This window comes from Kitasatospora sp. NPDC023120, from assembly GCF_055560835.1.
This window is the reverse complement of sequence record NZ_JBVHHY010000027.1, coordinates 1-57671: the sequence shown is the minus strand read 5'-3', so window position 1 is coordinate 57671 and position 57671 is coordinate 1. Positions and strand designations below refer to the sequence as shown.

The window sequence follows — 57671 nt, the reverse complement described above, 5'->3', positions numbered from 1 at the left end:
GCGCCCGGGGTCGGCAAGTCCGCTCTGGTGCTCCGGGCAGTCGACGAACTGCGTGACCGCTCCGTACAGGTATTGGCGGCCTCCGTTCCGGCGATGGCCCCGTACGCGGGCGGCTTGGAGGAACTTGTCGCATCGACACTGGACCGGGACGGCAACACATCGAAGACGCCACCTCGTTCGGGGATCCTTGTCCTGGACGGATCCGAGGCCGCCCAGGAAGGCTTCGCCGACCTGACCGCCGAGGCTGTCGACGCGGCTCTCAGTACCGGCTTGCTTCCTGTACTGGTCAGCCGCGATGACGCCACGGAAACACTGCGTGATCTGTTGGAACGAGCAGGCCATCGAACAGTGGCGGAGACGAGTGTTCCGCCCCTGGACGACCGAGAGGTCGACGACGTCGTCCGTGCGGCACCACACCTCACCCAGATGGCGAACGACGACCGGTCCCGCTGGCTGCTGCGCAGGCTAAAGATCATCGACTTGCTGTTGCGCTCCACCGGGCGTGGCGGGGCGCTACCCGCTCGTTTGAGGAGCGAGGCCGATGTCTACCGGCACGTCTGGTCCGCATTCGTCCTCAACAACAGCCGCCAGGTCTCTTCCAACCTGGCGTCCGAGGATCGCGGACGAGCACTGGTCACGCTGGCCGAGGCCCGGCTCACGGGGAGGCGTCCAGCCGCGGTATCCGGCCCGGTCCTGGCCTCGTTGCGGTCCGACGGCGTCCTGGCGCCGCTCGACGAGGTGTCGGCGGTCTCGGACGAGGAACACGCCTTCTCCCATGACCTGCTACGGGACTTCGCCACGGCCAGGCGCCTACTGCTGCCCGACGGCTTCATGCTCCTGGAGGGCACCGGCCCGCGATGGGCTGTCCATGCCGCTCGGATCTACTGCCAGGCCAGGCTCTGGCCCGATCCGGACGCGCCCGGCGGCTTCAGCGCCCGTTGGAACCGGACACGTCAACAGTTCGAGCGTCTCACGGCGACACATGGCACACGCTGGGAGGACGTCCCCTGGGAAGCGGTCCTGTCTGCCGACTGGTGCGCCGACGCTCTCTCGGCTTTGACGGAGGAGCTCCTCCGGGAGCCCGACCTGCTGAACGGTCTGCTGCGCTGCACCGTACAGCGCTTCGGCGACGGTAGGTCCTGCGATCCGCTGGTCGCAGCACCCGTGATCGAATGGATCACTCGACACTCGAGCGTCCTCTCCCGCAATCATGCCGATCTGAGCGACAAGGTCGTGCTGGCGTGGCTACGTGGCCTGTTCCGGCAAGAGGCACTCGGGATCGACATGACGAAGCATCGGCCAGTGCGGGCGTTGCTGCGCGATGCCATGCTTCGGGAAGTTCCGGAGTTTCCCTCAGCCGCCTACATCGAGGCACTCGCGCTGCTCGGCGTCGAGCGCACCGGTACCGCAGCCGACCTGCTGCGAAGGCTCGCACACGCACGCCCGAACAGCCTCATGCCGGCCGTGGACCGTGCTGAGGCCGGCGGTTGCCTGGCCATGACCGATCCCGATCTGCTCGTCGAACTGGCCTCGGCTTACTACCTTCCGCACCCCGATCGGCCAGACCGATTCCTCGGGAGCCTCCGGAGGCCGTGGATGGGGAAGCACGAGTTCCTTGGCGGCCTCACCCACAGCCAAGCCGACTGGGCACGTGGTCCGTTCTTCTGGTTGCTTCAGGCTGCCCCCTCTCACGGGTTGCGTCTGATCGAGGCCATTGTCACCGGCACCATGGAGGCGCAGAGCACGACGACCGACGAGCCTGGTGTGACCGCCGACTTCCTGAACAGCGGCCTGCGCCGCTACGCGGGTACCTCCAAGTCCTGGTTCTGGTACCGGGGAGCACTCGACGGTCACCAGCCGTGTATGAGTGCGCTGATGGCGTTGGAACGCTGGCTGGAACGGGAGATCGCCCGCGGCGCTGTCACGGCTCGCGCCGCCGCCCGGCTGGTCCTGGCTCGCGTGGGAACGCTGTCCGGCCTCGGTCTTGCCTATGGACTGCTACTGCGGCATCTGAACACGGTCACCGATGAGTTGGACGACTTCCTTGCTCATCCCCTGGTCTGGGAGCTCGAGATCGACCGTATCATCAGCGGCAGTATGTTCCGGGGCGGCAACGACCTTCCTGGTGGCGAGTGGTTGAAGCGTTCACCGGTCGAGGTAGCGATGACTCTTGTCATCAATGCCGCACGCACGGACAACAGTCAGGCAATAGCGCGGCTGAGAGCGGTGGCTGATCGGCTCCGCTCGGCCGCGCCGGACGGCGTCGCTGGATTGACCGTCAAGTCCTGGGCCGACCACCTCGACCTGGAGCGCTTCACACTAGTACGGCACGGTGACCAGTGGGCGATCGAGGCGCTGTCGTCGGAGGCCGACGCACCGGTGCTGGAACGCCACCGTGCCGAGGCCGACCGCACCTCCCTGAAGTACGGGTTGATGAATCGCTACGCGCTCCACCGATCGGTGCCCTACCGCGTGAGCGAGCCTGTCGTCGGCGATCTCGACATGCTTGCCACCGATCTCCGGGCAGCACGTGAGCTCCACGGAGGGCCGGCCGACGAAGTGGGGTGGGCGCTCGACGGACGGTATGCGGTAGCGGCCGCGGCGATACATGCCGCAGCAAAGGGCAGGTCGCCAGCCGCAGAGGACCTTCAATGGTCGGTTGACCTGCTGACCGCGGCGATCCACGAGCCTGTCGACATCTCCTACGGTCTGGACGCCACTCAGCCCTGGGCCGGTAACCGTCTGGCCGCCCTCGCACTACCACGTCTGCTCGCACCCCTGGCCGAGGCTTCCGAGCCACCGCCTGTCGACACCGAACGCCTAGCCGACGCGGTGGTACACAGCGCTGCCCACCCGATGCACGAGGTACGCGAGTACGCCGTCGAAGGGTTGCGACCGCTCTGGTCCATCAGGTGCTCAGCAGATCACCGCCAATGCCATCACAGCCTTGCCTGGCGCGCGGTGGAGTCCTGCGTGCGCCAGTTGCTGGAGCCCGGGGCCAGTCCGTCCCCGTCGGCGATGGGCGATGTGTCCTCGACCCACCTTGCTGCCGCACTGGCCTCTCGCGAGGGGAAGGACATGGACCTGGCGGTGCTGGGGCCCGCAGTCTCCGCAGTGCTGGAGGCCGCTCGGACCCGGCACTGCTGCCGGACCCGGGCCCACGAGTTGCGCGACCCCCTGTTGGACGCCTACGCCCGCGCAGCACAGGTGTGGGGTGAGGAGCCACACACTGAACGGCGGGCAAGTCTAGGAGCCTCCCTCCTACGCGCCGCCGATTCCGAGCCGGCCGTACTGAGCTGGTTCGCCGATCGGCTGATCGTCTCGCCGTCGGCGTTCAGCCATCTGTTGCGGGTCTTGAAGACCGCCGCTACCTATGAGAGCGACCTCGTGCGGCCGCTCGCCGCCGGCTGGCCGTACCTCATGGAGCTGGTACTCACCCAGCCGCTGTCGGCCGCCGCGGACAGGGGTGACGAAGATGCCGACAGATTCGGCCGACATGACTACAGGACAATGCAATCGGAGATCATTCCGAACCCGGTGCTATCCATGATGGACCGGGACATCGATGGCACTCTGCGTGAGGCCCGAAGTCGGTGGATCCCCATCGCCCCTGTGGCCGACTTGGTCGAGGACTGGACAGTTCAGGTCGACAAGGACTGGTCCGCCCTCGACAACCTCATTGGCTTCCTCAAGGCACAACCCGTCCATGAACAGGTCGATCCTGGTCTGCGCTGGGTTCGGAAACTATCCGTCAACAGTGCCGGGGCGGTCGACTCCGCCGGCTTCTCCCTCGTTGATTGGTTGAAAGACCTACATCCCGCGGTAACGGCCGGAGCCCGGCCCCACTTTCAAGCCGTGGTGGATGGTCTCGCGCTTGCCCAGCACTCGAGTGCCACCACACTGCAACGGCTGGACGAATGAAGCCGAACGAGCTGGGTACATTACTCCGGCCCGTCGGTATGTCGGCTCAGTCGTGCGCCGCACCCATCCGCACCCGCCCGTTCCTCTCGCCAGCGCAGAAGGAACCTCGTAATCCCTGCCGACAAGAGCGCGGTCTTCCCTGACCGCGCTCTCCAACCTGAACCCAGGCGGCGCTCGCCGCCTCACAGGTCTGGAGAACCACTCTGCGAGGCGATGCGGACCGATGAGGGGAGAGAAGAGGGATGGACGGCAACAGTAGAGCAAGTGAACTGGAAACCGGCTCCGGAGACGACGAGCGTGCCCCTGTCCAACAGAATACGGCCGACGACGGCGGCACGGTCTACGCCGTTCAGAACGGCAACCAGAGCATCTACAACGTCCACCCTGATGCCCTCTCGCACGATCCGTGGCTCACGGCACAGGAGGCGTTCGACGATCCGCACGCCGCCGCCTATTTCTCCCACCGCTGGAACCTGGTCGGCCGTAAGAAGCTTGTCGAGGAACTGGTCTCCTTCAGCACGAGCACCGACGGGGCCACTGGGCGTGTGGGCGTCCTGCTGGGGGCGGCCGGCGCAGGGAAGAGCCGTGTCCTGAACGCTCTGGCTGCGGACTTCGTCCTCCGCACCGGCGGCGTCGTACGGATTCTGCCGGCGTATCCGGCCGTGGGCCATCAGGTCTCAGCACGATTGCCCGACGACTCCAGCCTCCTCATCATCATCGAGGACGCGCACCAGCGCCCCGACGACCTACCGGATGTCATCCGCGACCTTTGCCGTCAGCGGCCCCGAGCCAGGATCATCATTTCTACCAGGCCCTCCGGCACAGCCGCCCTCAGAACAGCGTTCAGGCAGCTCCGGATGGACGACTCCGTGATTCCGACCTGGGAACTCGGCGAGCTCTCGACCCGGGAGGCCACCGGCCTCGCGGCACAGGCGCTGAGCAGTGAGACTCGGCACCTGGCCCGCTGGCTCGCCACGGCTGTGGGTGACTCGCCGTTCCTCTTGGTCTTCAGCGCCGTACAGATCGGGCGGGGCCGACTCGATCCCGAGCAATTGGAGCGAGACGGCGAACTGCGCCGGCAGGTGACCGAGGCATTCATCACAGAAGTTCTGGGAAGCTCGGCCACCCATGACGAGGACCGGTCCCTGCTGCACCTCGTCGCAGCTCTGCAACCCGTACGCATCGACCTACCCCGCTTCCTGAGCACCATGGCACACCTGCTCGGCGTCTCGGCGGCCCTCGTTCGGACCCGGCTGGCCCGCCTGGTGGACATCGGGCTCCTGGCGCGTCGTGGTACCTCTCACCGGATCCTGCCCGACCTGCTGGGCGATGTCCTTCTGGCCGAGGCCGCACTTGATCCCCGGAGCGGGCGGTCCAACGGCTTTCTCGAAGACATCCTCGCCAACACCGACGGCGAGCCGCTGACCAACCTCCTGGTCAACACCGGGCGGGTGGACTGGCAGTGGAGGGATCTACGGCCCAATGGTCCGTCCCCTGTCGAACCTCTCTGGCGCATCCTCAAGCAGGAGTACGCGACCGGGAGCACCGAGGCACGCCGGCAGCTGCTGACCGTCGTACGCAAGGTAGCCCCGTTCCAGCCGAGGCGTGTCCTCGATCTCCTACGCACAACGGTCGAGGCGGGCCGCTCGGGCCTCGTACGGCTGCTGGACGACATCCCTCCAGCGCTGGCGGCCGCCGCGCACGACCCGGACCACCTCGGGGAGTCGCTCGACTTGCTGTGGGAGGTCGGACAGCACGACGTGCGGCCGATCCACTCGGCTCCGCATTCAGCGCTACGCCTCCTCAGCGACCTCGCCTCGTACACCCCCGACAAACCGCTGTTCTATCAGGAGGCCGTCGTCGATGCCGTTGGCCGCTGGGCGCAAGCCGGGCCGGTCCACGCCTCCTCCCGTATGCCCTTCGCCCTGCTGGACCGGATCTTCGAAACTGTCGCAGAGCGCCATGAGACCGAGGGGTGGACGCTCGTCATCTCGCGTCTACCCCTGGCAGCCGATCGTGTGGCCTCCGTACGCGCCCGCGCCTACCAGGTACTTCTCGACGCCTATGGCTCCTCGGACCCGGTGCGGGCCGGCATAGCAGCGCGGAGCCTCGCGGAAGCCTTCCGGGACCAACGCGGGCCGTTCGGGGCGCTGGTGGTGCCGGCTCTGGAGGCGTTGGCCCTACGGACCCGGGAGATCGAACCAGGCCCGCTGGTGTCGCTCGCCGTACACCGATCGGTGCTGTGGCATCTGGTGTACGGCTCCGCATCGGCCTCGGCCGCAGCGCGTCGGGTCTCGGACTCCCTGCCGGACTCGTTGCCGCACCGGATCGCCGTGCTGATGCACAGCGACTGCCACGAGTGGCAACTGGTCGGGGACGAATACGACTTCGGCGCTTCGGAGCACGCCTGGCAGCTCCGTATCGCCGAGGCTGCCGAGGAAGCCACTTCCCTATGGGACGACAGAACCGTCTGGAGCGTGCTGTGCGACCTCCTGGAGGCGGGGATGCAGGTGTTCGCTGAGTATCCATCGGACTGTCCGCCCCTGATCGGCTGCTTCGCGGCAGGACGGCCCGGGCTCTCCGCGGCAATCATCCGCGGAGCACTGGAACGCGGCGACACCACCGTCGACCTCGTCGTGGCACCGGCGCTGAAGGCCCTCTGGGAGAGCGATCCATCGCTAGCCGAGCAACTCTTGACGGAACTGGGGGGCACCAGCCGCGCCGCCGTGCTCCGATCCGTCCTCCAGACGAGCCTGACCCGGCTGGCAGCAGGCGACGCACTGCACACGTCGGAGGGCATGGCGGCCCGCCGACTGGCCGGACACCATGACGTCTCCGTTCGCGTCGCAGTCCTCCGCCTGGCGGTCCGGATGGTCCGGAACCCCTCGACGCGATCGGAGGGAATCGCGCTCCTCTGCTCCGTCCCCTTCTCGGCGTTGCCCTCCGGGGTGAGGGAGTTCGCATGGGCGTTCATCGGCCCCGACGCCCTCTCATGGTCCGACCTGACGCCGGACCAACGAGCGGGCTGCGTCATCGAGCTGACCGGAGCGCCAACGCTGGACGACTACCGGGTCCAGTCGGCCATCGCAGCCCTGTCCGAAGCACACGAGGACGAAGCACTCGACATGCTCATCGAGCGGTTGGAATCGTGGGAGTCTGATCCCGCACCTGCTTACACCCCTCTCCCCTTCTCTTGGGGCGCTCCCCTCCCATTCAAGAACAGCTCACGTCGCACAGACCTGCTGGAAAGACTGGTCCACTGGTTCGAACGGGAACGGGAACACCCCTGGCGTCGAGAGCTGTTCGGCACCGAGTTGTTCAGGATCGTGGCGGGCGGCACGTACACCCGCGAAGTGCTCGACGTCCTCCTGAAGGTCTTCAGGTCGGGCGACGCCGCACGAATTCAGGCGACAGCCCCGCTCCTGGGCCGAGCTCACCGCGACCTCCTCTGGGAGGAGCCTGACTTCGTGGCCGACGTACTGCAGACGGCCGCCCAGCACTCGAACGAGCTGTACCACCGGGTTGGCGGCCACCTAATGAACGTCGTCATGTCCGGTGTGAAGTCAACCTCACCCGGCGAGCCGTTCCCCCAGGACGTCGAGGTCCGCGAACAGGCAGCTCGAATCCGCGCAACGCTGACCACCGGCTCACCGGAAGACCGCTTCTACTCCGCGCTCCAAGACCGGGCCGATGCCGAGATCGAGAGAGCACTTCGGGAGGACTTGGAACTCGACAACCGCCGCGAATGGTAGAAGGCTCCTGGGCCCGTCGCTTCACCCACCGCCATTGCGTCTGGCAAACCGCTCTGCAGTCAGCCGGAAGCAGGGACCGGACATATCTTATGCCGAGCGCTCCGCAGAGGAGGGCAGACAAATGTTCAAGATGAGCAGAGAAGGTGCGACATCCGGTCAACAGGCGCTCGGAATCGACCGGATCGATCACCTGCACCGCCTGAACCCGGCACAGGATTCCTCCTGATCGGCCTTGCACCTCAGGAGGAATAAGGATCGCGAAGGGGCCGCGGTTCCCGTACGCCTCGAACGATGGCTTCGGGAAGGTCCGGGCCAGCAGTGTAATAGCGGCCCTGTGCCTCGCCCTGGGCTGCAAGCCAGCCAGCGCGGACGAGCTCGCGGATGTCGCGTTGGGCCTGCTGCTCGCTGAGTTCGGCGTCGGCCTGGTAGGTGGCGCGGCGCAGGCGGTTGCCCATGGCCGCGGGGTAGAGGGCATAGAGCATGCGATCGGGCCAGCCGCGCTGCTCGATCGCCTCGTCGAGGGCGGTCCAGACCTCGCGGGTGGTGTTCACCTGCCGCTCGACCGTTTGGGCCTGCTGGTGGTGGGCGCGCAGGCAGAACCGGACCCACGGGAGGGTGTCCCGGTCGGGGGTCCATACGGGTCCGCCGACCTCGGCGAGGACGTCGTAGTAGCGGTAGGTGTTGCGGGCCCGGCCGAGCCATTCCTCGATGCTGGAGAACTCGGGCGCCATGATCCCTTCCCGGGCCAGGACCAGGGTGTGCAGGGCGCGGGACATCCGCCCGTTGCCGTCCGACCACGGGTGGATCGCCACCAGGTTCAGGTGCGCCATTGACGCCCGTACCAGCGCCGGCGCGTCCAGGTCGCCCTCGTTCAGCCACTCCACGAGCTCATCGGTCAGCGCCGGAACATGCTCGCTGTCGGGAGCGGCGTAGGCGGCGATGCTGGGGTCTTCGGCCGAGGTGACGTACACCGGGCCGGTGCGCCACCAGCCGGGGCGCTTCAGCAGATGGTGTCCCTGCATCATGAAGTGCAGCGCGTTCAGCAGCCCCTTGCTGTATGCGAAGTCGTCAGCAGCCTCGGCGAGGCGCTGGATGTACGTCATCGCCTGCCGGTAGCCCTCGATCTCGGCGGCGACAGTGTCGCTCGCCTCGATCGGCGCCTCGCCGACCATGATGTCCTCGACATCCGACACGCTCGCCGCGTAGCCCTCAATGGTATTCGATCCGGCGATCGCCCGCGCGGTCAGGTTGCGCCGCAACTGCCCCTCCCACCGCCGCGGCGTTCGCAGGTGCAGGCGCAGTCGTTCCCGCATCTCCGAGATCTCACCCAGAACGGCTTGATCGATTTCCTGCAGCGCCGGCGTCCCGTATAGCATGAAGCAATGACACCATGAAGGCATCAAACGGTCAATGATTCAGGCGCGATCATGACCTATGACCACATCAGAATCTCCACCCGAAGCACTCGGCACCGACCGCATCCAGCCGATCGTCGGCCCCGCAGTGGCGTCGCCTGCCGCTAGTCGGCCCCGGCACGCCACCGCACACTTCGCCCCGCTCACCGACGCCCGCCGGCCGTCCAGTCCGGCCGCCCCGGCCCAGACCCACGCCTGGGCCAAGTTCCTTGCCGAAGCCGTCCGCAACGGACTCGACCCGACACTGATCACCCAGTGGCTGACCATTCTGGCCGACGCCACCGGCAGCCCTCTGCTTCCTTCGGTGGCGTCCATGCCACTGACGGAGTACGTCGAACGCCGGCTCGCGATCATCCTCGGCGGCCTCGAGACCACCACCCACGTCCCGTACCTCGCCGGATGGCGTCTGCGGATCAAGCCCGATCTCGGACACCTCCCCCTCCGCCTGATCACCACCGGCGCGATGACCACGGCGGTGCTCAGCTGGATCGCCGACGGCTGCAACCGCTCCACCATCAAGAACACCCTCGCCATGCTTACCCGGATCCTCGAACAGGCCGTCGTCGACGGCATCCTCGACCGGGCGCCCGCCCGTGTCACCGGCTGGCAACGCGAATTCAAGAAGGCCGAGGACGAACTGCTCGATCCCCGCGCCCTCGCGATACGCGACTGGGACGCCCTGACCGAGCTCGCCGACGCCCTCGTCGACGCCTCCTACAACCACTACCGCGGCTGGGGCGACGTCGTCATCCACGGCGCCTGCACCGCCACCCGCATCGGCGAGGTCTCCGGCGTCCGCGCCTGCGACATCGACACCTCCAACTGGATCCTGACCTGCCGCCGCCAGACCACCCCAGCACCCGGCGGCCTCGTCGACAAACACACCAAAGGCGGCACCGCCCGCCTCATCCCCATCATCGAACCACTGCGGCCACTGATCACCCGGCGGCTCCGGGCCACCCGCGGCGACCCCGACGCACGCCTCTACACCGGCCCACGCGGCGGCCGCATCAGCACCGCCGTCCTGCGTGACGCCACCCACTGGGACGACGTCACCCACGACCTCGGCTACGAACACCTCCGACGCCACGACCTGCGCCACACAGGGCTCACATGGATGGCGGACGCCGGCATCCCGCTCCACGTCCTCCAGCTGATCGCAGGCCACAAAGAAGTCACGACCACGCAGCGTTACCTGCACCCGGACATCCGCTCGCTCATCAAAGCCGGCGAGGCGCTCACCCGGCACCTCATCGAGCAACTCCACGTCACCGGGCAGCTCCCACGCCGCTGGTGACGGAAAGTATCCGAAATCACCCAAGAGGAGCCGCGATCGGCAGCCTCTACGCCACCTGACGATCTTGCCGACAATCCGTCAATCTGGCGCACCCGCAGGGAGGTTACCCACTTGACCCCATGTTTCGCCCGGTCAAGTGCGCTACAGGCACCCAAATCGACGAATCGATCGAAACCTGCAACTCGATCCTTCGATTCCCCGGCCAGCAGCAATGAATCGCCTTGGATCTCAACGTCGCTGAAACGGCAAATATCACTGTTTGTCGCGTCCGAAAACCGCCAGAGGCGGCCTGCTCTATGCGAGCAAACCGCCTCTGACCTGCGACTTTACGTCGGGACGACAGGATTTGAACCTGCGACCCCTTGACCCCCAGTCAAGTGCGCTACCAAGCTGCGCCACGTCCCGTGGTCTCGGCGCCTGCAGCGGGAGCCTGGGGGGCTCTGCCGTGGGCTTCTCGACCTTGTCTCCGGTTGTCCCGGCGACGTGGAAAACAATACAGCACGTCTAGGGGTGCTCGCTGCCAGGTTCGGGGCGGGGGTGGGTCAGGGGGTCGGGTGGCGGGCGTCGTAGGTGAGGAAGGCGGGGCGGCGGGCAGCGAGGAGGAGGACGGCGGCGACGCAGGCGAGGCCGCCGCTGACCACGGAGGTGGCGGGGTTGGTGAGGGCGGCGACGGTGCCGGACTCGAAGTCGCCGAGGCGGGGGCCGCCGGCCACGACGACGATGAAGATCCCCTGGAGACGGCCGCGCATCTCGTCGGGGGCGGCGACCTGCATCATCGTGTTGCGGAAGATCATGCTGACGGTGTCCGCGCAGCCCGCGACCGCGAGGAGCAGGAGGCCGAGCCAGAGGTTGTGGAGGGCGCCGAAGGCGGCGATGGCGAGGCCCCAGGCGGCGACGGCGGCGAGGACGGCGACGCCCTGGCGGTGCACGCGGCCGACCCAGCCGGAGAAGAGCGCGCCGACCAGGGCGCCCACGGCCGGGGCGGAGACCAGCAGGCCGACGGTGCCGGCGTCGCCGCCGTAGAAGGTGACCGCGATGGCGGGGAAGAGGGCGCGCGGCATGCCGAAGACCATCGCGGCCAGGTCGGCGAGGAAGCTGGTGCGCAGGTTGGGCTGCTCGCGCAGGAAGCGGAGGCCGTCGAGGACGGAGGCGCGGCCCTTGCGGTCGCCGAGCGGGCGCATGGCGGGCAGGCGCCACATCGCGTAGAGGGTGCCGGTGAAGGCGACGGTGTCGAGCAGGTAGGCGGCCTGGGCTCCGTACGCGCCGATGAGGACGCCGCCGAGCATGGGGCCGACGGTGAGGCCGAGGTTCATGCTGACGGTGTTCAGGGCGTTCGCGGCGGGGAGCTGGTGGGTGGGCACCAGGCGGGGGATCATCGCGGAGCGGGCGGGCGAGCTGAGGGCGAAGAACCCGGCTTGGACGGCGACGGCGACGTACAGGACGGCGACCGCGCCGAGTCCGGCCAGGGCCTGCGCGGCCAGGACGGCGGAGACGGCTGCCAGGCCCGCCGAGCCGATCAGGCCGAGCCGGCGCCGGTCGACGGTGTCGGCGATCGCGCCGCCGTAGAGGCCGAAGGCGACCAGCGGTATGAGGGAGAAGATGCCGACCAGGCCGGTCGCGAAGGCGGAGCCGGTCAGGTCGTAGACCTGGACGGATACGGCGACGGCCGTCATCTGCTGGCCGACGGAGGAGACGGCCTGGCCGAGCCAGACCCGGCGGTAGTCGGCGTGGTCGCGCAGCGGGCTGAGGTCGGCGAAGGCCCGCCGGTACCACGGCGCGTCGGTGGCCACCGGGTCGTCCGGTAGCGGGCCGACGGCCTCCGCGGCAGCGTCGGCGGGCACGTCGGCGGTCGCCGCGTCCGCCGGCGCGGCGGAGGTGGAATGTTGATCGTTCGACATGGTTCCCATGCTCCGCCCCGCCCCTGGCCGTCCCCGCACCGGGGGGCGTCCCCGTATCGGGGGGCGTCCCCGTATCGGGGGGCGTCCCCGTATCGGGGGCGCGCCCTCGACCCAGCCCTGCCCCGACCGCTGCCGCCCTACCGGGTCAGCACCTGCTTCTCCCCCGCCTCCACGGCGAAGTCCAGTCGGTTGCCCGGCGGCGGGAACGGGCAGATGAAGTGGTCCGAGAAGGCGCACGGCGGCAGGTAGGCCCGGTTGAGGTCGAGGACCGTACGGCCGTCGGCATCCGGCGCCGGAAGGGTGATGAAGCGGAAGCGGTAGGTGTCGATGCCGCTGCTAGCGTCGGCGATCACCCCGCTGAGGCGGTTGCCCGAGCGGCTGACGGTCAGCGTGCGGTGCTCGCCGGCCACGGTGAAGGCGATCTGCCCGGTGACGGCGAGCGGGCGCTCCTTGCCGTCGGCGTTCGGGACCACGACCGACCGGGCCTCGTCGTCCTCGAACGGGGTGAAGACCGCGGGCACGGCCCACTCGGGCGCGTACGGGTGGGCGGAGATGCCCGCGAAGGCGGCCCGGCGCGGCGAGGCCGGGTCGAAGACCCGCAGGGCCAGCTCGCCCTCGCGCTCGATCGGGACGAGCAGCAGATCGCCCAGGGTGGCGGTGTCGGCGGCCGGGTCAGTGTCCGGACGGAGCAGCACCTCACCGTCCACCGGGCCGTCCGTGCCGACGACCGTGATCCCGTCGCCCGCCGCCGCCCGGAGCCGGACGCCTTCGCTGTCGGCCCACCACTGCCCGGGCAGGCCGGTGATCCCGGCGGGCTCGGGCTCCAGCCAGTGCGTGCCGGTGAGCGCGAGCTGGCCGTGCGGCGCGCTCACGGACGCGGCCCGCCCGTCGCTCCAGTGCTTCCAGTCCTCCGCGGCCGTCGCCGTCATCGGTCCACCCTCCCGGTCGGTCCGCGGACGGCCCGCTGTTCGGGCCGCCCGTCTCGGTCATCCACAACGCCGCCCGTCGGGGCGGATCATTCCCACCGGTCCGAAGCCGCCGAAACCGCAACACGACGGCAACGCACCGACACACCGCACAACACGGAACCCACCGCGGAACACACCGTGCAACACACCGCGGATCGCATGGCGCCTACCCCTCCCGACGCGCCAGCGGCCGGAAGAGCCCCTCCTGCACCACCGACACCACCAGCTGCCCGTGGCGGTCGAAGATCTGCCCGCGTGCCAGGCCGCGCGCGCCGTGCGCGATCGGGGACTCCTGCTGGTACAGCAGCCAGTCGTCCGTGCGGAACGGCTGGTGGAACCACATCGCGTGGTCCAGCGAGGCCATGTCGAAGTGCCGCTCGCCCCACAGCGGCTCGACGGGGGCCCGGACGGCGTCCAGCAGCGTCATGTCGCTGGCGTAGGTGAGGGCACAGACGTGGATCAGCGGGTCGTCCGGCAGCGGGCCGTTGGTGCGCAGCCAGACGCCGCTGCGCGCCTCGACACCGGCCAGGTCCTCCTTGTTCCAGCGCAGCCGGTCGACGTAGCGGATGTCGAAGGGCTGGCGGCGGCTGATGAACGGGGGCAGTTCGCCGAGCCGGGAGCCGACCTCCTCCAGGGCGCTGGGCAAGTCCTCGGGGGCGGCCACCTGCGGCATCGGGTGCTGGTGCTCGATGCCGCCTTCCTCGGGTCTGTGGAAGTCGGCGGTGAGCGCGAAGATCGACCGGCCGCCCTGGATCGCGAGCACCCGGCGGGTGGTGAAGGAGCGGCCGTCCCGGATCCGGTCGACCTGGTAGACGATCGGCACCCCGGGCACACCGGGACGCAGGAAGTAGGCGTGCAGCGAGTGGACGGGGCGCTGGTCGTCCACCGTGCGGCCCGCCGCGACCAGCGCCTGCCCGGCGACCTGGCCGCCGAACGTCCGCTGCAGCGCCTCCTCGGGGCTGCGGCCGCGGAAGATGTTCAGTTCGATCTGCTCGAGGTCGAGCAGATCGACAAGGTCGTCGACGGGGGTACCCATGGGCGCACGCTTCCTCTCCGAGTTCCGATCCCTCCGGATGCGGACTCCGATCGAATTCTCCAGCTCACTCGAATTCTCTGGCGACCCGGGTCATTCCCGCTCACCGGCTCCGAGCCTCCGGTTCACTCGAACGAGTAACCGAGTGACCGAGTAACCGAGTGACCGAGTAACCGAGTGGCCAGCCGACCGAGTAGCGGGTGAGCGGGTCGGCGTGCACGTACCCCCGGCTACGCCCCCAGCCCCGACTCCCGCACCGTGATGTTGAGCCGCCCCACCAGCCCGAGCTCCGGCTCCGCCGTCCCGGGCAACGTGCGCACCACCCCGTGGTACGCGAAGCGGGCCGGGCCGCCGAACACCAGCAGGTCTCCGCTGCACAGCTCCAGGTCGGTCCACGGCCGGGTCCTGGTCTCGGTGTTCCCGAGCCGGAAGACGCAGCGGTCGCCGAGCGAGAGCGAGACCACGGGCGCGTCCGTCCGCTCGTCGCGGTCCTGGTGGAGGCCCATCTTGGCGCCGTGCGGGTAGTGGTTGACGATCGCGATGTCCGGTTCGTACGACGCGGCGCCCGCGATCTCCGGCAGCGCGTCCCCGTACGCGTCGGCGACGGCCCGGCGGGCGAGACGGCCCAGCTCGGGTGGGAACGGTTTGACGGGAGCGCCGTCTTCGGCGACCCGCCGGTACCCGTACGGGTACCAGTGCCACCCGAGGCTCACCATCCGTACGGACATCATCCCGCCGGTGGGCATCCGCACCGCATGCAGGCCGGCCGGCGGGCGGGCCCACTCCCGGCAGGCGGCGATCAGGCGCAGCTGGGCGTCGAGGTCCAGCCAGCCGGGGAGCAGGACGGCGCCGGGTGCGGGCTCGACGGGCCCCCGCGCGGCCTCACCGGAAGCCCCGGCGGCCCCGGGCAGATCACCGAACAGCTCGCCCTGGATCACCTCACCATCCTCCCGCACCGCCCCCGTCCGGGAACCATCCGGAACGTACCCGGCACCTACCCGGGCCCAGTCCCTCCACCTGCGGTGCCGCCCCCGATCAGCCCCAACTCCCGCGCGCAGGAAGGCCAGGCCTCCCACCCCTGCCGCCGGATGATCTCCTCGCCGACGGTCGTCTGCTCCCGTCGGCCCGCGCGGTCCGGCCGGTCGGCGAAGCGCAGGCCGCCGGACTCCTCCCAGGTCGACGGCCGGATCTGCAACCCGCCGTAGTAGCCGTTGCCGGTGTCCGCCTGCCAGTCGCCGCCGCTCTCGCAGTCGGCGAGCTCGTCCCAGACCAGGTCCGCGACGCGGACGGCCGCGCCGGCCCGCACCCCGCCCGTGGCGACGGCCAGCACCAGCACCACGGCGGCACCGGCCCGCAGCACGACCCGGCCGACGCCCCGACCTTCCTCACACGCATGCGGCATGGCAGCCGACCCTAGGGGCGTCCCACTCCACCCGCCAGGGAACGCCGACGGCCGCTCCTCCACTCGGCGGAGTACCCGCGCGAGGGAGGAGCGGCCGTGGAAGCCGGAGCCGGTGAGGCCGGAGCAGCAGGTGTCGGCCGCTCACGGAGCCTCGGGGGCTCGGAGGCTCGGGGCTCAGGGCCCCGAGGCCTCAGATGCTCAGGGTCTGACCCGGGAAGATCAGGTCCGGGTTGCCACCGATGACCTTGGCGTTGTTCTTGTACACGTCGTGCCAGTCCAGGCCCCGCGCGGCGGCGATGGAGCTCAGGGTGTCACCGGACTTGACGGTGTAGTTGCCCTTGGCCGGCTTGGCGTCGTTCGAGCCGGTCCAGGTGTTGGCACCCTTGTCGGCCTTGGGGGCGGCGGCCTTCGGCGCGGCGTCGGCGTTGGGCGCGGCGGCCTTCGGGGCCTGCGCCGGCTTGGCGGCCGGGGTGGCGGGCTTGGCGGCCGGGGCAGCCGGCTTCGCGGCGGTCGAGCCCGCCGAGGTGTCGACGGCGGCCGGGGCGCCGCCCTTGGTCAGGCCGGCCTTGACGGAGCAGACGGGCCAGGCGCCCGGGCCCTGAGAGGCGAGGACCTTCTCGGCGACGGCGATCTGCTGCGCCTTGGTGGCCAGGTTGGCCTGCGCGGCGTAGGCGGTGCCACCGTAGGCGGCCCAGGTGCTGGAGGTGAACTGCAGACCGCCGTAGAAGCCGTTGCCGGTGTTGATGGCCCAGTTGCCACCGCTCTCGCACTGGGCGACAGCGTCCCAGGTGGCGACGGAGGCAGCGGAGGCCGAGGTGGCCGTGACGAGGCCGGCCACCGGCAGGGCCGCGACAGCGGCGCCCGCCACGACAGCCATCCGGACGCGGTTGCGCTTGGTGGCGGTGGAGGTGGTGGCAGCGGCGGTCTCGTTACGGAAAGTCATGAGGTTCCTCTCGACAGCCCCGGGCGGGCATGCGGAACCAGACCCCGTCAGGGGCCGCGTTCGCTTGCCGCGTCCGTGGGGCGGCCGTGCACGTGTCGGACGTGCCGCTGCCGCCCCGGCCACCCAGCCGCTCGCCGACGATCTGTTCGAGCGATCGCGTCGGCGGGCACCTGCCACGCCCGGCGGACCGGGGGGGCTGTGCGTCGGGGGTGAACCCGGGTGGCGCTCGTTGCGCCGACCAAGAAGCTACGAGCCGGTCGGCGGGGATTTCAAAACTCGAACGGTCTGCCCAGCTCAGCCAAGGGTTACCGGCGGTAAGACCCACACAATCTTGCCCGAAATGTCCGCTTTAGCCGTTGATTCCTAGATCAAACATCGTCGCCGCGTGACTCACCTCACCGTTTCATTCCGGCAGTCCCGTCACCGACATCGACAGATTGCGACCACGAGAACACGCGGTGCGGTCGGATCCGGGGCAATTCCCGTCAGCCTCGACGGGCACCCGTGACGCCTGACACAAGGGCCCGTTGGTCATGTCGAGCTCCCCGTGTCCGCCCCCGAAGCCCCATCCGCACCCATCCGAGGAGACCCTGTGCCGCGCATGCTCGACGTCAGCGACGAGGTCCGGTCCGAGATCGGCGACGACGAGGCCGACCGCCTACTGGGCGGCGACCGCGCCCCCGACAGCTACGAGTGCACCTCCTGCCGCACCCCCGGCGACACGCACGTGGAGCCCACCAGCACCGTGCTGTTCGTCGGCGACGAGACCGCCGTGCTCGCCTTCGCCCACGCCCGCTGCATCCCCTCGCAGGTGGTCCCGGTCTCCGAGGAGCAGCTGGCCGGCGCCGTCCGCAGCATCAGCCAGGCCCAGACCCGCGCCCCGGACCTCGCCGTCCCCGTCTCCTCGCCGGCCGCCCCCGTACCGGCCGGTGCGGCCGACTCCGTGCCCCAGCCGGCCGCCCCCGGCCAGGCCGCCATCCTCGGCATCACCTGCGGACTGGTCCTGCACGGCAAGGTCGGTCACGCCTCGCTGGTGGTCGAGCCCACCGGCCCGGTCGGCCGTCCGGGCAGCACCTCGGGCGAGGACGAGTTCCTCGACCTCCTCCAGGACGCCGGCTTCCAGCCCGTCACCGACCTGGACGAGACCCCGGAGCAGCTGCCCGGCTGGTCGGTCCTGGTCGCGATGGGCAAGCTGCACGCGATCCTGCAGCCCGCCGCGGCCGGTGGCAGCACCGGCTGGTGGCAGGCGCACCAGCCGCTCCAGGTCACCGACGCCTGGCGGATGGCGGCGAGCCAGCTCTCCGAGGTGACCATGTACGCCGTCCCGGCCGGCATGGTCGGCCGCCAGCCCCGCGAGGACCTGCTGCGCCAGGCGCTCGAGCGGGCGGTGGCGCTGGGCCAGGTGGTCGCCGCCTCCCTCCCGCTGGCCGGCACCTGATCCGCCTGCCCGCCCCTTACGCGCCGGACGGCGGCCTCCCCTCGCCACTCGGGCCGCCTCCGGCGCGGGCCCGCACCTCGCGGGCACCCGACATGAGCTCCGTTCATACGCCCCCCATGAGCCGGGCTCATGACCAGCGCCGCCCATGAGGCCCACTCATGCGGCCCCGCCCCATGAGCTCCTCTCATGACCACCCTCATGAGTCCCTCTCATGACACCGGCCATGAGCTCCTCTCATGACCATGTCCCATGAGCGCCACTCATGACGTCGCCGGGCCGCGCCCATGAGCATCACGCATGAGCTCCCCGCATGAGCGCCCCGCATCCCCCGCCCCCTCTCGCTCGTTGGCCCCTACGTGTACAGCTACGGCGTCTCCGCCTCCCCCGGCCGCTCCACCACCGCCCCCCGCTCGATCCCGGGCATGCGCCCGTCGTACGACGCCGAGCACCCGCACTCCACCACGCCGATCTACGACGAGCTGTACTCCGAGTACCGGCGCCTCTTCCGCGCCCTGCCCGGCGACCGTACGGGCGAGGAGGACCTGGCGTTCACCGGCTTCGCGGTCCGCGACGGCTACCCCTTGTTCGGTGAGCAGCGCCCGTACCCGCCGCAGCACCAGGCCTTCCACACCCTCGCGGGTCAGGCGCCGGGCCTCCCCCAGTTCATGTCGTCCCAGGCGCACGGCACCGGCGCGGCCTCCGGGCACCACAACGGTCATCACGCCGGCAGCCACCAGCACAGCCCCCACGGCGGCCACCACAGCCACCCCCACGCCGCCCATCCCGGCAGCCACGCCAGCAACCACCCCGGCAGTCACCCCGAGCCCGCCGGCCCCGCGCCTGTCCCCGCGCCCGCCAACGACGGCTCCGGCCACACCGCCGCGGTCCCCGCTTCCATCCCTCCCCCGGCCCAGCCGGCGAGCGGCGCGGCCCAGTTCACCAACGGCCAGGGCTGGGTCGCGGCCGGCTACCTCGGCCCGGTCCCGCACGCGATGTCCGTACCCGCGCCCGCCCCGCCCGCGCCGCCCGCCCCGTCCCCGGTGATGGGTACCGCCACCGGGCTCGCCACCGCCCCGTCCACCGGCGGTCGGCACCGCCAGATGCTCTCCCTCCCCCCGGGCCGCAACGGCGACCTCCACTGACACACCCGGGCCCCCCTCACCCCCCGCCCCACGGCCCGACACCCACACCGCCCCACCCCGCGCACAGAAACGCCGAAGGACCCCGCCACCACCGTGACGAGGCCCTCCGGCCGTGAGCCGGTCGCCCGGCTCCCCTCCCCTTACTGCCGACTACTGCCGACCACTACTTCTTCTTGCGCTTCTCCCGGACCCGCACCGAGATCGAGATCGGCGTCCCCACGAACCCGAACTCCTCACGCAGTCGGCGCTCGATGAAGCGCCGGTAGCCGGCCTCCAGGAAGCCCGAGGCGAAGAGCACGAAGCGCGGCGGACGGGTGCCCGCCTGGGTGCCGAACAGGATGCGCGGCTGCTTGCCGCCCCGGATCGGGTGCGGGTGCGCGGCCACCAGCTCGCCGAGGAAGGCGTTCAGGCGCGCGGTCGGGATGCGGGTCTCCCAGCCGTCCAGCGCGGTCTCGATCGCCGGGACGAGCTTCTCCATGTGCCGGCCGGTCTTGGCCGAGACGTTGACCCGCGGGGCCCACTGCACCTGGACGAGGTCGCGCTCGATCTCGCGCTCGAGGTAGTAGCGGCGCTCCTCGTCCAGCTGGTCCCACTTGTTGTAGGCGATGACGACGGCGCGCCCGGCCTCGACGGCCATGGAGATAATCCGGGTGTCCTGCTCGGCGAGGGTCTCGCTGGCGTCGATCAGGACGACCGCGACCTCGGCCTTCTCCAGCGCGGCGGAGGTGCGCAGCGAGGCGTAGAAGTCGGCGCCGGCCGTCAGGTGGACCCGGCGGCGGATACCGGCGGTGTCCACGAACTTCCAGGTCTTGCCGCCGAGTTCGATCATCTCGTCGACCGGGTCGCGGGTGGTGCCGGCCAGCTCGTTGACGACCACCCGCTCCTCGCCGGCGACCTTGTTCAGCAGGCTGGACTTGCCGACGTTCGGGCGGCCGATCAGCGCGACCCGGCGCGGGCCGCCGGGGGCGGCGTCGCCGAAGGTCTGCGGCGGGGCCTCGGGCAGCGCGTCCATGACGGCGTCCAGCAGGTCGCCCGAGCCGCGGCCGTGCAGGGCGGAGACCGGGAAAGGCTCGCCCAGGCCCAGCGACCACAGGTAGGCGGCCTCGGCCTCGGTGGACGGGCCGTCGACCTTGTTGGCGCACAGGACGGTCGGCTTGCCCGCCCGCCGGATGATCTTGATCAGCGCCTCGTCGGTGTCGGTGGCACCGACCGTGGCGTCCACGACGAACAGCACCGCGTCGGCCTGCTCGATGCCCAGCTCGGCCTGGGCGGCCACCATGGCGTCGATGCCGAGGACGTCGATCTCCCAGCCGCCGGTGTCGACCACCTTGAAGCGGCGGCCGTTCCAGCTGGCCTCGTAGGTGACCCGGTCGCGGGTGACGCCCGGCTTGTCCTCGACGACGGCCTCGCGGCGGCCGATGATGCGGTTCACCAGGGTCGACTTGCCGACGTTCGGGCGGCCCACCACGGCCAGCACCGGCAGCCGGACGTGCTCGGCGCCGTCCACGGCGTCGAAGCCGTCGACGTCGAAGCCCTCCTCGGCGGCGAGGGCCATGAACTCGGCGTAGTCGGCGGCGTCCAGTCCGCCGTGGTCGGCGGTGGAGTGCTCTGCGGTCATGTTCGTCTGTTCCGTTTCCCGGCCCGGCCCTTCCCAGGGGCGTGCCGTGCGTACCTGCCCCGCTCGGGGCAGCGCGATGGTTGTTTCCGCGGCGCCTCGACGGCCCACGGTTCACTCAGTGCTGGTCAGGCCCGGCAACGACCGGACCGACCACAGCCGGACCTTGCAACAACCGGACCGACCACAGCCGGCCCGACAGCAGCCCGGCCGGCAGTCGTCCGACGGCAGCCGCCGGTCAGACCGACGACAGCCCGGCCCGTTCCTCCACCAGCGCGGCGATCCGGTCGATCACCTGCTCCAGCGTGAGGTCGCTGGTGTCCACCAGGACCGCGTCCGCGGCCTGGGCCAGCGGGGCCGTCTCCCGGGAGGAGTCGGCGGCGTCCCGGCGGGCGAGGTCGGCGGCCATCGCGGTGATGGTCGCCTCGTCCACGCCCTTGGCGCGCAGCTCGGCGGCCCGGCGCGCGGCCCGGGCCTCCTCGGAGGCGGTCAGGAAGACCTTGACGGTGGCGTCCGGGAAGACCACGGTCCCCATGTCCCGGCCCTCGGCGACGATGCCGCGCTCGGCGACCTCGGCGCAGCCGCGCTGCAGCTCCACCAGCCGGGCTCGGACCGCCGGCACCGCGGCCACGGCGCTGACCTGCGCCGTCACCTCGGGTCCGCGGATCGGGCCGGAGACGTCCTGACCGTCCACCGTGATGGTGGGGCCGTCGGCGTCCGTGCCCGAGACGATCACCGGCTTGCCGCACGCGACGGAGACCGCCTCCGGGTCGGCGACGTCGACGTCGTTGGCCAGCATCCACCAGGTCATCGCCCGGTACATGGCGCCGGTGTCCAGGAAGCTCAGGCCCAGCCGGGCGGCGACCGCCCGCGAGACGGTCGACTTGCCGGAGCCGGAGGGTCCGTCGATGGCGACGACGACCGGGACGTGCGCTCGGTCGGCAGTGTCCACTGGGCGAACCTCTCTCTGAGCATGGGAGCCGAAGCCTGCGCAGGCGGACGGCCGGGGATTTGTCTCCCTCAAGGTTAATGGACCGCCGCCGGGACGGACTCCGCCGCCCACCCGGGCCCCGCCCACCCCCGCGCCGAGCCCCGCCGCCCTCACGAACAGCGCCTCACGAACAATCCCCGCACGAACCCCGCACGAACAATCCCCGGAGGGCCTCAGTCCCGAACGTTCCACCCGCTCGTCCGCAGCGCCTTCACCAGTCGCTTGACCGCCGTCGGCGCCACCGACAGTTGGACGAAGCCGACCTGCTGCCCGGTCGAGTGCTCGATGACGACGTCCTCGATGTTGACCCCGGCGTCGCCGACCTCACCGAACAGCCGGCCCAGCTCGCCCGGCTGGTCGCCGAGGACGACCGCCACCGTCTCGTACCGGGTGGGAGGAGCGCCGTGCTTGCCGGGGATCCGGGCCTGGCCGGTGTTCCCGCGCCGCATGACCGCCTCGATCCCGGCCGCGCCCGCCCGGCGCTCGCCCTCCTCGGTCGCCTCCAGGGCGCGCAGCGCGCTGACGGTGCGGCCGAGGTCGAGGGCGACCTCGTCCAGGATGTCGGCGACGGCGCCCGCGTTGGCGGCGAGGATGTCGACCCACATGCCGGGGTTGGAGGCGGCGATCCTGGTGACGTCGCGCACGCCCTGGCCGGAGAGCCTTATGGCGGTCTCGTCGGCGTTCTCCAGCCGGGCCGCGACCAGCGAGGCCACCAGCTGCGGAGCGTGCGAGACGAGGGCGACGGCCCGGTCGTGCTCGGCGGCGTCCATCACGATCGGCATCGCACCGCAGAGCGCGACCAGCTCCAGCGCGGCGTTGAGCGTCTCGGTGTCGGTGTCGGCGGTCGGGGTGAGCACCCAGGGGCGGCCCTCGAAGATGTCGGCGCGGGCGGCCAGCGGGCCGGAGCGCTCGCGGCCGGCCATCGGGTGGCTGCCGATGTAGTGGACGGTGTCGCAGCCGAGCGCGGCGATCTCGCTGCCGGGGCCGGCCTTCACGCTGGCGACGTCCGTGTACCAGTGCGCCAGGTTGCGGCGCTGGCAGTCGGCGAGCACCTTTCCGACCAGGGCCGGCGGGACGGCGATGATCGCCAGGTCGACCGGGCCGTCGGCCGGTTCGGCGAGGCCCGCGCCGAGCGAGGCGGCGGTGCGGGCGGCGTCCGGGTCGGCGTCCTCCAGGTGGACGGTCAGGCCGCGGGCGGTCAGGGCGAGCGCGGCGGAGGTGCCGATCAGTCCGGTGCCGACGACGACGGCAGTGCGCATGGCGGGTCGCTCTCCTCATCACGATTCTCGACAGGTGCCGGGACCGTCCGGGAGCACCCGCGCCCCATCCTCCCTCATCCGCCGCACCGAAGTCCCCACCTGCCACCCAGCGACCACCGACGACCACCGGCGACCACAAGGACAGCCCCGGGCCCGGCAACCGCGACGGCCCCGCCCCCGTCCCCTCCAGTGCACACGCCGCACCCGGGAAATCCGGCGACGCCCGTACCGAAGCCGGGCAGACTGGCCGCCCGGGGAAAGCCCGGACGAGCGAACGCAGCGAACGAGCAGACGAGCAGACGAGCGGCACCGACCAGCACCACGCGGCGGGCGACACGCGAACGAAGGGGTTGCGCATGGACGATCAGCACAGCGACCGGGCGGGGCAGACGAAACCGCCGGCCGTACCGGCCCACCCGTCCGTCCTGGACTCCGTGGTGGTGTACGCGGAGGGCGCGGTGTGCCGCCGCCGGGCCACCGTCCCGGTCCCGCGCGGCGGGCGGCTGCGGCTGACCGGCCTGCCCGCGTCCCTGGACGGCCGCTCGCTGCGCGCCCGGGTGCTCGCCGGACCGGCCGGCACCGCGGTCACCGAGGCCCGGCTCGAGCAGCTCGCCGAGCTCCGTACGCCGGAGGAACTCCCGGAGCTCCAACGGGAGTTGGACGATGTCACCGAGCGCCGCAGCGCCCTCGCCGAGCGCCGCCGACTGGTCCTCGCCGCGATCGCCGACACCGCCGCCCTGCGCGCCGTACCACCGCAGCACCGGCCTGAGGATCCGCTGCGCCGCACGCCCGCCGAGGCGTGGCTGGAGCTCGCCGACTTCGTCGACGAGCGACTGACCCACCTCCAGGAGCGCGCCGAGCAGCTCAACCAGGAGATCGAACTCGCTGACCACGAGCGCGAGTTGGCGGCCGACCGGCTGGAGCGGGCGTCCACCGCCGAACGGATCCAGCCGGTCGCGACCGCCGCCACCGTCCTGCTCACCCTCACCACCCCCGACAGCACCACCTCCACCCCCGACAGCACCACCCTCACCACCTCCACCCCCGACAGCGCCGCCCCAGCGCACGAACCCGAGACCCTCGACCTCGAGCTGGAGTACGGCGTCCCTGCCGCCCGCTGGGTGCCCGCCTACCGCCTGTCCTACCGCAGCGGCTCCGACGCCGGCCGGCTCGTCCTGCGGGCGAGCGTCGCCCAGCGCACCGGCGAGGACTGGACGGGCGTACGCCTCGCCCTCTCCACCGCCGACCTCGACCGCCGCACCGACCTGCCCCGGCTGGCGTCGCTGCGGATCGGCCGCAGCCAGCCCACCCCGCCGCCCTCCGGCTGGCGCGAACCCCCGGCCGGCCTCTCCGACCTCTTCACCGGCTACGACGCGGCCGGCGCCGACGCCCCGCTCCGCCGGGCCCGCGGCGAGGACCGCCGCAGGACCGCGGTGCCGCCCCCGGTCCCACCGCGCGCCGCCCGCCTCGCCGGCCCCGGGTCGGCCGGTCCCCGGGTCGGCGGCGCCCGCCCCACCGGCCCCCGTCCCGAGGCCTTCGCCGCCGTGGAGGACGCCCCGCCCGCGGCCTACGGCCCGTACGGCGGTGGCGGCAGCCTGAGCGCCGACGAGCCGACGCCCGCCCGGGCGCCCGCGCCGACGACCGCACCGGCCCCCGCACCGATGTCCGCCCCGATGCCCCCGCCCGCCCCGGGTGGCTTCGCCGGCTACGGCGGCCCCCCGCCGCCCGCCCCCGTGGCACCCGCCGCGGCCCCGGTCCCGCAGGCCCCGGGCGGCCTCCCTTCGGCGCAGGCGGCACCGGCCCTCCGCGCCCGCCGACGCGCGGGCAGCCCCGCCGCACCGCCCCCGCCGCGCGGCCTCGCCCCGAACGCCACCCTGCTCGACTACCCCGACCTCGTCCTGGCCGGCCCCGACGAGCCCACCACCCGGCGCGGCGCCCTGCACCCCCGCCCCGAGCGGCTCGAGCGCGAGGAGCTGGAGTGGACCCTGCCCGGCGGCAACCCGGGCGAGCAGATCCGCCGCCTCGCCCTCCCCCGCCACGGCGTCCCGCCACGCCAGTCGGCCGGCTCCTTCGACCACCGCTTCGACGCCGCCGCCCCCGCCGACATCCCGTCCGACGGCACCTGGCACACCGTCACCGTGGACGAGATCCCGCTCACCGTCCGCCCCGAGTACGTCACCGTCCCCGCTGTCGAGGAGAAGGTGTACGCGACCCTGGTGCTCGCCAACCGCACCGACCGCGCCGTCCTGGCGGGCCCGGTCGAGGTCACCGTGGACGACGAGTTCCTGCTCACCGCCGCCCTGCCCACCCTGGCGCCCGGCGGCGTGCGGCGCCTGGGCACCGGCGTCACCGAGAGCATCGAGGTGGCGCGCCGCACCGAGCTGCGCGAGTCCACGACGGGCATGCTGAAGGGCAACAGCACCGTGCTCGACCACCGGGTGCACGTCCGGCTCGCGAACCGGCTCGGCCGCGCCGTCACGGTGGAGGTCCGCGAGCGCGTGCCGGTCACCTCCGACGCCGAGATCCGGATCGAGGAGCGGTCCGACTGGCACGCCCCGGCCGTCTCCACGCCGGACTGCCCGCCCAGCACCCGGCTCTGGCGGGTCGACCTGCCGCCGGGCGGCAGCACCGAACTGGACGGCGGCTACCTGATCAAGATCCCGGCCGGAAAGGCCATCGTCGGCGGAAACCGGAGGAACTGACCATGACCCCGGAGGAACTGACCACGACCGGAGACACCGCCGGACACATGCCCGCAGAGCCCGGGCCCCTCCCCGTCACCGCCGTCACCTGCCTGGAGGACCGCAGCCAGGTCGAGCGCACCACAACGGTCAACCTGGCCGCGGGCGTCCAGCGGCTGCGGCTCGGCCCGCTCACCGCCCTCGCAGTCGACCGCACTCTGCGCGCCGAGTCCGCCACCCCCGGCGTCCGCGTGCTGGACGCCCGGCTGGTGCGCACCTGGGCGCCGCCCGCCCCGCTGCCGCCCGGCCCGGACGACTCCGAACTGCGCCACCGGCTGCACCGGCTGGACGCCGAGAGCCGTCTGGCCGACCAGACCCGCGCCCGGCTGGAGGCCCGGCTGGCCCTGCTCGCCCAGCTCTCCGCCGACCTGCTGCGCGAGATCGGCGAGGGAGCCGGCGTCGGCGAGCTCGAACGCACCCGCTGGTCCCGCGAGCTGGACCGGGTGGACGCCGAGCGCGAGCGCTACGGCGAGGAGCTGCGCGCCACCCATTCCCGGCTGCGCCGCCTGGAGCAGGAACGCTCACAGGCCCTGACCGCCCTGGACGAGGCCGAGGAGGACCCGGCCGAGCTGACCGCCCACCTGGACCTGACCGTCGAGGCGGCGCAGCCCGGTCCGGCCGAGCTGACCGTCTCCCACTTGGTGCCCTGCGCGCTCTGGCGCCCGTCCTACCGCGCGACCCTGGACGGCGGCAGCCTGCGCCTGGAGTCGGAGGCGGTGGTCTGGCAGCGCACCGGCGAGGACTGGACGAACGCCAGGCTCACCTTCTCCACCGCCCGCTCCGCCCTCGCCACCGACCCGCCGGCCGTCGCCGAGGACGTCCTGGTGCTGCGCGAGCGCACCGACGAGGAGCGCCGCACAGTCGAGGTCGAGCTGCGCGAGGAGGCGATCAGCGAGCTCGGTCCGACCTCCGAGGTCCCGGGCGTGGACGACGGCGGCGAGGTCCGGGTGCTGCCCGCGCCCGCCCCCGCCACCGTGCCCTCCGACGGCCGGGCGCACCGGGTGCCGCTGGGTGCCTTCACCGGCCCGGGGAGCAGCGAGTACGCCTGCGCCCCGGAGCTGTCCCCGCTGGTCACCCAGGTGGTCCGGTTCCGCAACGCGGCCGGGCACCCGCTGCTGGCCGGCCCGGTCGAGCTGGTCCGCGGCAGCGGCTTCACCGGGCGCGGGGAGCTGCGTTTCACCGCCACCGGTGCCGACGCCGAGCTCTCCTTCGGCAGCTCGGACGGCTACCGGGTGGTCCGCGAGACCGAGGAGCGCCAGGCCACCGCCGGCCTCACCGGGCGCCAGACCACCACTCGCACCGTGCGGCTGCACCTGTCCCGCTTCTCCGGCCCGGAGGAGCACGACGAGCGGATCGTGACGGTGCGTGAGCGGGTGCCGGTCTCCGAGGTGTCGGCGGTCGAGGTCCGGCTGCGCAAGGAGGAGTGCTCCCCGGCACCGGACGCCTTCGACGCCGAGGGCATCGTCCGCTGGGACGTCCCGCTCGGCCCGGGCGCCCGCCGCACCCTCACCCTGGTGTACGAGATCTCCGCCTCCGCCAAGGTCGCCGGGCTCTGAAAGCGGCCTCCGAGGCCTCGGGCGCCAAAGCCCCGGGCACCGAAGCCCCGGACCCCGAAGCCCCGAACCCTGGAACCCGGACCCCGCACCCCGCACCCCGCACCCCGCACCCCGCACCCCGCACCCGGGCCCCCTCGACCACCCGCCGATGACGACCGATCAGGACCAAACCGGAGACAACGGGTAGAAAAGGAGACATGATCCTCCACCTCGCCCCCCTGGACGACTGGCTGGCCGACCCCGGCCGTCCGTACGCCACCGCCTCGCTGCTCACCGACGGGTTCATCCACTGCTCGGCGGACGAGCAGACGGCGCTCGCGGTCGCCAACGCCTTCTTCGCCGACATCCCCGACCCGCTGATGGTGCTGCTGATCGAGGAGTCGCTGGTGGAGCCGATGGTCAAGTGGGAGGCCCCGCACGGTGCCCCGCCGCCCGGCGCCACCCCAGGCGTGCTCTTCCCGCACATCTACGGGCGGCTGAACCGCTCCGCGGTGGTCGGCCTGCAGCGCGTCGAGCGCGGCCCGGACGGCCGCTGGTCCTCCCTCAGCCCCTGGAGCTGAGCCCCCGGCGGGTTACAGCCACCCCCGCTCCCGGGCCGCCATGCCGGCCTGGAAGCGGGTGGTGGCGCCCAGCGAGCGCATCAGGCTCTGCAGCCGCCGCTGGGTGGTCCGCGCGCTCCAGCCCAGCGAGCGGGCGATCGACTCGTCGGTGAGCCCGGCGGCCAGCAGGCCCAGCAGCTTGCGGTGGTCGGCCTCCGGTTCCGGCGACGCGTCCCCGGTGCCGATCGCGGCCTGCAGCTGGACGGCCCGCTCCCACTCCGCCTCGAACAGCGTGTCCAGCGCCTGGAGCAGCGCCGAGGGGTGGATGACGTAGGCGGCGTCCAGCACGCTGTCGCCGACGCTGATCGGGATGACCGCCATCCGGTCGTCCGAGATGATCATCTTCATCGGGAGCGTCGGCCGGACCCGCGCTTCCTCGCCGTCCGCGACCCCGACCAGGATGTTCTTCTCCAGCCGGCCCGGCCAGGCCACCGCCTCCCGGTCGTAGACCGTCCGGAACTTCACGCCCTCGCGCAGCCGGTGCCGCTGCAGCGGCATCGGCGCCACCGGGTCCTGGATGTACGGCGGACGGTCGAAGCCGCGCACCTGGTACTGGCTGGTCTCGGTGATGTGCTCGAGCCGCTGGGCTATCGCCTCGCCGCCGGTCAGCACCTCCACCGAGTGCGCCGGGTCCGTGTAGCGCGAGGCCTCCCGGAAGGCGTCCATCAGCCGGTGCATCTCGGCCCGGGCCTGCCGCAGCTCGGACTCCCGGTGCCCGATCAGGGTGCCGATCGCCACGTCCGGGGCGACCGCCAGGAAACGCTGCCGGTCCACCGGTGCCCGGGTCGCCATGCCCTGCTGCGCCAGCCGGTCCAGGGCGCGCACGCTCTGCTGCAGCGTCAGGCCGCAGCTTTCCGCCAGCTCCTCCGCGGTGGACTGCGGGTTGGCCACCAGGGCCGCGTACACCTGCCCGTCCGGCTCGGCCAGTCCCAGCGTGCCGAGGGCCTGTCCGCTGGCCCGCCCCAGTGGTGCATCGGACACGACGCCGTCTCCCCCTGTTCGCCCCTGATCCGCCCACCGGTGCCCGCACTGGCGCAGTCCCGCCACGGACGGGGTGGTGGCCCGGTGGCCATCCTCTGCCACGGATCATGGCGCTGACAAGGCCGTGACCAGCGCTTGCGTCCCGGCTCACACGACCCGCACATCCCGGACGTCCCGCACGGTCCGCAGGACCCGGACATCCCGTACGTCCCGCACGGCCCCTGCACCCCGTACGACCGCGAAGGGCCCCCGGCCGCACACGGCGGACCGGGGGCCCTCAGGGCAGGCGACGGCGGACGGCCTACAGGCCGACCTCGCGCATCAGCTGGCCGACCTCCGGGTTGGTCAGACGGCGCAGCCAGCCCGACTTCTGGTCGCCCAGGGCGATCGGGCCGAAGTGGGTGCGCACCAGCTTCTCGACCGGGAAGCCGACCTCGGCCAGCATCCGGCGGACGATGTGCTTGCGACCCTCGTGCAGGGTCACCTCGACCAGGTAGTTCTTGCCGACGTTGGAGACCACCTTGAAGCTGTCGGCGCGCGCGTAGCCGTCCTCCAGCTCCACACCCTTGGCCAGCTGCTTGCCCAGGTCGCGCGGGATCGGGCCCTGGATGGCGGCCAGGTAGGTCTTGGTCACGCCGTAGCGGGGGTGGGTGAGGCGGTGGGCCAGCTCGCCGTGGTTGGTGAGCAGGATGATGCCCTCGGTCTCGGTGTCCAGGCGGCCGACGTGGAACAGCCGGGTCTCCCGGTTGGTCACGTAGTCGCCCAGGCACTGCCGCCCGTCGGGGTCCTCCATGGTGGAGACCACGCCGGCCGGCTTGTTCAGCGCGAAGAACAGGTACGACTGGGTGGCGACGGTCAGGCCGTCCACCTTGATCTCGTCGTTCTGCGGGTCGACCCGCTTGCCCTGCTCGGTGACCCGCTTGCCGTTGACCTCGACCCGGCCCTGCTCGATCAGCTCCTCGCAGGCGCGCCGGCTGCCGACGCCGGCCCGGGCCAGCACCTTCTGCAGGCGCTCGCCCTCGGGCTCGCCGAAGGTCTTGGGCAGCTTGACGGCCGGCTTGTCGTGCCGGGCGAGGACGGCGTCCTCGATCTTGGCCTGCAGCTCGCGCGAGCGCTGCGGCTGGCGGCGCGGGTCGCCCGGGGCGCCCTGGCCCTCACGGCGCGGACGCGGAGCCGGGCCGGGGCGCCGGCCGGCGAAGCCACCGCGGGCGGGGGTGGCGTTGGGGCCGCCGCCGTACTCGGGGCGGTCGTACTTGCGCTCCTCGGGCCGCAGCGGGCGGTCCGGGTACCGGCGGTCGTCGCGCCGGTCGTCCCGACGGCTGTCCCGCCCGTACGAACCGGAGCCGGAGCCGCCGCGCGAGCCCGAACCCGAGCCGCCGCGACCGCCGCCGCCCCCGTAGGACCCGCCGCCGTACGAACCCCCGCGCGCGCCCGAGCCGCCGCGGCCGCTGCCGCTGCCGCCGCCGTAGGAGCCGCCGCCCCGGCCCCCGCCCTGTCCGCCGCGACCGCTCCCGCCGCCGCTGCTGTTCCTGCCGTTGCCACTGCTACGCATCAAAGTGTCCGTACGTCGTTCCGTCTGGGATGTGCGGTCGTTTCGGCCGACCTCACCGCCCCCTACCGATCGGGCCCGGCCCGACCGGCCTCGCCACTGCCGTCCGCGGCCTGCATGGCAGCGGCGGCGACCGCCTCCGCGATCATCGTGCCCTCCAGGGACTCCGCTTCCACGTCGTCGACCTCGGGCAGGAAGGGAGCGAGCTCCGGCAGCTCGTCCAGGCCGCGGAGCCCCATCCGTTCCAGGAAGTAGTTCGTCGTCCGATACAGGATCGCACCTGTTTCGGGCTCGGATCCGGCCTCTTCCACCAGTCCTCGCTGTACCAGGGTACGCATCACGCCGTCACAGTTCACACCGCGGACGGCGGAAACCCGCGATCTGGACACCGGCTGCCGGTAGGCGACCACCGCCAGGGTCTCCAGCGCGGCCTGGGTGAGCCGGGCCTGCTGGCCGTCCAGGAGGAAGCGGTCGACGGCCGCTGAGCAGGTCTCCCGACTGTAGAACCGCCAGCCGCCGGCCACCAGCCGCAGGTCGAAACCGCGGCCCTGGAGGGTGTACTCGGCGGACAGCTCGCGCAGCGCCGCGGCCACCTCGGCCCGGGAGCGCTCCAGCACCCCGGCCAGCCGCTCCTCCGGCACCGGCTCGTCGACGACCATCAGGACCGCCTCCAGCTCGGCCCGCAGCCCGGCGTCGGCCGACGGCCCGGGGGCGGGCAGCAGGCCCCGGACGGGCAGCTCCTCGGCGCCGGAAGTCGACGGAGCCGACTTCTGGTGCACCACGGGCACCACCGACGTCGCCGACGTCGCCGACTCCCCGGGCTCCAGGGGCACTGCGGGCTCCAGGGGCTCCACCGGGTCCGGCAGCAGCTCGAAGGCCGGCTCCAGCCACTCCTCGGCCCGCGGGCGCCCCGGCAGCCCCAGCGGGCGCCGCACCGGCCGCCCACCCTCGTTCCCGCCGCTCATCGCCGCTCGTCCTCCTCCGCCTCGTGCGGGGCCTCACCCGCGACCTGTCCCGCGACCTTTCCCGCCGGCCGGTCGAACTCGTCCGTCACCTCGACCGCGCCCCGGCCCTCCTCGGCCACCCAGCGCACCCGCAGCTCGCCGAGCGCCTCCGGCTGCTCGAAGGCGAGCACCCGCTCCCGGTACAGCTCCAGCAGCGCCAGGAAGCGGGCGACCACCACCAGGGTGTCCGGCGCGTCCTCCACCAGCTGCCGGAACGACGCCTCACCCAGCTCGGTGAGCAGCCCCACCACCAGCCCGGCCTGCTCCCGCACGCTGACCGGCGGGGTGTGGATGTGGTCCACGGACACGACCGGCTTCGGCTTGGGCTCCATCGCCTTCGCCGCCAGCTCGGCCAGCCGCTGCGGACCGATGGTGATGACCACCTCGGGCAGCAGCTCCGCGTGGCGGGGCTCCAGCCCGACGGTCCTGGGGCGCCGCAGCAGCTCGGCGGCCCAGCGCTCACCGAACAGTGCCGCCGCCCGCTTGTACGCCCGGTACTGCAGCAGCCGCGCGAACAGCAGGTCACGGGCCTCCAGCAGGGCCAGGTCCTCCGCGTCCTCGACCTCCGCCACGGGCAGCAGCCGGGCGGCCTTGAGGTCGAGCAGCGTGGCGGCCACCACCAGGAACTCGGTCGCCGCGTCCAGGTCCCAGTCCGGGCCCATCGCCCGGATGTGCGCCATGAACTCGTCCGTCACGGTCGCCAGCGCGACCTCGGTGACGTCCATCTTGTGCTTGGCGATCAGGCTGAGCAGCAGGTCGAAGGGGCCCTCGAAGTTGTCCAGCCGTACCCGGAAGCCGCCCCGCGACCCGTTATCGGTCGCGCTCGCGGCGGTTTCGGCTGGTTCGGCGGTGCTCGGCATGACGGTCCATCTTCACCCGTCCCCGCCGCCCGCCCCGCCCCGGGCCTCCCCGACACGCCGCCCGCCGACGCCCCCAGCCCCACGCGAAGGCCCTCGGCGCCCCGCAACCCCGGGCGACGGCCCAATGCCCCGGAAACGGCCCTCCAGCGCCCGCCACAGCCATGAGACCGACTCATGACCGCCGGGACCCGGCCAACAGCCCTCTCCTCGTGGCACGGCCCTCATGAGCCCGCCTCATGCCCTCGGCACCGAAGCGTGGACCTCATGAGAGGACCTCATGCCCCTCAACCCAGGGCAGGAGCCCCATGAGCCCGCCTCATGCCCCATGAGCCCGCCTCATGCCCCTCGGCACCTTCTCGGCACCTCGCGCGCCCCGCTACCGGGCCTGCCGGCCCCCCACCGGGCACCGGGCCCACCGACCGCAGCCGGCCAGCGCCCGACCGACCGCCCTACCGCCCGCGCAGGCGCCGGACCAGGATGGAGGCCTCGCCACGCTGCTCCAGGTCCGCCAGGACGACCGCGATGGCCTCCCGGACGATCCGGCCGCGGTCCACGGCCAGGCCGTGCTCGCCGCGCAGCACCAGCCGGGTGTGCTCCAGGTCCATGAGCTCCTCGGCGGACACGTAGACGGTGATCTTCTCGTCGTGCCGCTCGCGCCCGCTGGGCCGGCGCGGTGCGCGGCTGCGCGGCCGGGCGCGTCCGGCGGCACCGGCCTGCTCCTCGGCCGTGCCCGCGTGCGTGCGGGCCGCGGGAGCGGGGGTGGCGCCTCGGCCGCCGGGCACGGTCTTCCCGGCCCCCGGAGCACCCGGCGCGGCCTGGGCCCCGCCCGGCCGCTGCGCGGGCGCCGGCACGGCGCCGGACGCCTGCTGCTCCGGCGTCAGCTGTCGGTCGCCAGGGGAGCCGTAGGAGCCATGGGAACCCTGGGAGCCCGCGGAGCCCGGGGCCCCCTGGGCACCGTTCCGGCCGGACTCGGCGCCCTCGGCGCCCTCGGCGCCGTCCTGGCCCTTGACGGTCCGCGCGGTCTCCGGTCTGGATGCCTCGGCGGCCGGACGCGGCGCGAGGGAGGGCGACAGCGCCATCCCTCCCGTGGTCCGGAACAGCTCGTCGGCACCCGGGAGACTCACTCGGCGGGGCGGCACCGGTCGAGCACCTCCCTGGCGAGCTGGCGGTAGGCGGCGGCACCGACCGAGTTGGTGGCGTACGTGGTGATGGGCTCGCCGGCGACGGTGGTCTCCGGGAAGCGCACGGTCCGCCCGATGACGGTGTGGAAGACGTGCTCGCCGAACGCCTCGACGACCCGCGCCAGCACCTCGCGGCTGTGCACGGTGCGCGAGTCGTACATGGTCGCGAGGATGCCGTCCAGGCGCAGCTCGGGGTTGAGCCGCTCGCACACCTTCTCGATGGTCTCGGTCAGCAGCGCGACACCGCGCAGCGCGAAGAACTCGCACTCCAGCGGCACGATCACGCTGTGAGCGGCCGTCAGCGCATTGACCGTCAGCAGGCCCAGCGAGGGCTGGCAGTCGATGATGACGTAGTCGTAGTCGGGCAGCAGCGGCTTCAGGGCGCGCGCCAGCGCGGACTCCCGGGCCACCTCGCTGACCAGCTGTACCTCGGCGGCGGAGAGGTCGATGTTGGACGGCAGCAGGTCCATCCCAGGGACCGCCGTCTTGAGCAGCACCTCATCGGCCGTCAGGCCCCGCTCCATGAGCAGGTTGTAGACGGTGACGTCGAGCTCCATCGGGTTGACGCCGAGGCCGACCGAGAGCGCGCCCTGCGGGTCGAAGTCGACGAGCAGCACCCGGCGGCCGTACTCGGCCAGCGCCGCACCCAGGTTGATGGTCGACGTGGTCTTGCCGACGCCGCCCTTCTGGTTGCACATGGCGATGATCTGGGCGGGGCCGTGCTCGGCGACGGGCGCGGGGATCGGGAAGTACGGCAGCGGACGGCCGGTCGGGCCGACCCGCTCGCGGCGCTGGCGCGCGGCGTCGGGGGCCAGCGTGGCGGCGTACTCCGGGTCCGGCTCGTACTCGGCGTCCGGGTCGTCGTAGGCGCCGTAGGCGAACTCGCCGTAGGCCAGGCCGTAGGCCGCCAAGTCGGCGTCGTGATCGGTCACCGTGGTCACCTGTGCTGTGTTCTGGCGTGCTTCGAAGGTGCGGAGTGCGACCGAGCCGACCTCGGCCGAACCCACGGAGGGCTGCCGGGCCCCGGGCTCCACACTCGGCTGGCCGGCGGTGTGCTCCGCCAGTCCTGGCTGACCACCCCCGGGAGCAATTGTCGACTCATTCACAAGTCGTCTTACCTCCTTGGGCATCCAGGACTCTATGTCGATTCGTCAGCGTGGCAGCATGCCGACGGTTTGCGACTCTAGGCCGTTCAAGGCGTTCGCAGCAACACAATCCACGGTAGTCGGCAGGATGTGTCGACCATCAGGCGGGCTGCTGTCAAGGGTTGAATGGGTCTCTGACCCCAACGTTTCTGCGGCAGGGTGACCGGGCGGGTGATACGACCGACGGAAATTGACGACAGAGCGACCTACCCGGTCCCCCCGCTGTTCACGGGCACGGCGAAGCCCCCGACCCGAAGACATCGGGTCGAGGGCGAACGACCGCCGTGCGGTCAGGGGGTTCAGGCGAGCACGCTCTCCAGGGAGACCGACTCCAGGCCGAAGGCCTCGGCCACGGCCGGGAAGGTGATCTGGCCCTCGTGCACGTTCAGGCCCTTGGCGAGCGCCGGGTCACGGCGCAGCGCCTCCTTCCAACCGCGGTTCGCCAGCTCGATGACGTACGGCAGCGTGGCGTTCGTCAGCGCGTAGGTGGAGGTGTTCGGGACGGCGCCCGGCATGTTGGCCACGCAGTAGAAGACCGAGTTGTGGACCTGGAAGGTCGGGTCGTCGTGCGTGGTCGGGTGCGAGTCCTCGAAGCAGCCGCCCTGGTCGATGGCGATGTCGACGAGCACGGAGCCCGGCTTCATGCGGGAGACCAGCTCGTTGGTGACGAGCTTCGGGGCCTTGGCGCCCGGGATCAGCACGGCGCCGATGACCAGGTCGGCGTCGAGGACGGCCTTCTCCAGCTCGAAGGAGTTGGACATGATGGCCTTGATCTTCGTGCCGAAGATGCGGTCGGCCTCGCGCAGCTTGTTGATGTCGCGGTCGAGCAGGGTCACGTCGTAGCCCATGCCGATGGCGATGGTGGCCGCGTGCCAGCCGGAGACGCCACCGCCGATGACGACGGCCTTGGCCGGGTGGGTGCCGGGCACGCCGCCGGGCAGCACGCCGCGGCCGCCGGCCGGACGCATCAGGTGGTACGAGCCGACCTGCGGGGCCAGGCGGCCCGCGACCTCGGACATCGGGGCGAGCAGCGGCAGCGCGCCGTTGCCCAGCTGCACGGTCTCGTACGCGATGGCGGTGGTGCCCGAGGCGATCAGCGCGTCGGTGCCGGCCCGGTCGGCCGCCAGGTGCAGGTACGTGAAGACGGTCTGGCCCTTGCGCAGCCGGTGGTACTCGGAGGCGATGGGCTCCTTGACCTTCAGCAGCAGGTCCGCGGTCGCCCACACCTCGTCGGCGGTGGGGAGGATGGTGGCGCCGGCGGCCACGTACTCCTCGTTGGGGATCGAGGAGCCGAGACCGGCGTTGTCCTCGATGTAGACCTCGTGTCCGTTGCGGACCAGCTCATGCACGCCGGCGGGCGTGATGGCCACGCGGTACTCGTGGTTCTTGACCTCGCGGGGGATGCCGACCTTCACGACTGAACACGTCCTCTTGCCATGGGGGTCCCGACCGGAGAAGACCGGTGGGCGACGCGCACGTGGGGAAGCCTCCGGGCAGCCCGGGGCGGGGATCGCTGCGCGACTAGCTTCGAGTGTAATGAAGCCCAGTCGGCGTGTCAGCCTTCCAAAGTGAATAAATTTCCCGAACGCATTGGCAGGTTCGTAGGCTTCCCCTGAGACTTACCTACCAAAGACGCCTCAACCGGGCATCTTCGACAATACCTCCGAAACCCCCGTCACCACCCGGCGTCGACCCGTTCCCGCAGGTCCGCGAGGGCCGTGCCGACGGCCTCCCGGCCGCGTTCGTCGCCGAGCCTGCGCAGCACCGCGAGGGCCGCCCGGTACTCGCGGTCCGCCTCGTCGAAGCGGCGCTGGGCGGTGTGCGCCTCGGCCACCCGGGCCAGCAGCCGGGCCTCGGCCGCGTGGTCCCCGAGGGCCTGGCGCAGCCCGAGCGCCCGCCCGTACCAGTCGGCGGCGCGCACCGAGTCGCCGAGCGCCCGGTGGCAGCCGGCCGCGCCCTCGAGGGCGCGCGCGCAGAGCGGCTCGTCGTCGGCCTTCCGGGCGTGCTCCAGGGCGGCCCGGTAGTGCGCGGCGGCCTGCTCCCAGCGGCCCGCGGCGACCTGCAGGTCGCCCAGGTTGAGCAGTGCGGCCGAGGCGCGGCGGGGCCGGCCGTTGCGCTCGGCGACGGTGAGCACCAGCTCGTGCAGCCGGTAGAGGTCCGCCGGAGCGGCGGCGCCGGTCAGCGGCAGCGACCGCAGCAGGGCGGTGACCAGCCGCCCGGCCGAGCCGTCCAGGTCGCCCTGGCCGATCGCGTCGGCCACCGCGCCGAGCAGCAGCTCGCGCTCTCCGAGCAGCCACTCCCGGGCGTGCTCGGCCGAGCGCAGCCGCAGCGCGCCGGGCAGCGGGTCGGTGTCGGGGGCACCCGCCGGGTCGAGCAGCGCGCGGGCGGACTCGGTGAGCCGGACCAGCCGCTCCAGCAGCCGGGCCCGGGCGAGCTCGGTCTCGGCGGGCCGGTCCTCCTGCTCGCGCAGCCGGACCAGCCGGGGGTAGAGCCGCCCGGGCACTCGGTAGCGCGGGGTGCCGTCGGCGGCCGGCGCCTCCCGGCCGAGCAGCTCCCGCTCGGCCAGCGCGGCCAGGGTCGCGGCCGCGTCCGGCACCGGGCAGCCGACCAGGGCGGAGGCGGTGCGCGGGTCGGCGGTCTGCGCCGGAGCCAGGGTGAGGGTGCGCAGCATCCGCGCCTGCGCGGCCGGCAGCCCGCGGTACAGCAGCGTGAACGCGCCGAGCAGCGGGTCGTTATCGGGCACGGGCACCGGCTCGGCGGGCTCCGGGCCGGGCTTCACCCAGCCCGCCGGATCGCCGGCCGGCTCGGGCGCGGCGGCTGCCTGGGCGGCAGGCTCCCCGGGCTCGTCCGCCGAGGACTTCTTCAGGGAGAGCTTGGCAGGCGCCCCGGGTTTGGCACCGCGCTCCTTCTTCCTCCCCTTCTTGGAGTCCGCCGGGGTCTCCTCCCCCACCACCCGGTCGAGCTCACGCGCCGCGTCGGTGACCGCGGTCTCGGCGTTCCCGCGCAGCCAGCCCGCCATCAGCCGCAGCGCGGCCGGCCCGGCGGCGCAGGCCTCGGCCAGGTCGGCCGCACCGACCGGGTCGCAGGAGATCCGGGTGCCGCCGACCAGGTCGGCCAGCAGCTCGCCGGAGGCGGTCCGGTCCAGCCCGCCGAGGATCACCGGGTCGATGTCCTCGATCCCGGTGAGCGGCCCGGCGGTGGTGGCGAGCACCAGGCAGCCGGGCTCGTCGGCGAGCAGCGGCCACACCTGCCCGGCATCCCGTACGTCGTCCAGGACGAGCAGTACCCGCAGCCCGGCCAGGGCCTCGCGCAGCGCCACGCAGCCCGGCTCGTCCCGCCCGTCCTCGACCGCCCCGGGCAGCGGAACGGCCGCCTCCGGGTCGAGCTGCTCCAGCAGCAGCCGGGCGGCCCGCGCGGGCGGCACCCGCCCGCCGTCCGGGGCGGACAGCCGGGCGAACAGCACGCCGTCCGGGTAGTCGGCGGCGACGGTGCGGGCGAAGCGCGCGGCGAGCACGGTCCGTCCGGAGCCGGGGCGCCCGGCCAGCACCAGGACCGGGCAGCGCCCGCTGGTCGGCCGGGCGGCGGCGGCCCGCAGCGCGGCGAGTTCGGCGCGCCGCCCGACGAACAGCGAGGGCCCGGCCGGCAGCCGGTCCAGTCCGGGGACGGCCCCGGCGGGCGCGTCGGGGCCGGGGTCCATCGTCGCCGTCTTCCTCGCCACCCGTGCCACTCCCGACGTCATCCCGCGTCCGGCGTCCGGCTGGTCAGTGTCCGGCGCTCGGCGGAGGCGGCCCGGCACGGGCGCCCTGTCTGCGAAGCGTAGTTCGACCGTCCGGCTCAGCCGAGCTGACATCCGGTCGTACGAACCGGCAAATCACCCCAAGGCATCAACCCGCGTCGTATGCCCCCGCTTCGAAGGCCTCACGCCCTCGAAGGACGCCCACGTCCCGAACGGCCTCGCGCCCTCGAACTCGAAGGGGACGCCCACGCCCGAACGGCCTCGCGCCCCCGAAGGGGACGCTCACGCCTCGAAGGGCCGGGCCGGCCAGGGCGAGTCCGCCGGGCGTAGCGCGTCCAGCCCGTCCGGGCCGGTGAGCGCGGCGTGCACGGCGAGGGTGCCGGTGATCAGCGTCGGGTTGTGCAGCTGCCCGGCCTGGATCAGCCTGATCAGTTCGGGCACCGGCACCCAGGCGACCTCGATCTCCAGCTCCTCGCCCTGCGCCGCGTAGCGCTCGCCCTCGGCCGCCGAGAGGTCGGTGGCGAGGAACATCCGCAGCGCCTCGTCGGTGCCGCCCGGGGAGGTGTAGTAGTCGGCGAGGATCCGCCAGGTGTCGGCCTTGCAGTGCGCCTCCTCGTAGAGCTCGCGCTGGGCGGCGTGCCAGGGGTTCTCGCCGGGCACGTCGAGCAGGCCGGCTGGCAGCTCCCACAGCCGCTGGCGCACGGGGTGGCGGTACTGGCGCAGGACCAGCACCCGCTGTTCGTCGTCCAGGGCGAGCACCGAGACCGAGCCTGGGTGCGTCTGGTAGTCGCGGCGGGCCCAGCTGCCGTCGGGCATCCGGACCTCCTCGCTGCGCACGCCGGTGACCTTGCCCTGGAACGGCGTCCCGGTCCCCCGGACCTCCCACTCCTCGGCCACGTCGGCGATCACCAGGCGGCTCTGCTCGTCCATCGCTCTCCCCTTTTCGTCAGTACGACACAATCTAACGCCGGACGGCGGCCCCGCGGGAATCGCGGGGCCGCCGTCCGGTGAACGACCGAGGCCGAGGAGAAGAAGACGACTACTCGGAGGCCGAGGTCTTGATCTCGATGGCGGCCTTGACCAGGCCCGCGAACAGCGGGTGCGGGCGGGTCGGGCGGGACTTCAGCTCCGGGTGGGCCTGGGTGGCCACCAGGTAGGGGTGCACCTCGCGCGGGTACTCGACGTACTCGACGAGGTCGCCCTTGGGCGAGAGGCCGGAGAACTGCAGGCCGGTCTTCTCCAGGTCCGCGCGGTACGCGTTGTTGACCTCGTAGCGGTGGCGGTGGCGCTCCTCGACGTACTGCTCGCCGCCGTAGACCTCGCGGACGATCGAGCCCTCGGCGAGCTTGGCCGGGTACAGGCCCAGGCGCATGGTGCCGCCCAGGTCGCCCTTGCCGTCGACGATGGCCAGCTGCTCGGCCATGGTGGAGACGACCGGGTGCTTGGCGGCGGCGTCGAACTCGGTGGAGTTGGCCTCGGGCAGGCCGGCCAGGTTGCGGGCGGCCTCGATGACCACGCACTGCAGGCCCAGGCACAGGCCCAGCAGCGGGACCTTGTTCTCGCGGGCGTAGGTGATGGCGCCGACCTTGCCGTTGACACCGCGGTCGCCGAAGCCGCCGGGGATGCAGATCGCGTCCACGTCGCCCAGCTGCTCCTGCGCACCCTCGGGGGTCTCGCAGTCGTCGGAGGTGACCCACTTGATCTCGACCCGGGCGTTGTTGGCGAAGCCGCCGGCGCGCAGCGCCTCGGTCACCGACAGGTAGGCGTCCGGCAGGTCGATGTACTTGCCGACGAGCGCCACCTTGACGATGTGCTGCGGCTCGTGGACGCGGCGCAGCAGGTCGTCCCAGGTGGTCCAGTCCACGTCGCGGAACGGCAGGTCCAGGCGGCGCACCACGTAAGCGTCCAGGCCCTCGCCGTGCAGCACCTTGGGGATGTCGTAGATCGACTTGGCGTCGATGGCCGCGACCACGGCCTCCTCGTCCACGTCGCACATCAGCGAGATCTTGCGCTTGATCGCCTGCGGGACCTCGCGGTCGGCGCGCAGCACGACGGCGTCCGGCTGGATGCCGATGTTGCGCAGCGCGGCGACGGAGTGCTGGGTGGGCTTGGTCTTCAGCTCGCCCGAGGGGCCGATGTACGGCAGCAGGGAGACGTGCACGAAGAACACGTTGTCCCGGCCGACCTCGTGGCGGACCTGGCGGACGGCCTCCAGGAACGGCAGCGACTCGATGTCCCCGACGGTGCCGCCGACCTCGGTGATCACCACGTCGACGTCCTCGGTCGCCATCCGGCGGATCCGGGACTTGATCTCGTTGGTGATGTGCGGGATGACCTGGACGGTGTCGCCCAGGTACTCGCCGCGGCGCTCCTTGGCGATGACGGTCGAGTACACCTGGCCGGTGGTGACGTTCGCCGAGCCGTGCAGGTTGGTGTCCAGGAACCGCTCGTAGTGGCCGATGTCCAGGTCGGTCTCGGCGCCGTCGTCCGTGACGAACACCTCACCGTGCTGGAACGGGTTCATGGTGCCCGGGTCCACGTTGAGGTACGGGTCCAGCTTCTGCATCGTGACGCGCAGGCCGCGGGCCTTGAGCAGGGCGCCGAGGCTGGAGGCGGTGAGCCCCTTGCCGAGCGAAGAGGCGACACCCCCGGTGACGAAGAGGTGCTTGGTCGTCACGGCGCGGCCGTTCGCTGCCTTGCCGGAATGGGGCTGTGCCAAGAGGGGGCTCCCGTGGGTCGCGTGTCGAAGGTGACGTGGGCGGGAGGCTCGGGGTTCGCCGGGCGACGGAGCCGGGTGCGGTGCACCGCGCTCGAGGAGTCGCCGGTTCGGCTGGTCCGGGGCGTTTTGATCCCGCCGGTCCACGGGATACCAGGGTATCAGTGACCCGACCGGGACGCCGTTCGGGCCGCGCGCGCCGCACCAGGGGCGCGCGCCGGGCGCACCACCGGCGCATCATCAGCCGCTTGTGTCACACCGGTCGCACAACCCGTCGGACCGGGCCAGCCAGCGCCATCCGTCCGGGTCATGCGGCCCCCTCCGGAACGACCACCCGGAGGTGATCCTTCCGGACCATCCTTCGCCGGGCACCCGCGATGCACGGCATTTCCGCCGAATTGCGGCGCCACACCGGGCTGCGCCCGCGTGCTTCGCCCCTTTCGTCCGTCGTAAGCTGCTCGGACGCATCGCCGACAGCACGAGCACGCGGAGGGCGTGGGAGGGTCAGGACACTCCCGGTCCCCGATGCGCGACCGGACCTCCCCGTATTCCAGCTCCTCCCCACCCACTCCAGGGGCTCGACCGAGCCCCGCGCGGACACTCCAGCAAGGCCTGCCACCACCCCCCGGCAGACCGGACGTCCCGGGGTGGACCCCCGGCCCCGCAGACCGCTCGCTCCCTCCGCTCGCCGATGCCCTGACCACATTGCGAACTGGAGATCCACGTGGCCGGCCGTATCGAGGACTACGCACTCATCGGGGACATGCAGACCGCTGCCCTGGTCAGCAGGGACGGGGCGGTGGACTGGCTCTGCCTGCCCCGCTTCGACTCGCCGGCCGTGTTCGCCGGCCTGCTCGGCACCGATGAACACGGCTTCTGGCGGATCGGCCCGGCCGAAGCCGTCCTGACCGAGGTCCCCGCCCCCGCCGCCACGGCCCCCGGCACCGCGGTCCGGGTCCGCATCGCCGACACCGAGGACCTGCGCGTCCCCCCGCCCACCGCCGCCGCCCCCGCCGTGCCCGCCGACCGCCGCCGCTACCGGGGCGACTCGCTGATCCTCGAGCAGGAGTGGGACACCCAGGGCGGCACCGTCCGGGTGATCGACTTCATGCCGCCCCGCCCGCTGGCCGGCAAGGACGCCGTCCCCCAGGTGATCCGGATCGTCGAGGGGGTGGACGGCTCCGTCCGGATGCGCTCGGCGCTGCGGATGCGCTTCTCCTACGGCCGGATCGTCCCGTGGGTGCACCGCGTCGAGCAGGCCGACGGCGGCCACCGCACCGTCGCCATGGCCGGGCCCGACTCGGTCTGGCTGGACGGCGAGGCCGACACCTACGGCCGCAACCTCACCACGTACGCCGACTTCACCGTCACCGCCGGCGAGCGGATCGCCTTCGCCCTCACCTGGCAGGCCTCCCACCTCGACCCGCCCAGGACTCCCGACGCCGAGCGGCTGCTCGACGCCACCGCCGACTTCTGGCACGAGTGGGCCGACCAGTGCACCTACCAGGGCCCCTACCGCGAGGCCGTGGTCCGCTCCCTGATCACCCTCAAGGGCCTCACCTACGCCCCCACCGGCGGCATCGTCGCCGCCCCCACCACCTCGCTGCCCGAGGACATCGGCGGCGAGCGCAACTGGGACTACCGCTACACCTGGCTGCGCGACGCCGCGATCACCCTCTCCTCCCTGCTGCGCACCGGCTACCGCGAGGAGGCCAAGGCCTGGCGCGAGTGGCTGCTGCGGGCCGTCGCCGGGGACCCGGAGAACCTGCAGATCATGTACGGCATCGCGGGCGAGCGCGAGCTCACCGAGTCCTCGCTGGACTGGCTGCCGGGCTACGAGGGATCCCAGCCCGTCCGGATCGGAAACGGCGCCGCCGGGCAGCTCCAACTCGACGTCTACGGCGAGGTGGTGGAGGCCCTGCACCTGGCCCACATGACCGGCCTGGTCCGCAACGACCACGCCCACCACCTCCAGCTGCGCCTGATCGAGTACCTGGAGGACCACTGGCAGAACCCGGACGAGGGCATCTGGGAGGTCCGCGGCCCGCGCCGGCACTTCGTCCACTCCAAGGTGATGGCCTGGGTCGCCGTCGACCGCACCATCAAGCTGCTGGAGCAGACCCCCGAGGACGCCCCCGCCGACGGCCACCTGGAGCGCTGGCGCGAGCTGCGCGACACCATCCACCGGGACGTCTGCGAGAAGGGCTACGACCCGGAGCGCAACACCTTCACCCAGTACTACGGCGGCCAGGAGCTGGACGCCTCGCTGCTGCTCATCCCCCAGGTCGGCTTCCTGCCGCCGGACGACAAGCGCGTGATCGGCACCATCGAGGCGATCCAGCGCGAACTGTCCACCGAGGACGGCTTCGTGCTGCGCTACCCGACCCACGACGAGTCCGGCAACAACGTGGACGGCCTCTCCGGCCACGAGGGCGCGTTCCTGGCCTGCTCGTTCTGGCTCGCCGACGACCTCGCCATGATCGGCCGGGTGCAGGAGGCCCGCGAGCTGTTCGACCGGCTGCTCTCGCTGCGCAACGACCTCGGTCTGCTGGCCGAGGAGTGGGACCCGCGGCTCAAGCGCCAGGTCGGCAACTTCCCGCAGGCCTTCAGCCACGTCCCGCTGATCGACACCGCCCTGCGGCTGACCGCCTGCGGCGCCGCGTACCTGTCGGCCCAGCCGGACGGCCTGGCCGCCGACCGGGTCGAGCAGGCGACGGTCTGACGCCCCCGGACACACCCCTGGGGCCCACCGCCCTAGCTGCGCTGGACCAACTCGTCGTAGGTGCTGAGCACCTGGGCGACGGTGGCGGCCTCGTCCGGCCAGGTCTCGGCCTGCTGCCGGCCGGCCGCCGCCAGCCGCTCGCGCCGGGCCGGGTCGGACAGCAGCCCGCGCACCGCGCCGCCGATCGCGGCCGGGTCGCCCGGGGCCACCAGGACGGCGGCGTCGCCGACCAGCTCGGGGATGCCGCCGACGGCGGTGGCGACCACCGGCACGCCGGCCCGCATCGCCTCCTGCACCACCAGCGAGCGGGCCTCCCAGCGGCTGGGGACCACCACCACGTCGGCGGCGGCCAGCAGGTCGGGCACGTCGGTGCGGTAGCCGAGCAGCCGCACCGGCAGCTTCTCGGCGGCCACCCGCTCGCGCAGCGCGCCCGCCTCCGGGCCGTCCCCGGCGAGCAGCACCAGCGGCTCGGGGTCCAGGGCGGCGAGCTCCCGGGTGGCGTCCAGCAGCAGCCCGAAGGCCTTCTGCGGGACGAGCCGGCCCACCGCCAGCACCAGCGGGCGGTCCGGCCCGCCGCCGAGCAGCGCGGCACGGGCCTCGGTGCGGCCGAGCCGGCCCTCGGGCATCGGCGGGGCGGCCACCGGGCCCAGCCGGGCATCGGTGGCGCCCAGCTCGCGGGCGCGGGCGACCAGGTCGGAGGAGGCGCCGAGGACCAGGTCCGCGGCGCGCGCGACCCGGCGCTCCATCAGCCGCTGCAGGCGCCGCTCCATGCCGGTGGCCAGCAGCGCGTGGTGCGAGGTGACCACCAGCGGGGTCTCCGGGCGCAGCCCCGGGAAGCGGCCGGCGGTGCGCAGCGCGAGGTCGGAGAGCAGCCCGGCGCGCAGCCCGTGGGCGTGCACCACGTCGGCGCCGGTGAAGGCCCGGCGCAGCTCGCCGATCGCGGTGGCGTCGCTGCGGGCGCCCGCGGTGGGGGTGATGTCGACGGTGTGGAACCTGGCGCCGGTGCGGGAGAAGCCGAACAGCGCGTCCGTGCCGGACGGCGCGCAGACCGTGACGATCACCCCGTGCGCGACCAGGCCCTGGGCCAGGGAGCGCACGTGCGCACCGATGCCGCCGGTGCTGGCGGCCAGGACGAGTACCACGTGCAGCTGCCCCGGTTCCGGGGCGGCCGCGGTGGCCCGGGCGGCGGAATGGTCCACGTCGTCTCGCATCCGACTCGATCAGGTTCGTGCGCCGCTTCGCGAGGATTGCCCGCCCGGCGGCACTCGGGGCTGGGAAGCCAGTGTCCAGCGGCCACCATGCCAGGTCGGCGGCCTTCTTGGACAGTCGACGGCACCGGGGCGCGTCGCCGACGGTCCGCGGGGCGCGCCGACTACCGGTGGCGCGGGGCCCGGGCGGCGGCCAGCAGTTCCTCGGCGTGGGCGCGGCCCAGCTCCGAGTCCTCCAGGCCGGCCAGCATCCGGGAGAGTTCGCGCACCCGCTCCTCGTCGTTCAGCACCTTGACGCCGCTGCGGGTCACGGTGCCGTCGTTGGTCTTCTCCACCACCAGGTGACGGTCCGCGAACGCGGCGACCTGCGGGAGGTGGGTGACCACCACGACCTGGGCGGACTCGGCCAGCTTGGCCAGTCGGCGGCCGATCTCGACCGCGGCCTTGCCGCCGACGCCCGCGTCCACCTCGTCGAACAGGTAGGTCGGGACGGGGTCGGCGCCCGCGAAGACCACCTCCACGGCGAGCATCACGCGGGACAGCTCACCGCCGGAGGCACCCTTCGCGATCGGGCGGGGCTGGGCCCCCGGGTGCGGGGCGAGCAGCACCTCGACCTCGTCCACGCCGTGCGGACCGTACGCGACGGTGCGCCCGCCGACCTCGATCCCGCCCAGGTCGTCGACCTGGGTGAGCGAGAAGGTCACCCGGGCGTGCGGCATCGCCAGTTCGGCGAGCTCGGCGGAGACGGCCGCGGCGAAGCGCCCGGCCGCGGCCTGCCGGGCGGCCGACACCTCGGCCGCGAGCTCGGCCAGCTCGGTCCGCAGCTCGGTCTCCCGGGCGCCGAGCTCGTCGATCCGGTCGTCGTCGCCGTCGAGCTCGGCGAGCCGGGCTGCCCCGGTCTCGGCCCAGGCGATCACCTCGGCGAGGGTGTTCTCCTCGCCGCCGTACTTGCGCAGCAGCTGGGCCAGGACGGCCCGGCGGTCCTCGACGGCGGCCAGGCGCACCGGGTCGGCGTCCAGGTCGTCCGCGTAGCCAGCCAGGTCGCCGGCCACGTCGGCGAGCAGGTAGCCGACCTCGTTGAGCCGGTCGGCGAGGGCGGCCAGGCGCTCGTCGTGGTGGCGCACGGCGTCCAGGGCGCGGCGGGACTGCGCGAGCAGGGTGCCCGCGTCCAGGGCCTCCGGGTCGGCCGGGTCGCCGGCCAGGGCGGCGTGGGCGAGGGTCGCGGCGGAGGACAGCGCGTCGGCGTGGCCGAGCCGCTCGGCCTCGGCGGAGAGCTCGGCATCCTCGCCCGCCACCGGCTCGGCGGCGGCGATCTCGTCCAGGCCGAAGCGCAGCAGGTCGGCCTCCTGGGCGCGCTCGCGGGCCCGGGTGGTCAGCTCCTCCAGGGTCGCCGAGACCTCGCGCAGGGTGCGGTAGGTCTCCCGGTAGCGAGCCAGCGGCTCGGCGACCGCCTCGCCCGCGTACCGGTCCAGCGCGCCGCGCTGGCGGGCCGGGCGCAGCAGGCGCTGCTGGTCGGTCTGGCCGTGCACCGCGATCAGGTCCTCGCCGAGTTCGGCGAGCAGCCCGACCGGGACGGCCCGCCCGCCGACGTGCGCCCGGGAGCGGCCCTCGGCGGAGACGGTCCGGCTGATCAGCAGGGCGCCGTCGTCCAGTTCGGCCCCGGCCTCGACGGCGCGGGCCGCCACCGGGGAGTCCGCGGGCAGCTCCAGCCGACCCTCGACCACGGCGCGTCCGGTGCCGTTGCGCACCAGGCCCGGGTCGGCACGCCCACCGAGCAGCAGGCCGAGGCTGGTGACGACCATGGTCTTGCCTGCGCCGGTCTCACCGGTCACGGCGGTGAAGCCGGGGGCGAGCTCGACCACCGCGTCGTCGATGACCCCAAGATCCCGTATCCGCATCTCGTCCAACACGGAGAAGACCTTACGAGGTTCCGCCCCCGGCGCGCGACGAGCGGCAACGGCGCGCGGCAACTCGGCGCCCCGAAGTTCATCCCTTCCGGGGGTTTCGTGCGGGCACCGGCGCGGTGCACCAGGGCAGGAAGAACTGCACCAGCGGGCCGATGGCCAGCGCGTACGCGACGGTCCCGATCCCGGCGGTGCCGCCGAGGAGCAGTCCGACGGCCAGGACGGTCAGTTCGATTCCGGTGCGGATCAGCCGCAGCGAGCGGCCGGTGCGCCGGTGCAGGCCGGTCATCAGGCCGTCGCGCGGGCCGGGGCCGAGGCGGGCGCCGATGTAGAGGCCGCTCGCCAGGCCGTTGAGCACGATCGCGGCGGCCGTCACGGCGATCCGGGCGGGCAGGGCGTCCGGGCCGCCGACGAACCGCAGCGTGAGGTCCATCGCCGCACCGATCACCAGCACGTTGGCGACGGTGCCCAGGCCGGGGCGCTGGCGCAGCGGGATCCACAGCAGCAGCACGAGGGCGCCGCAGACGGTCACCCAGGCGCCGACCGAGAGGCCGATGCTGCGCTGCAGGCCCTGGTGCAGGACGTCCCAGGGGTCCAGGCCGAGGCCGGCGCGGAGCATCAGCGCCATGCTCGCGCCGTACAGGGCGAGACCGGCGAACAGCTGCGGGATCCGGCGTCCCAGGCCGCGGGTGTCGCCGAGGACGCGGACCGCGAGGCCGGGCTGCCCGGCGGCGGTCTCCGTGGTGGTCCCCCGGGAGTCGGTCGCCGTGGTGCTCTCCCCGACGGTGGTCGCTGCGAGCGTGGTCGTGGTGGTCGTGGTGGCCAATGGTGCTCCTGCGATGGTGCTGCACCGTCGGTCCCGGCGGTGGCGGACGGTAAGGCCGCCCTGCCATGATGGCCAGGCCAAAGCAGCCCCCTCCAGGGCCAATCCCGAGCAAGTGGACTGATAGCCATGGCCGACTGGCACACCACCGTCACCCCGCCCGCGCTCGCCCGGTTGCTCGCCACCGCCCGGCTCCCCGAGCCCGCCACCGCCCGCCGCCCTGCCTACCGCACCCTCGCCGGGCAGATCCGGCTGCTGGTCACCGAGGGCCGGCTGCCGGTCGGCGCCCGGCTGCCCGCCGAACGCGAGCTGGCCACCACGCTGGAGCTGAGCCGCACCACCGTCGCCACCGCGTACGAGACCCTGCGCGGCGACGGCTACCTGCACAGCCGGCGCGGCGCGGGCAGCTGGACCGCCCTGCCCGAGGGCGCCCCACCGCCCGGCGACGCCCTGCACCCCGTCCCGCCGGACGAGCAGGGCCGCACCCTGGACCTCGGCGCCGCCGCCCCGCCCGCGCCGCAGCCCTGGCTCGGCGCCGCCGCCGCCCGCGCCGTCGAGCAGCTGCCGTACTACGCCTCCGGGCACGGCCACTACCCCACCGGCGTCCCGGTGCTGCGCGAGGCCGTCGCCCGCCGCTACACCGAGCGCGGGCTGCCCACCACGCCCGACCAGGTCCTGATCACCACCGGCGCGATGGGCGGCCTGCACCTGGTGCAGCGGGCGCTGGTCGGCCGCGGCGACCGGGTCGCCGTCGAGGCGCCCAGCTACGCGCACACCCTGCAGGCACTGCGCCTCTCCGGCGCGCGCCTGGTCCCGGTGCCGTACACCTGGGCGCCCGGCCCCCGGTGGGACCCGGACGAGTGGCAGCGGGTGCTGCGCGGCGCCGCGCCCAGACTCGCCTACGTCATCCCGGACTTCCACAACCCGACCGGCGCGCTGATCGACGAGGAGCAGCGCCGCGAGCTGCTGGCCGCCGCCCGGGCCGCCGGGAGCACCGTGCTGGTGGACGAGACCACCGCCGAACTCGGCTGGGGCATACCGGAGTCCGTGCCGCTGCCGCGCCCGACGGCGGCGCTGGACCGGTCCGCCCAGGTGGTCACCGTCGGCTCGGCCGGCAAGCTGCTCTGGGGCGGCCTGCGGATCGGCTGGGTCCGGGCCGCGCCCGCGCTGGTGCGCCGGCTGGCCGGTGAGCGGGTCTACAGCGACGTCGGCACCCCGGTGCTGGACCAGCTGATCGCCGCCGAACTGCTCGGCGAGCCGCTGCCCGCCGTACGGGCCCACCAGCTGGACCGGATGCGGGCCACCGCGCACGCCTTCGCCGCCGCGCTGCCCGAGCACCTGCCCGGCTGGAGCTTCCCGATGCCGACCGGCGGGCTCGCCCTGTGGGTCTCCACCGACGGGCTGTCCGGCGCGGCGCTGGCCCGGACCGGGGAGCGCGGCGGGGTGCGGATCGCCTCGGGCAACCGCTTCGGCTCGGACGGCGCGTTCGAGCACCACATCCGGATCCCGCTCACCGTGCCCGCGGCGACCGTCCCGGCCGCCGTCGAGCGCCTCGCCGCGATCGCCGCCCGGACCACGGTCGGCGGCCGGCTCGGCTCGGCGGACGAGGCCCAGCCGCTGGCGGTCTGACGCCGGCGCCCTGACGACCGCCTGACGCTCGCTCAGCGGCCGGGCCCACCCGACTCGTTGTCGGTCCCGGACCGATCCGGCCCTAGTGGTGGTCGGCCCGGCCGCGCCAACCCGTCACCGGCAGCGCGAACTTGGCGACCAGCCGGTCGGTGAACGGCGCCCGGTGCAGTCTGGCCAGCCGCACGGGCGTCCGCCCCCGGCGTACCTCCACCCGTGCCCCGGCGGGCAGTTCGACCGAGCGCCGCCCGTCGCACCAGAGCACGCCGTGCGGCGTCTTCGGCTGCACCTCGACGGCCAGCACCGACGCGGGCGAGGTCACCAGCGGGCGGGCGAACAGCGCGTGCGCCGAGATCGGCACCATCAGCAGCGCCTCCACCTCCGGCCACACCACCGGCCCGCCGCCGGAGAACGCGTACGCGGTGGAGCCGGTCGGCGTCGCGCAGACCACGCCGTCGCAGCCGAAGTTGGAGACCGGACGGCCGTCCACCTCGGTCACCACCTCCAGCATCCGTTCCCGGGACGCCTTCTCGATCGAGGCCTCGTTCAACGCCCAGTCCTCGTGCACCACGTCGCCGTTGGTGCGGACGATGACGTCGATCGTCATCCGCTCCTCGACCTCGTAGTCGGCGTCGACCACCCGCTCGACCACCACGGCCAGGTCGTCCCGCTCGGCCTCGGCGAGGAAGCCGACCCGGCCCAGGTTGATCCCGAGCATCGGCAGCCCGTGCGAGCGCGCCAGCTCCGCCCCGCGCAGCAGTGTCCCGTCCCCGCCGGCCACCAGGATCAGCTCGCAGCCGTCCGCCGCCCCGGGGCCCTCGGCCACCTTCTCGACGCCTTCCGGCAGGTCCAGGTCGACCGCCTCGGCCTCCAGCAGTCTGATCCGGAGCCCGGCCTTCAGCAGCCCGTGCACCAGGCCCTCGACGCTGCGCAGCGCCGCCTCCCGGCCGGTGTGCGCGATCAGGAAGACCGTGCGCTCTTCATCGCTCATGCCGCTGCCCTCTCCCTAACGCCTACCGGGTCGCCCTCGGCCCCGGTGCGGCCGTCCTACAGCATGACGGGCCGGACGCCCGCCGAGCACCCTACCGGGGCCCCTCCGCCACGGCCCGGTCCGCCTCCGCGGGGTCCAGCTGCGGGGCGTCCCGGCGCAGCCACAGGAAGTACTCCACGTTGCCGGACGGTCCCGGCAGGGGGCTCGCGGTGACGGCGCGCACGCCCAGCCCGAGCTCCCAGGCCTGCCCGGCCACCTGGCGCACCATCTCGGCGCGCAGCTCCGGGCTGCGCACCACCCCGCCGCTGCCCAGGCGCTCCTTGCCGATCTCGAACTGCGGCTTGACCATCAGTACCAGGTCTGCGTCCTCGGCCGCGCAGGAGGCGAGGGCCGGGAGCACCAGACCCAGCGAGATGAACGACAGATCGCCCACGACCAGGTCCACCAGGGTGCCGCCGATCAGCTCCGGGGTCAGCTCGCGCACGTTGGTGCGGTCCATCACGGTGACCCGCTCGTCGCTCTGCAGCGACCAGGCGAGCTGCCCGTACCCGACGTCCACCGCCAGCACGCCGGCCGCCCCGGCGCGCAGCAGCACGTCGGTGAACCCGCCGGTGGACGCGCCCGCGTCCAGCGCCCGGCGGCCCTCGACCACCAGGCCCTGCGGCACGAAGGCGGCGAACGCGCCGGCGAGCTTGTGGCCGCCGCGCGAGACGTAGTCGGGGTCGTTCTCGTCCTTGGCCACCACGACCGCCGCCGAGGTCTCCACCTGGGTGGCCGGCTTGGTCGCGGTGGTGCCGCCGACGGTCACCCGGCCGGCTGCGATCAGCTCGGACGCGTGCTCGCGCGACCGGGCCAGCTTGCGGCGGACCAGCTCCGCGTCGAGTCGGCGTCGTGCCACTGCCACTGGTGTTTCAGCTCCTACGGGTCCTGCGGATCATTCCTGGTCGAGCGCGGCCAGCGTGTCGACGAGCCGCTGGTGAACATCTTCGTACACCGCGACGTGCGCCTCGGCGGGGACCCCGTCCAGGGCCTCCAGCCGGGCCAGCCCGGCGTCCACCACGGGGTGGCCGGTGGGCAGCAGTTCGACGCCGAGCGGCTCCACCTGCCGCTCCGGCGCGCTCACCCCGGCCGTCACGACCGGCTCGTTCGGCTCATTCGTCTCGGGCATCGGGCTTCTTCGTGCTGGTGGCCTTGCGGACGGTGGTCTTCCTGGTCGCCGTGCGCTTCGCGGGGGCCTGCTCGGAACTCTGCCCGGCGGTGGCGCCCTGCTTGGCGGTGGCGGTCTTCTTGACGGTCGTCGTCTTCTTCGCGGCGGCCTTCTTGGCCGTGGTCCGCTTCGCCGCCGTCTTCTTCGCGGTCTCCTGCTTCGCGGTCTCCTGCTTCGCGGTCTCCTGCTTCGCGGTCTCCTGCTTCGCGGCGGACGTCTTCGCCGCGGGCTTCTCCTCCGCAGGCTTCTCGGCCGCGGGCTTCGGGGCCTTCTCCTTCTGCTCCACCCGCGGCTGCGGAGCGGCCGGCGAAACCGGAGGAACCGGCGGATCGACCTCGACCGGCTCGTCCACCTCCACCCGCTCGGCCACTATCGGCTCCCCCACCGACCGGCCCGCGGACCGCTCGTCCTCGTGCTCCCAGCCGCGTCCGAACAGGTCGTCCGCCCGCGGCGCCGGCACCGGCTCCTCGGCACCGTACCGACCCCCGCCGGGCTCGGTCGCCGGGGCCTCCTCCTCGACCTCGCGCAGCTTGGTCTCCAGGTACGCCAGCACCACGCCGACCTTGGTGACCTGGTCACCGACCTTCTCGAAGACCTTCTCCGCCTCGTTGCGAGCCACCCCGACCGCCAGGTCCACCCCGGCCAGTCCGGCGGTGACCGCCTCCTCCGCCAGCGTCTGCAGCGTCTTCGCCGACGGCGGGAACTGCCCGCCCAGCCGGCGCTCGACCCCGGCGACATCCACCCCGGCCTTCTCCAGGATCGAAGCGGCCGTCACGACGACCCGCTTGCCGACCTCCTCGACCACCTCGGTGGCGGTCTCCACCACTCCCCGAACCGTCCTCGGCAGCATCCGGGTGCCTCCCAATCGCCTACGCGCGTCGCTCCGTCGCTCTCGGTACCCGGGCCGTGCCGGGCACCCCACTGACGACGCTACCGCCAAAACCCCGCTGAGGTACCGTGGCCGCAGTCCGCACCGCAGCGACCGGAGGATGGAGGAGCCGCAGCCCATGGCGAACGCCGAGGAGTGCCGGGAGGCCCTGGAGCAGCTCAGCCGGAACATGGCGAAGTCCACCGGCGACGTCAAGAAGGCCGCGTCCCTCGACCGCTCGCTCAGCTGCCGGATCACCGACCTCGACCTGACCTTCACCGGACAGCTGCGCGACGGCCGGATCCAGGACGTCGTGGTCGCACCCGGTACGCCCGAGGCGAAGGCCAAAATCGGGCTCACCATGAGCAGCGACGACCTGGTCGCACTGGTCGACGGCCGGCTCAACTTCGCCTCCGCCTGGGCGAGCGGCCGGGTCCGGCTGGATGCGGGCCTCCGCGACCTGCTGCGGCTGCGCACCCTGCTCTGAACCCGGCTGCTCCGAAACCGGCTCCTCCGAACCCGGCCGACGCCGGTCCTCCAGGCTCCTCGCGGGCTCAGAAGCCCAGCTCGGCCAGCGCCTTCCGTCCGTCCACCGGCTCACCGCCCGCGTCCAGCGCCGTCCACGCCGCCGCGCACAGCGCCCGCAGGCCGTCCCAGCGGTCGCCGGCCCCGGAAAGCCGCAGCTTGACGCCCTCGCCGTCCTCCCTGCCCTCGACGCCCGCGACCCAGCCGCCGCACGCGAAACCGTCGGCACCGGCCGTCACCGCCGGGTGCGGCACCAGCAGTCCGCGCAGGTCGGCCGCCAGGTAGGTCGGCCGGTGCTCGACCGGGGCCGCCAGCAGCAGCTCGGGGGTCGTCACCCCGGTGAAGACCAGCAGGCTGTCCACCCCGCCGTTGAACGCGCCCTCGATGTCGGTGTCCAGCCGGTCCCCGACCACCAGCGGCCGCTCGGCACCGGTGCGCAGCACGGTCTCCCGGTGCATCGGCGGAAGCGGCTTGCCCGCCACCTCCGGCTCCACCCCGGTCGCCGCCCGCACGGCCGCCACCAGCGTGCCGTTGCCCGGCGCGATGCCGCGTGCCCGCGGCACCGTCAGGTCCAGGTTGGACGCCACCCACGGCAGCCCGCTCTGCACCGCGTACGAGGCCTCCGCCAGGTCCGTCCAGCCCACCGAGGGGTCGAAGCCCTGGACCACCGCGAGCGGCCCGTCGGCCAGCGAGCGGACCGCGACCAGCCCTTGCTCGGCCAGCGCCTCCTCCAGCCCGAGACCGCCCACGACCAGCACCTTCGCGCCGGCCGGCACCTTCTCGGCGACCACCCGGGCGGCGGCCTGGGCCGAGTTGATCACGTCCGTCGGCTCGGCCGGGACGCCCAGCTCGGTCAGGTGCTCGGCCACCACGCGCGGCGGGCGGGAGGCGTTGTTGGTCACGTAGGCGAGCCGCATCCCGGCCGTCCGGGCGGCGTCCAGCGAGGCCACCGCGTGCACGATCGCCTGCGCGCCCGCGTAGACCACGCCGTCCAGGTCCAGCAGCGCCGTGTCGTACGCCTCGGTCAGCGGCCGCTCACTGCCGCCGGGGGCGGTCCGTCGCACGGGGGTGGCCGTCTCGGTCATCGCTGCACTACCTCATTCACTGCGTCGTCGTTCACTGCGTCGTCGGTGTTCACTGCGCCGTCTGCGTCATCTGCGGCAATTGCGGCAACGGCGTCGTCGGCCGCCTCGTCGCGGCACCACGCCGTGCCCGTCAGGCGTCACCGTCGACGCCGTCCGGCTCTCCCCCGGCCGGGTCCGCCGTTCCGGGCGGCGGCGCCAGGTACCCGGGTGCCCCGGGCAGCAGCGGGCCGTACGCGCCGGCGCGGGCCGCCAGTGTCGCCCGGGTCTGCCGCAGGGCCGCCCGGTAGTGGTCGGCCTCCGGCCGCATCGCCACGGCGAGCGCCAGGTGCTCGGCGGAGGTCTCGAAGTCACCCAGCCGGGCCGCCGCGACCCCCCACCCGAACTGAGCGTAGTCGTCCGCCGGGTCGGCCAGCGCCACGGCCCGGAAGTTCTCCAACGCCGCCGCGTACGAACCCACGTCGAACTGGGCCCGGGCCAGCGCCTCCCGGATGCTGCGCGAGTGCGGCTCGGCCGCCGCCGCCCGGGTCAGCAGCTGCTCGGCGGCCGCCGGATGCCCCTGCGCCAGCAGCTGCGCACCCCGGCGGAACCAGTCGTACACGTCGCCGGAGGGCTCCCCGGACCGGCTCTGCGACGGCACCCCGCCGGTCGGACCACCGCCGTCGGCCGGAGCGCCCCCACCAGTGGCGCCGACCGGTCCGCCCGACCTGGCCGGACCGTCGCCGTACACCCGTTCCTGCCCGTCGTCCATGCCGTACCTCGCCCTCGGTCGCACACCCGCCCCACGGATCGGCACGGGTATTCCGATCTCTCAACAACGCGTACCCGGTTACGATGCCCAGAATGAGCACCCCCAGTGCAGAAGACGGAGTCGAGACTCCCGAGGGCGGCCCCGGCGATCCCGGGCACGTCGCCACCGCCGGCCTGTCCCTGTCCCCCTTCCGCGGCCTGCGCTACGTCCCGGACCGGGTCGGCGCCCTGGCCGCGGTGATGTCCCCGCCGTACGACGTCGTCGACCCCGGGCGCCGACTCGACCTGGAGACCGCCGACCCGCACAACGTGGTCCGGCTGATCCTGCCCAGGCCCGAGCCCGAGGACGCCGGTGACCGCCCCGACCGCGACACCCGCTACCGGCACGCCGCGCGGCTGCTGGCCGCCTGGCAGCGCGAGGGCGTCCTCGCTGCCGACCCCGAGCCCGCGATCTACGTCTACGAGCAGCAGGTGCCCGCCACCGCGGACGCGCCCGAGCTGCTGCAGCGCGGTCTGATCGGCGCCCTCGCGGTCAGCGGTCCCGAGGCCGGCGTGGTCCTCCCCCACGAGGACGTGATGCCGCGGCCGGTCGCCGACCGGGTCGGCCTGATGCGCACCACCCGGGCCAACCTGGAACCGCTGCTGCTCACCTACCGGGGCAACGGCGGCGCCTCCGGGGTGATCGAGCGGACGGTCGAGGGTGAGCCCCTGCTGTCCACCGCCACCAGCGACGGCACCCACCACCGCCTGTGGGCCGTCACCGACCCCACCGACATCGCCGAGATCAGCCGCGACCTGGCCACCTGCCGGGCGCTGATCGCCGACGGCCACCACCGCTGGGAGATGTACCTGCGCCTCCAGCGCGAGCACCGCCACCTGCCGCGCAGCCCCTGGGACCGCGGCTTGGTGCTCCTGGTGGACACCGCCCGCTACCCGCTGCGGGTGCGCGCCATCCACCGCGTGCTCTACCGCCTGCCGGTGGCCGAGGCGCTGGAGAAGCTCGGCGACCAGTGGAAGGTCAAGGAGGTCCCCGGCCCGCTGCCCGCCGCGCTCCAGGCCCTCGCCGAGCAGAAGCGGCACGGCGGCAACGGCTTCGTGCTGACCGGCGGCGACGGCGTCTACTGGGTGCTCGGCGAACCCGAGGAGTCTCTGCTGGACGCCACCGTGCCGCGCGACCGGCCCGAGGAGTGGCGCCACCTGGACGCCACCGTCCTGCACGCCACCTTGCTCGACCGCACCTGGCACGTCCCCGACGGCCCGGACGACATCGGCTACCTGCACACCGCCGTCGCCGCCGAACGGGAGGCCGCCCGCACCGGCGGCACCGCCGTCCTGCTGCACCCGGTCCGGGAGAGCGTGGTGCGGCGGCTGGCCGAACAGGGCGTCACCATGCCGCGCAAGTCCACCTCCTTCGGGCCGAAGCCGGCCACCGGGCTGGTGCTGCGCAACCTCGCGCTGGGCTGACCCCACGCCCGGGCCGGCGTCGCACCGTCGTCCCGGACGCCGTGAGGCCCTGCCGTTCCCGGTGGATCCCGGGGAACGGCAGGGCCTCACGGCGTTACCGAGGGGGTGCTCAGCCCTTGGCCTCGTCCTTGGCGTCGGCGGCCTTGGCGTCCGCGTCATCGGCCTTCGTGCTCTCGGCCTCCGCAGCCTCGGGCTCGGAGTCCTGGGCGCGCTCGGGCACCACGCCGTCGAAGTCCTCGTCGATCTCGAGGTCGTCCTCGTCGTAGAACTCCTCGACGTCCTCCTCGTCCTCGAAGATCACGCGGTCGTCGGCGATGTCGCCGCCGCGCTTCTTCGCCGGGGCCTCGGCCTGCTCGGCCTCCTCCTCGGCCAGCTCCGGGTCGAGCGCGTCGGTGAACTCCACGCCGTCGATCTCGGCGAGCCGCTCCGAGGCGTTGGTGCTGCCGTCGGTGTCGGCCTCGGCCGCCTTCGCGAACCACTCACGGGCCTCGTCGGCGCGGCCGGCCGCGATCAGTGCCTCGGCGTAGGCGTACCGCAGACGCGCGGTCCACGGCTGCACGGAGCTGGAGGCCAGCTCCGGGCTCTGCAGGGTCACCACGGCGGCGTCGAACTGCTCCATGTCGCTGCGGGCACCCGCGGCCACCAGGCGCATCTCGACCTGGCCGGCCTTGTCCAGCTGCTTCACCTCGGGCTCACCGGCCATCGCCAGCGCCCGCTCGGGACGGCCCAGACCGCGCTCGCAGTCGGCCATCACGGGCCACAGGTCCGCACGGCCGGTCATCCGACGGGCGGCACGGAACTCGGTCAGCGCCTCGGAGTAACGCTGGGTCATGTACGAGGCGAAACCGGCCGCCTCGCGAACCGCGGCGACACGGGAGGCCAGACGGAGCGCGACACGCGAGTACTGGTAGGCCTCCTCCGGCTCGCCGTCGAGCAGGCGGGCCACCATCACCAGGTTGCGCGCGACATCGTCCGCGAGGGTCTTGGGCAGGCTCTTGAGCTCCTGACGCACATCCGCGTCCAGCTCGAAGCCGGTGACGTCCTCCGGGATCGGCAGGCGCTTGACGGGCTCGTAGTTGCCCCGGCGGTCGTCGTAGTCCCGACGGGCCCGGTCGTCACGGCGGTCGTCCCGACGGTCGTCGCCGCCGCGGCGGTAGCCGCCGCCCTGGCGGTCATCACGGCGGAAGCCGCCACGGTCGCCACCGCGGTCGTCGCGACGGAAACCGCCGCGGTCGCCGCCACGGTCACCGCGGTCACGGTTGAAGCCACCACCCGGACGCTCGTCACGACGGAAGCCGCCGCGGTCGCCACCACGGTCGTCCCGGTCACGGCCGTAGCCACCCGACGGACGGTCGTCAC

41 protein-coding genes, 1 tRNA gene and 1 pseudogene (1 of these 43 running past the window's edge) are annotated in these 57671 nt (G+C 73.0%); 12 read left to right on the top strand and 31 right to left on the bottom strand.

Annotated elements, in window-relative coordinates; all coding sequences use genetic code 11:
* Positions 1–3921, top strand: the 3' portion of a protein-coding gene (locus ACZ3TI_RS32110) for a hypothetical protein (protein WP_465732442.1). Its footprint begins 324 nt before the window's first position; 3921 of the gene's 4245 nt are visible here — the last part of the coding sequence; its start codon lies off the left edge, out of view; its stop codon occupies positions 3919–3921.
* 242 nt (positions 3922–4163) lie between these two features.
* On the top strand, positions 4164–7673 hold the full coding sequence (locus tag ACZ3TI_RS32105) for an ATP-binding protein (protein WP_465732440.1): 3510 nt from the start codon (positions 4164–4166) through the stop codon (positions 7671–7673).
* Positions 7674–7912: 239 nt separating this feature from the next.
* On the opposite strand, the gene ACZ3TI_RS32100 is transcribed toward ACZ3TI_RS32105, so the two are convergent.
* Positions 7913–9049 carry a Fic family protein gene (locus tag ACZ3TI_RS32100; protein WP_465732438.1) on the bottom strand — a complete coding sequence of 379 codons (1137 nt, stop codon included), beginning with the start codon at positions 9047–9049 and terminating at the stop codon, positions 7913–7915.
* Between the two features lie 58 nt (positions 9050–9107).
* Here ACZ3TI_RS32100 and ACZ3TI_RS32095 point away from each other — a divergent pair, with 58 nt between their 5' ends.
* On the top strand, positions 9108–10385 hold the full coding sequence (locus ACZ3TI_RS32095) for a tyrosine-type recombinase/integrase (RefSeq protein ID WP_465732436.1): 1278 nt from the start codon (positions 9108–9110) through the stop codon (positions 10383–10385).
* A 331-nt stretch (positions 10386–10716) separates the two neighbouring features.
* Here ACZ3TI_RS32095 and ACZ3TI_RS32090 read toward each other — a convergent pair.
* The 7 genes from ACZ3TI_RS32090 to ACZ3TI_RS32060 form a co-directional block, all read right to left on the bottom strand.
* A tRNA-Pro gene (locus tag ACZ3TI_RS32090) sits at positions 10717–10790 on the bottom strand.
* A gap of 137 nt (positions 10791–10927) precedes the next feature.
* The gene (locus ACZ3TI_RS32085; RefSeq protein ID WP_465732434.1) at positions 10928–12283 is read right to left on the bottom strand and encodes an MFS transporter; all 1356 of its coding nucleotides are present in this window, start codon (positions 12281–12283) and stop codon (positions 10928–10930) included.
* 137 nt (positions 12284–12420) lie between these two features.
* The gene (locus ACZ3TI_RS32080; RefSeq protein ID WP_465732432.1) at positions 12421–13212 is read right to left on the bottom strand and encodes a DUF1684 domain-containing protein; all 792 of its coding nucleotides are present in this window, start codon (positions 13210–13212) and stop codon (positions 12421–12423) included.
* A 205-nt stretch (positions 13213–13417) separates the two neighbouring features.
* Complete coding sequence (locus ACZ3TI_RS32075) at positions 13418–14287, bottom strand: acyl-CoA thioesterase (RefSeq protein ID WP_465732430.1); 870 nt, start codon at positions 14285–14287, stop codon at positions 13418–13420.
* A 227-nt stretch (positions 14288–14514) separates the two neighbouring features.
* Positions 14515–15219 (bottom strand): alpha-ketoglutarate-dependent dioxygenase AlkB family protein, encoded by a 705-nt coding sequence (locus tag ACZ3TI_RS32070; RefSeq protein ID WP_465732533.1) that lies wholly within the window; start codon positions 15217–15219, stop codon positions 14515–14517.
* 59 nt (positions 15220–15278) lie between these two features.
* Positions 15279–15686, bottom strand: a complete 408-nt coding sequence (locus tag ACZ3TI_RS32065; protein ID WP_465732428.1) for a transglycosylase family protein — start codon at positions 15684–15686, stop codon at positions 15279–15281.
* Positions 15687–15876: 190 nt separating this feature from the next.
* Positions 15877–16629: a transglycosylase family protein gene (locus ACZ3TI_RS32060; RefSeq protein WP_465732426.1), complete on the bottom strand. Its 753-nt coding sequence runs from the start codon at positions 16627–16629 to the stop codon at positions 15877–15879.
* 592 nt (positions 16630–17221) lie between these two features.
* On the opposite strand from ACZ3TI_RS32060, the gene ACZ3TI_RS32055 reads away from it, so the two are divergent.
* Both ACZ3TI_RS32055 and ACZ3TI_RS32050 read left to right on the top strand, forming a co-directional pair.
* Positions 17222–18067 carry a hypothetical protein gene (locus ACZ3TI_RS32055; protein ID WP_465732424.1) on the top strand — a complete coding sequence of 282 codons (846 nt, stop codon included), beginning with the start codon at positions 17222–17224 and terminating at the stop codon, positions 18065–18067.
* 356 nt (positions 18068–18423) lie between these two features.
* Positions 18424–19209, top strand: a complete 786-nt coding sequence (locus ACZ3TI_RS32050; protein WP_465732422.1) for a hypothetical protein — start codon at positions 18424–18426, stop codon at positions 19207–19209.
* Positions 19210–19372: 163 nt separating this feature from the next.
* Here ACZ3TI_RS32050 and der read toward each other — a convergent pair whose 3' ends face one another.
* The 3 genes from der to ACZ3TI_RS32035 all read right to left on the bottom strand — a co-directional run bounded on the left by der (position 19373) and on the right by ACZ3TI_RS32035 (position 23074).
* Positions 19373–20827, bottom strand: coding sequence for a ribosome biogenesis GTPase Der (der, locus tag ACZ3TI_RS32045; protein ID WP_465732420.1), 1455 nt, complete (start codon positions 20825–20827; stop codon positions 19373–19375).
* A gap of 235 nt (positions 20828–21062) precedes the next feature.
* Positions 21063–21776 (bottom strand): (d)CMP kinase, encoded by a 714-nt coding sequence (gene cmk / locus ACZ3TI_RS32040; RefSeq protein WP_465732418.1) that lies wholly within the window; start codon positions 21774–21776, stop codon positions 21063–21065.
* A 212-nt stretch (positions 21777–21988) separates the two neighbouring features.
* A complete protein-coding gene (locus ACZ3TI_RS32035) occupies positions 21989–23074 on the bottom strand; it encodes a prephenate dehydrogenase (RefSeq protein ID WP_465732416.1) in 1086 nt (361 codons plus the stop codon).
* Positions 23075–23430: 356 nt separating this feature from the next.
* Between ACZ3TI_RS32035 and ACZ3TI_RS32030 the strand changes: the two genes are divergently transcribed.
* From ACZ3TI_RS32030 to ACZ3TI_RS32020, 3 genes are all read left to right on the top strand, one after another.
* Positions 23431–25776, top strand: coding sequence for a DUF4139 domain-containing protein (locus tag ACZ3TI_RS32030; protein WP_465732414.1), 2346 nt, complete (start codon positions 23431–23433; stop codon positions 25774–25776).
* A 2-nt stretch (positions 25777–25778) separates the two neighbouring features.
* Entirely contained in the window at positions 25779–27371 is a 1593-nt protein-coding gene (locus tag ACZ3TI_RS32025; RefSeq protein WP_465732412.1) for a mucoidy inhibitor MuiA family protein, read from the top strand.
* A 197-nt stretch (positions 27372–27568) separates the two neighbouring features.
* Positions 27569–27931: a DUF952 domain-containing protein gene (locus ACZ3TI_RS32020; RefSeq protein ID WP_465732410.1), complete on the top strand. Its 363-nt coding sequence runs from the start codon at positions 27569–27571 to the stop codon at positions 27929–27931.
* A gap of 12 nt (positions 27932–27943) precedes the next feature.
* On the opposite strand, the gene ACZ3TI_RS32015 is transcribed toward ACZ3TI_RS32020, so the two are convergent.
* The 10 genes from ACZ3TI_RS32015 to ACZ3TI_RS31970 all read right to left on the bottom strand — a co-directional run bounded on the left by ACZ3TI_RS32015 (position 27944) and on the right by ACZ3TI_RS31970 (position 41145).
* Entirely contained in the window at positions 27944–28951 is a 1008-nt protein-coding gene (locus ACZ3TI_RS32015) for a helix-turn-helix domain-containing protein (RefSeq protein ID WP_465732408.1), read from the bottom strand.
* A 301-nt stretch (positions 28952–29252) separates the two neighbouring features.
* A complete protein-coding gene (locus ACZ3TI_RS32010; RefSeq protein WP_465732406.1) occupies positions 29253–30503 on the bottom strand; it encodes a pseudouridine synthase in 1251 nt (416 codons plus the stop codon).
* 62 nt (positions 30504–30565) lie between these two features.
* On the bottom strand, positions 30566–31159 hold the full coding sequence (scpB, locus tag ACZ3TI_RS32005; RefSeq protein WP_465732531.1) for an SMC-Scp complex subunit ScpB: 594 nt from the start codon (positions 31157–31159) through the stop codon (positions 30566–30568).
* A 302-nt stretch (positions 31160–31461) separates the two neighbouring features.
* Positions 31462–32364 carry a segregation and condensation protein A gene (locus ACZ3TI_RS32000; protein ID WP_465732404.1) on the bottom strand — a complete coding sequence of 301 codons (903 nt, stop codon included), beginning with the start codon at positions 32362–32364 and terminating at the stop codon, positions 31462–31464.
* A gap of 449 nt (positions 32365–32813) precedes the next feature.
* The gene (locus tag ACZ3TI_RS31995) at positions 32814–33443 is read right to left on the bottom strand and encodes a hypothetical protein (protein WP_465732402.1); all 630 of its coding nucleotides are present in this window, start codon (positions 33441–33443) and stop codon (positions 32814–32816) included.
* A 41-nt stretch (positions 33444–33484) separates the two neighbouring features.
* Positions 33485–34552 (bottom strand): ParA family protein, encoded by a 1068-nt coding sequence (locus ACZ3TI_RS31990; RefSeq protein WP_030245868.1) that lies wholly within the window; start codon positions 34550–34552, stop codon positions 33485–33487.
* Positions 34553–34989: 437 nt separating this feature from the next.
* A complete protein-coding gene (ald, locus tag ACZ3TI_RS31985; RefSeq protein WP_030062543.1) occupies positions 34990–36105 on the bottom strand; it encodes an alanine dehydrogenase in 1116 nt (371 codons plus the stop codon).
* 260 nt (positions 36106–36365) lie between these two features.
* On the bottom strand, positions 36366–38408 hold the full coding sequence (locus ACZ3TI_RS31980) for a tetratricopeptide repeat protein (RefSeq protein WP_465732399.1): 2043 nt from the start codon (positions 38406–38408) through the stop codon (positions 36366–36368).
* Positions 38409–38708: 300 nt separating this feature from the next.
* A complete protein-coding gene (locus ACZ3TI_RS31975) occupies positions 38709–39338 on the bottom strand; it encodes an NUDIX domain-containing protein (RefSeq protein WP_465732529.1) in 630 nt (209 codons plus the stop codon).
* A 127-nt stretch (positions 39339–39465) separates the two neighbouring features.
* Complete coding sequence (locus ACZ3TI_RS31970) at positions 39466–41145, bottom strand: CTP synthase (protein WP_465732397.1); 1680 nt, start codon at positions 41143–41145, stop codon at positions 39466–39468.
* A 721-nt stretch (positions 41146–41866) separates the two neighbouring features.
* Here ACZ3TI_RS31970 and ACZ3TI_RS31965 point away from each other — a divergent pair.
* Positions 41867–43864, top strand: coding sequence for a glycoside hydrolase family 15 protein (locus ACZ3TI_RS31965; protein WP_465732395.1), 1998 nt, complete (start codon positions 41867–41869; stop codon positions 43862–43864).
* Between the two features lie 32 nt (positions 43865–43896).
* On the opposite strand, the gene ACZ3TI_RS31960 is transcribed toward ACZ3TI_RS31965, so the two are convergent.
* The 3 genes from ACZ3TI_RS31960 to yczE all read right to left on the bottom strand — a co-directional run bounded on the left by ACZ3TI_RS31960 (position 43897) and on the right by yczE (position 47604).
* On the bottom strand, positions 43897–45075 hold the full coding sequence (locus ACZ3TI_RS31960) for a glycosyltransferase family 4 protein (protein ID WP_465732393.1): 1179 nt from the start codon (positions 45073–45075) through the stop codon (positions 43897–43899).
* Between the two features lie 161 nt (positions 45076–45236).
* A complete protein-coding gene (recN, locus tag ACZ3TI_RS31955) occupies positions 45237–46970 on the bottom strand; it encodes a DNA repair protein RecN (protein WP_465732527.1) in 1734 nt (577 codons plus the stop codon).
* Between the two features lie 88 nt (positions 46971–47058).
* Entirely contained in the window at positions 47059–47604 is a 546-nt protein-coding gene (yczE, locus tag ACZ3TI_RS31950; protein ID WP_465732525.1) for a membrane protein YczE, read from the bottom strand.
* 324 nt (positions 47605–47928) lie between these two features.
* On the opposite strand from yczE, the gene yczR reads away from it, so the two are divergent.
* Positions 47929–49428: a MocR-like transcription factor YczR gene (gene yczR, locus ACZ3TI_RS31945; protein ID WP_465732391.1), complete on the top strand. Its 1500-nt coding sequence runs from the start codon at positions 47929–47931 to the stop codon at positions 49426–49428.
* 82 nt (positions 49429–49510) lie between these two features.
* Here yczR and ACZ3TI_RS31940 read toward each other — a convergent pair whose 3' ends face one another.
* The 4 genes from ACZ3TI_RS31940 to ACZ3TI_RS31925 all read right to left on the bottom strand — a co-directional run bounded on the left by ACZ3TI_RS31940 (position 49511) and on the right by ACZ3TI_RS31925 (position 52449).
* Positions 49511–50416, bottom strand: a complete 906-nt coding sequence (locus ACZ3TI_RS31940; RefSeq protein ID WP_465732389.1) for an NAD kinase — start codon at positions 50414–50416, stop codon at positions 49511–49513.
* Positions 50417–50507: 91 nt separating this feature from the next.
* The gene (locus ACZ3TI_RS31935) at positions 50508–51314 is read right to left on the bottom strand and encodes a TlyA family RNA methyltransferase (RefSeq protein ID WP_465724139.1); all 807 of its coding nucleotides are present in this window, start codon (positions 51312–51314) and stop codon (positions 50508–50510) included.
* A gap of 36 nt (positions 51315–51350) precedes the next feature.
* Positions 51351–51584, bottom strand: coding sequence for a hypothetical protein (locus ACZ3TI_RS31930; RefSeq protein WP_465732387.1), 234 nt, complete (start codon positions 51582–51584; stop codon positions 51351–51353).
* Complete coding sequence (locus ACZ3TI_RS31925; protein ID WP_465732385.1) at positions 51568–52449, bottom strand: hypothetical protein; 882 nt, start codon at positions 52447–52449, stop codon at positions 51568–51570. Before ACZ3TI_RS31925 ends, ACZ3TI_RS31930 begins: the two co-directional genes overlap by 17 nt.
* A gap of 181 nt (positions 52450–52630) precedes the next feature.
* Between ACZ3TI_RS31925 and ACZ3TI_RS31920 the strand changes: the two genes are divergently transcribed.
* Positions 52631–52978 (top strand): SCP2 sterol-binding domain-containing protein, encoded by a 348-nt coding sequence (locus ACZ3TI_RS31920; RefSeq protein ID WP_465732383.1) that lies wholly within the window; start codon positions 52631–52633, stop codon positions 52976–52978.
* 67 nt (positions 52979–53045) lie between these two features.
* Here ACZ3TI_RS31920 and ACZ3TI_RS31915 read toward each other — a convergent pair whose 3' ends face one another.
* Both ACZ3TI_RS31915 and ACZ3TI_RS31910 read right to left on the bottom strand, forming a co-directional pair.
* Positions 53046–54101, bottom strand: coding sequence for an HAD-IIA family hydrolase (locus ACZ3TI_RS31915; protein WP_465732381.1), 1056 nt, complete (start codon positions 54099–54101; stop codon positions 53046–53048).
* Positions 54102–54231: 130 nt separating this feature from the next.
* Entirely contained in the window at positions 54232–54849 is a 618-nt protein-coding gene (locus ACZ3TI_RS31910; RefSeq protein ID WP_465732379.1) for a tetratricopeptide repeat protein, read from the bottom strand.
* A 92-nt stretch (positions 54850–54941) separates the two neighbouring features.
* On the opposite strand from ACZ3TI_RS31910, the gene ACZ3TI_RS31905 reads away from it, so the two are divergent.
* Complete coding sequence (locus ACZ3TI_RS31905) at positions 54942–56312, top strand: DUF1015 family protein (RefSeq protein ID WP_465732377.1); 1371 nt, start codon at positions 54942–54944, stop codon at positions 56310–56312.
* Positions 56313–56651: 339 nt separating this feature from the next.
* Here the strand turns inward: ACZ3TI_RS31905 and ACZ3TI_RS31900 are convergent.
* Positions 56652–57378: pseudogene (locus ACZ3TI_RS31900) on the bottom strand (tetratricopeptide repeat protein); the annotation flags it as partial.
* Positions 57379–57671: the final 293 nt, after the last annotated feature.

Coding starts and splice junctions, on each gene's coding strand:
- ACZ3TI_RS32105 (WP_465732440.1), top strand. CDS start 4,164: ATGGACGGCAACAGTAGAGCAAGTGAACTGGAAACCGGCTCCGGAGAC.
- ACZ3TI_RS32100 (WP_465732438.1), bottom strand. CDS start 9,049: ATGCTATACGGGACGCCGGCGCTGCAGGAAATCGATCAAGCCGTTCTG.
- ACZ3TI_RS32095 (WP_465732436.1), top strand. CDS start 9,108: ATGACCACATCAGAATCTCCACCCGAAGCACTCGGCACCGACCGCATC.
- ACZ3TI_RS32085 (WP_465732434.1), bottom strand. CDS start 12,283: ATGTCGAACGATCAACATTCCACCTCCGCCGCGCCGGCGGACGCGGCG.
- ACZ3TI_RS32080 (WP_465732432.1), bottom strand. CDS start 13,212: ATGACGGCGACGGCCGCGGAGGACTGGAAGCACTGGAGCGACGGGCGG.
- ACZ3TI_RS32075 (WP_465732430.1), bottom strand. CDS start 14,287: ATGGGTACCCCCGTCGACGACCTTGTCGATCTGCTCGACCTCGAGCAG.
- ACZ3TI_RS32065 (WP_465732428.1), bottom strand. CDS start 15,686: ATGCCGCATGCGTGTGAGGAAGGTCGGGGCGTCGGCCGGGTCGTGCTG.
- ACZ3TI_RS32060 (WP_465732426.1), bottom strand. CDS start 16,629: ATGACTTTCCGTAACGAGACCGCCGCTGCCACCACCTCCACCGCCACC.
- der (WP_465732420.1), bottom strand. CDS start 20,827: ATGACCGCAGAGCACTCCACCGCCGACCACGGCGGACTGGACGCCGCC.
- ACZ3TI_RS32035 (WP_465732416.1), bottom strand. CDS start 23,074: ATGCGCACTGCCGTCGTCGTCGGCACCGGACTGATCGGCACCTCCGCC.
- ACZ3TI_RS32030 (WP_465732414.1), top strand. CDS start 23,431: ATGGACGATCAGCACAGCGACCGGGCGGGGCAGACGAAACCGCCGGCC.
- ACZ3TI_RS32025 (WP_465732412.1), top strand. CDS start 25,779: ATGACCCCGGAGGAACTGACCACGACCGGAGACACCGCCGGACACATG.
- ACZ3TI_RS32020 (WP_465732410.1), top strand. CDS start 27,569: ATGATCCTCCACCTCGCCCCCCTGGACGACTGGCTGGCCGACCCCGGC.
- ACZ3TI_RS32010 (WP_465732406.1), bottom strand. CDS start 30,503: ATGCGTAGCAGTGGCAACGGCAGGAACAGCAGCGGCGGCGGGAGCGGT.
- scpB (WP_465732531.1), bottom strand. CDS start 31,159: ATGGTCGTCGACGAGCCGGTGCCGGAGGAGCGGCTGGCCGGGGTGCTG.
- ACZ3TI_RS32000 (WP_465732404.1), bottom strand. CDS start 32,364: ATGCCGAGCACCGCCGAACCAGCCGAAACCGCCGCGAGCGCGACCGAT.
- ACZ3TI_RS31995 (WP_465732402.1), bottom strand. CDS start 33,443: ATGGCGCTGTCGCCCTCCCTCGCGCCGCGTCCGGCCGCCGAGGCATCC.
- ACZ3TI_RS31960 (WP_465732393.1), bottom strand. CDS start 45,075: ATGCGAGACGACGTGGACCATTCCGCCGCCCGGGCCACCGCGGCCGCC.
- recN (WP_465732527.1), bottom strand. CDS start 46,970: ATGCGGATACGGGATCTTGGGGTCATCGACGACGCGGTGGTCGAGCTC.
- yczE (WP_465732525.1), bottom strand. CDS start 47,604: ATGGCGCTGATGCTCCGCGCCGGCCTCGGCCTGGACCCCTGGGACGTC.
- yczR (WP_465732391.1), top strand. CDS start 47,929: ATGGCCGACTGGCACACCACCGTCACCCCGCCCGCGCTCGCCCGGTTG.
- ACZ3TI_RS31940 (WP_465732389.1), bottom strand. CDS start 50,416: ATGAGCGATGAAGAGCGCACGGTCTTCCTGATCGCGCACACCGGCCGG.
- ACZ3TI_RS31930 (WP_465732387.1), bottom strand. CDS start 51,584: ATGCCCGAGACGAATGAGCCGAACGAGCCGGTCGTGACGGCCGGGGTG.
- ACZ3TI_RS31920 (WP_465732383.1), top strand. CDS start 52,631: ATGGCGAACGCCGAGGAGTGCCGGGAGGCCCTGGAGCAGCTCAGCCGG.
- ACZ3TI_RS31915 (WP_465732381.1), bottom strand. CDS start 54,101: ATGACCGAGACGGCCACCCCCGTGCGACGGACCGCCCCCGGCGGCAGT.
- ACZ3TI_RS31910 (WP_465732379.1), bottom strand. CDS start 54,849: ATGGACGACGGGCAGGAACGGGTGTACGGCGACGGTCCGGCCAGGTCG.
- ACZ3TI_RS31905 (WP_465732377.1), top strand. CDS start 54,942: ATGAGCACCCCCAGTGCAGAAGACGGAGTCGAGACTCCCGAGGGCGGC.